The 57,444-nt window shown below is 71.5% G+C and carries 49 protein-coding genes and 1 pseudogene (2 of these 50 only partly in view); 14 read left to right on the top strand and 36 right to left on the bottom strand.

All coding sequences use genetic code 11. The annotated features are described in order from the left end of the window. The 3 genes from gcvH to ACSLIC_RS19900 all read left to right on the top strand — a co-directional run. Positions 1-246: the 3' portion of a glycine cleavage system protein GcvH gene (gcvH, locus tag ACSLIC_RS19910; protein ID WP_436739073.1), read on the top strand. 132 nt of this gene lie to the left of the window's left edge; the window shows 246 of its 378 coding nt (coding positions 133-378); its start codon lies beyond the left edge, outside the window; it ends in the stop codon at positions 244-246. Positions 247-265: 19 nt separating this feature from the next. Continuing rightward, positions 266-1,537 (top strand): serine hydroxymethyltransferase, encoded by a 1,272-nt coding sequence (glyA, locus tag ACSLIC_RS19905; RefSeq protein ID WP_436739072.1) that lies wholly within the window; start codon positions 266-268, stop codon positions 1,535-1,537. A 163-nt stretch (positions 1,538-1,700) separates the two neighbouring features. Further along, positions 1,701-3,083 (top strand): L-serine ammonia-lyase, encoded by a 1,383-nt coding sequence (locus ACSLIC_RS19900; RefSeq protein ID WP_436739071.1) that lies wholly within the window; start codon positions 1,701-1,703, stop codon positions 3,081-3,083. Positions 3,084-3,381: 298 nt separating this feature from the next. Here the strand turns inward: ACSLIC_RS19900 and ACSLIC_RS19895 are convergent, their stop codons facing one another. From ACSLIC_RS19895 to ACSLIC_RS19815, 17 genes are all read right to left on the bottom strand, one after another. Continuing rightward, positions 3,382-4,131 carry a thioesterase II family protein gene (locus tag ACSLIC_RS19895; protein ID WP_436739070.1) on the bottom strand — a complete coding sequence of 250 codons (750 nt, stop codon included), beginning with the start codon at positions 4,129-4,131 and terminating at the stop codon, positions 3,382-3,384. Next, the gene (locus ACSLIC_RS19890) at positions 4,128-5,378 is read right to left on the bottom strand and encodes a cytochrome P450 (protein WP_436739069.1); all 1,251 of its coding nucleotides are present in this window, start codon (positions 5,376-5,378) and stop codon (positions 4,128-4,130) included. The genes ACSLIC_RS19895 and ACSLIC_RS19890 overlap by 4 nt, the downstream gene beginning before the upstream one ends. Beyond that, the gene (locus tag ACSLIC_RS19885; protein WP_436739068.1) at positions 5,375-5,689 is read right to left on the bottom strand and encodes an acyl carrier protein; all 315 of its coding nucleotides are present in this window, start codon (positions 5,687-5,689) and stop codon (positions 5,375-5,377) included. The genes ACSLIC_RS19890 and ACSLIC_RS19885 overlap by 4 nt, the downstream gene beginning before the upstream one ends. Positions 5,690-5,929: 240 nt before the next feature. After that, complete coding sequence (locus tag ACSLIC_RS19880) at positions 5,930-6,097, bottom strand: hypothetical protein (RefSeq protein ID WP_436739067.1); 168 nt, start codon at positions 6,095-6,097, stop codon at positions 5,930-5,932. A gap of 355 nt (positions 6,098-6,452) precedes the next feature. Further along, positions 6,453-7,970 carry an AMP-binding protein gene (locus tag ACSLIC_RS19875; protein WP_436739066.1) on the bottom strand — a complete coding sequence of 506 codons (1,518 nt, stop codon included), beginning with the start codon at positions 7,968-7,970 and terminating at the stop codon, positions 6,453-6,455. Next, complete coding sequence (locus ACSLIC_RS19870; RefSeq protein ID WP_436739065.1) at positions 7,967-8,767, bottom strand: phytanoyl-CoA dioxygenase family protein; 801 nt, start codon at positions 8,765-8,767, stop codon at positions 7,967-7,969. The genes ACSLIC_RS19875 and ACSLIC_RS19870 overlap by 4 nt, the downstream gene beginning before the upstream one ends. Before the next feature lie 116 nt (positions 8,768-8,883). Beyond that, on the bottom strand, positions 8,884-9,114 hold the full coding sequence (locus ACSLIC_RS19865) for an acyl carrier protein (protein WP_436739064.1): 231 nt from the start codon (positions 9,112-9,114) through the stop codon (positions 8,884-8,886). A gap of 20 nt (positions 9,115-9,134) precedes the next feature. Beyond that, positions 9,135-10,739: an amino acid adenylation domain-containing protein gene (locus ACSLIC_RS19860; RefSeq protein ID WP_436739063.1), complete on the bottom strand. Its 1,605-nt coding sequence runs from the start codon at positions 10,737-10,739 to the stop codon at positions 9,135-9,137. A 400-nt stretch (positions 10,740-11,139) separates the two neighbouring features. Next, positions 11,140-11,916, bottom strand: coding sequence for a 2OG-Fe dioxygenase family protein (locus ACSLIC_RS19855; protein WP_436739062.1), 777 nt, complete (start codon positions 11,914-11,916; stop codon positions 11,140-11,142). Positions 11,917-11,971: 55 nt separating this feature from the next. Beyond that, a complete protein-coding gene (locus tag ACSLIC_RS19850) occupies positions 11,972-12,943 on the bottom strand; it encodes an aspartyl/asparaginyl beta-hydroxylase domain-containing protein (RefSeq protein WP_436739061.1) in 972 nt (323 codons plus the stop codon). Between the two features lie 138 nt (positions 12,944-13,081). Next, positions 13,082-14,371 carry an MFS transporter gene (locus tag ACSLIC_RS19845; protein WP_436739060.1) on the bottom strand — a complete coding sequence of 430 codons (1,290 nt, stop codon included), beginning with the start codon at positions 14,369-14,371 and terminating at the stop codon, positions 13,082-13,084. Continuing rightward, positions 14,368-18,336 carry a non-ribosomal peptide synthetase gene (locus ACSLIC_RS19840; protein ID WP_436739059.1) on the bottom strand — a complete coding sequence of 1,323 codons (3,969 nt, stop codon included), beginning with the start codon at positions 18,334-18,336 and terminating at the stop codon, positions 14,368-14,370. Before ACSLIC_RS19840 ends, ACSLIC_RS19845 begins: the two co-directional genes overlap by 4 nt. 9 nt (positions 18,337-18,345) lie before the next feature. After that, positions 18,346-19,116 (bottom strand): thioesterase II family protein, encoded by a 771-nt coding sequence (locus ACSLIC_RS19835; protein WP_436739058.1) that lies wholly within the window; start codon positions 19,114-19,116, stop codon positions 18,346-18,348. After that, the gene (locus ACSLIC_RS19830) at positions 19,113-19,385 is read right to left on the bottom strand and encodes an MbtH family protein (protein WP_436739057.1); all 273 of its coding nucleotides are present in this window, start codon (positions 19,383-19,385) and stop codon (positions 19,113-19,115) included. The genes ACSLIC_RS19835 and ACSLIC_RS19830 overlap by 4 nt, the downstream gene beginning before the upstream one ends. Before the next feature lie 111 nt (positions 19,386-19,496). Next, entirely contained in the window at positions 19,497-20,477 is a 981-nt protein-coding gene (locus tag ACSLIC_RS19825) for a LuxR C-terminal-related transcriptional regulator (protein WP_436739056.1), read from the bottom strand. A 39-nt stretch (positions 20,478-20,516) separates the two neighbouring features. Then, positions 20,517-28,448 carry an amino acid adenylation domain-containing protein gene (locus tag ACSLIC_RS19820; protein ID WP_436739055.1) on the bottom strand — a complete coding sequence of 2,644 codons (7,932 nt, stop codon included), beginning with the start codon at positions 28,446-28,448 and terminating at the stop codon, positions 20,517-20,519. Positions 28,449-28,465: 17 nt separating this feature from the next. Then, positions 28,466-30,217 (bottom strand): condensation domain-containing protein, encoded by a 1,752-nt coding sequence (locus ACSLIC_RS19815; protein ID WP_436739054.1) that lies wholly within the window; start codon positions 30,215-30,217, stop codon positions 28,466-28,468. A 241-nt stretch (positions 30,218-30,458) separates the two neighbouring features. Here ACSLIC_RS19815 and ACSLIC_RS19810 point away from each other — a divergent pair, with 241 nt between their 5' ends. Then, positions 30,459-31,850, top strand: coding sequence for a DegT/DnrJ/EryC1/StrS family aminotransferase (locus ACSLIC_RS19810; protein WP_436739053.1), 1,392 nt, complete (start codon positions 30,459-30,461; stop codon positions 31,848-31,850). A 125-nt stretch (positions 31,851-31,975) separates the two neighbouring features. Here the strand turns inward: ACSLIC_RS19810 and ACSLIC_RS19805 are convergent, their stop codons facing one another. From ACSLIC_RS19805 to ACSLIC_RS19765, 9 genes are all read right to left on the bottom strand, one after another. Beyond that, complete coding sequence (locus tag ACSLIC_RS19805; RefSeq protein WP_436739052.1) at positions 31,976-32,941, bottom strand: transketolase family protein; 966 nt, start codon at positions 32,939-32,941, stop codon at positions 31,976-31,978. Beyond that, a complete protein-coding gene (locus tag ACSLIC_RS19800) occupies positions 32,929-33,756 on the bottom strand; it encodes a transketolase (RefSeq protein ID WP_436739051.1) in 828 nt (275 codons plus the stop codon). Before ACSLIC_RS19800 ends, ACSLIC_RS19805 begins: the two co-directional genes overlap by 13 nt. Continuing rightward, positions 33,753-34,817 (bottom strand): M20/M25/M40 family metallo-hydrolase, encoded by a 1,065-nt coding sequence (locus tag ACSLIC_RS19795; RefSeq protein ID WP_436739050.1) that lies wholly within the window; start codon positions 34,815-34,817, stop codon positions 33,753-33,755. Before ACSLIC_RS19795 ends, ACSLIC_RS19800 begins: the two co-directional genes overlap by 4 nt. Beyond that, entirely contained in the window at positions 34,814-35,635 is an 822-nt protein-coding gene (locus tag ACSLIC_RS19790) for a [LysW]-aminoadipate kinase (RefSeq protein ID WP_436740423.1), read from the bottom strand. Before ACSLIC_RS19790 ends, ACSLIC_RS19795 begins: the two co-directional genes overlap by 4 nt. Before the next feature lie 19 nt (positions 35,636-35,654). Then, entirely contained in the window at positions 35,655-36,686 is a 1,032-nt protein-coding gene (argC, locus tag ACSLIC_RS19785) for an N-acetyl-gamma-glutamyl-phosphate reductase (protein ID WP_436739049.1), read from the bottom strand. Beyond that, a complete protein-coding gene (locus tag ACSLIC_RS19780; protein WP_436739048.1) occupies positions 36,674-37,540 on the bottom strand; it encodes a RimK family alpha-L-glutamate ligase in 867 nt (288 codons plus the stop codon). The genes argC and ACSLIC_RS19780 overlap by 13 nt, the downstream gene beginning before the upstream one ends. Then, positions 37,537-37,701: a lysine biosynthesis protein LysW gene (locus ACSLIC_RS19775; RefSeq protein ID WP_436739047.1), complete on the bottom strand. Its 165-nt coding sequence runs from the start codon at positions 37,699-37,701 to the stop codon at positions 37,537-37,539. Before ACSLIC_RS19775 ends, ACSLIC_RS19780 begins: the two co-directional genes overlap by 4 nt. Before the next feature lie 85 nt (positions 37,702-37,786). After that, positions 37,787-39,202, bottom strand: a complete 1,416-nt coding sequence (locus tag ACSLIC_RS19770; RefSeq protein WP_436739046.1) for a helix-turn-helix domain-containing protein — start codon at positions 39,200-39,202, stop codon at positions 37,787-37,789. 208 nt (positions 39,203-39,410) lie between these two features. After that, a complete protein-coding gene (locus ACSLIC_RS19765) occupies positions 39,411-39,569 on the bottom strand; it encodes a hypothetical protein (protein WP_436739045.1) in 159 nt (52 codons plus the stop codon). A 781-nt stretch (positions 39,570-40,350) separates the two neighbouring features. Here ACSLIC_RS19765 and ACSLIC_RS19760 point away from each other — a divergent pair. Continuing rightward, positions 40,351-41,361: a helix-turn-helix transcriptional regulator gene (locus tag ACSLIC_RS19760; protein WP_436739044.1), complete on the top strand. Its 1,011-nt coding sequence runs from the start codon at positions 40,351-40,353 to the stop codon at positions 41,359-41,361. Between the two features lie 34 nt (positions 41,362-41,395). Here the strand turns inward: ACSLIC_RS19760 and ACSLIC_RS19755 are convergent, their stop codons facing one another. From ACSLIC_RS19755 to ACSLIC_RS19730, 6 genes and pseudogenes are all read right to left on the bottom strand, one after another. Beyond that, positions 41,396-41,782 carry a hypothetical protein gene (locus ACSLIC_RS19755; RefSeq protein WP_436739043.1) on the bottom strand — a complete coding sequence of 129 codons (387 nt, stop codon included), beginning with the start codon at positions 41,780-41,782 and terminating at the stop codon, positions 41,396-41,398. Between the two features lie 358 nt (positions 41,783-42,140). Further along, positions 42,141-42,458: a LuxR C-terminal-related transcriptional regulator gene (locus tag ACSLIC_RS19750; RefSeq protein WP_436739042.1), complete on the bottom strand. Its 318-nt coding sequence runs from the start codon at positions 42,456-42,458 to the stop codon at positions 42,141-42,143. Between the two features lie 68 nt (positions 42,459-42,526). Further along, the gene (locus ACSLIC_RS19745; RefSeq protein WP_436739041.1) at positions 42,527-42,685 is read right to left on the bottom strand and encodes a hypothetical protein; all 159 of its coding nucleotides are present in this window, start codon (positions 42,683-42,685) and stop codon (positions 42,527-42,529) included. Between the two features lie 15 nt (positions 42,686-42,700). Beyond that, positions 42,701-42,853, bottom strand: a complete 153-nt coding sequence (locus tag ACSLIC_RS19740) for a hypothetical protein (RefSeq protein ID WP_436739040.1) — start codon at positions 42,851-42,853, stop codon at positions 42,701-42,703. A 179-nt stretch (positions 42,854-43,032) separates the two neighbouring features. After that, complete coding sequence (locus tag ACSLIC_RS19735; RefSeq protein WP_436739039.1) at positions 43,033-43,842, bottom strand: SAM-dependent methyltransferase; 810 nt, start codon at positions 43,840-43,842, stop codon at positions 43,033-43,035. Positions 43,843-43,886: 44 nt separating this feature from the next. Continuing rightward, positions 43,887-44,189 (bottom strand): annotated as a pseudogene (locus tag ACSLIC_RS19730) (SAM-dependent methyltransferase); the annotation flags it as partial. A gap of 284 nt (positions 44,190-44,473) precedes the next feature. Here ACSLIC_RS19730 and ACSLIC_RS19725 point away from each other — a divergent pair. The 8 genes from ACSLIC_RS19725 (at position 44,474) to ACSLIC_RS19690 (ending at position 53,457) form a co-directional block, all read left to right on the top strand. After that, positions 44,474-44,662: a hypothetical protein gene (locus ACSLIC_RS19725; RefSeq protein WP_436739038.1), complete on the top strand. Its 189-nt coding sequence runs from the start codon at positions 44,474-44,476 to the stop codon at positions 44,660-44,662. Next, positions 44,659-44,748 (top strand): K(+)-transporting ATPase subunit F, encoded by a 90-nt coding sequence (gene kdpF / locus ACSLIC_RS19720; protein WP_436739037.1) that lies wholly within the window; start codon positions 44,659-44,661, stop codon positions 44,746-44,748. Before ACSLIC_RS19725 ends, kdpF begins: the two co-directional genes overlap by 4 nt. Positions 44,749-44,755: 7 nt before the next feature. After that, positions 44,756-46,420 carry a potassium-transporting ATPase subunit KdpA gene (gene kdpA, locus ACSLIC_RS19715; protein ID WP_436739036.1) on the top strand — a complete coding sequence of 555 codons (1,665 nt, stop codon included), beginning with the start codon at positions 44,756-44,758 and terminating at the stop codon, positions 46,418-46,420. Then, positions 46,417-48,525 carry a potassium-transporting ATPase subunit KdpB gene (kdpB, locus tag ACSLIC_RS19710; protein ID WP_436739035.1) on the top strand — a complete coding sequence of 703 codons (2,109 nt, stop codon included), beginning with the start codon at positions 46,417-46,419 and terminating at the stop codon, positions 48,523-48,525. Before kdpA ends, kdpB begins: the two co-directional genes overlap by 4 nt. Positions 48,526-48,531: 6 nt before the next feature. Beyond that, entirely contained in the window at positions 48,532-49,209 is a 678-nt protein-coding gene (locus ACSLIC_RS19705) for a potassium-transporting ATPase subunit C (protein WP_436739034.1), read from the top strand. A 44-nt stretch (positions 49,210-49,253) separates the two neighbouring features. Then, complete coding sequence (locus ACSLIC_RS19700) at positions 49,254-49,937, top strand: response regulator (protein ID WP_436739033.1); 684 nt, start codon at positions 49,254-49,256, stop codon at positions 49,935-49,937. 35 nt (positions 49,938-49,972) lie between these two features. Beyond that, positions 49,973-52,498: an ATP-binding protein gene (locus ACSLIC_RS19695; protein ID WP_436739032.1), complete on the top strand. Its 2,526-nt coding sequence runs from the start codon at positions 49,973-49,975 to the stop codon at positions 52,496-52,498. A 536-nt stretch (positions 52,499-53,034) separates the two neighbouring features. Then, complete coding sequence (locus ACSLIC_RS19690) at positions 53,035-53,457, top strand: Asp23/Gls24 family envelope stress response protein (protein WP_436739031.1); 423 nt, start codon at positions 53,035-53,037, stop codon at positions 53,455-53,457. A 288-nt stretch (positions 53,458-53,745) separates the two neighbouring features. Here the strand turns inward: ACSLIC_RS19690 and ACSLIC_RS19685 are convergent, their stop codons facing one another. Next, positions 53,746-54,441 (bottom strand): NADPH-dependent F420 reductase, encoded by a 696-nt coding sequence (locus ACSLIC_RS19685; protein ID WP_436740422.1) that lies wholly within the window; start codon positions 54,439-54,441, stop codon positions 53,746-53,748. Between the two features lie 233 nt (positions 54,442-54,674). Here ACSLIC_RS19685 and ACSLIC_RS19680 point away from each other — a divergent pair, with 233 nt between their 5' ends. After that, the gene (locus tag ACSLIC_RS19680) at positions 54,675-55,229 is read left to right on the top strand and encodes a glycoside hydrolase family 25 protein (protein WP_436739030.1); all 555 of its coding nucleotides are present in this window, start codon (positions 54,675-54,677) and stop codon (positions 55,227-55,229) included. A 128-nt stretch (positions 55,230-55,357) separates the two neighbouring features. Here ACSLIC_RS19680 and ACSLIC_RS19675 read toward each other — a convergent pair whose 3' ends face one another. From ACSLIC_RS19675 to ACSLIC_RS19665, 3 genes are all read right to left on the bottom strand, one after another. After that, the gene (locus ACSLIC_RS19675) at positions 55,358-55,972 is read right to left on the bottom strand and encodes an ADP-ribosyltransferase (protein ID WP_436739029.1); all 615 of its coding nucleotides are present in this window, start codon (positions 55,970-55,972) and stop codon (positions 55,358-55,360) included. A 387-nt stretch (positions 55,973-56,359) separates the two neighbouring features. Beyond that, the gene (locus ACSLIC_RS19670; protein ID WP_436739028.1) at positions 56,360-56,875 is read right to left on the bottom strand and encodes an ATP-binding protein; all 516 of its coding nucleotides are present in this window, start codon (positions 56,873-56,875) and stop codon (positions 56,360-56,362) included. Between the two features lie 296 nt (positions 56,876-57,171). Beyond that, positions 57,172-57,444, bottom strand: partial view of an enoyl-CoA hydratase/isomerase family protein gene (locus tag ACSLIC_RS19665; RefSeq protein WP_436739027.1) — the 3' end only. It continues 495 nt past the right edge of the window; 273 of the gene's 768 nt are visible here — the last part of the coding sequence; the start codon falls outside the window, past its right edge; the stop codon is at positions 57,172-57,174.

Raw genomic sequence — 57,444 nt, 5'->3', positions numbered from 1 at the left:
CCGGACGTCGGCTCCACGGTCACCGCGGGCGAGACCTGCGGCGAACTGGAGTCGACCAAGTCGGTCAGCGACCTGTACTCCCCCGTCTCCGGTGAGGTCACCGAGATCAACGAGGACGTCGTGAACGACCCGTCGCTGGTGAACACCGCCCCCTTCGAGGGCGGCTGGCTGTTCAAGGTGCGCGTCACCGAGGAGCCGGACGATCTGCTCTCGGCCGACGCGTACACCGAGTTCTCCGGCAACTGAGACCACCCCAGGGACTGTGATGTCTTCGAAGTCGCTTCTGAACACCCCCCTCCACGAGCTCGACCCGGACGTCGCCGCCGCCGTCGACGCCGAGCTGCTCCGTCAGCAGTCCACCCTCGAGATGATCGCCTCGGAGAACTTCGCTCCGGTCGCCGTCATGGAGGCGCAGGGCTCCGTCCTCACCAACAAGTACGCCGAGGGCTACCCGGGCCGCCGCTACTACGGCGGCTGTGAGCACGTCGACGTGATCGAGAAGATCGCGATCGACCGCGTCAAGGAGCTGTTCGGCGCCGAGGCGGCCAACGTCCAGCCGCACTCCGGTGCGCAGGCCAACGCCGCCGCGATGTTCGCGCTGCTGAAGCCGGGCGACACGATCATGGGCCTGGACCTGGCCCACGGCGGCCACCTGACCCACGGCATGAAGATCAACTTCTCCGGCAAGCTCTACAACGTGGTCGCCTACCACGTCGACTCCGAGAGCGGCCAGGTCGACATGGCCGAGGTCGAGCGGCTCGCCAAGGAGTCCCGCCCGAAGCTGATCGTGGCCGGCTGGTCGGCCTACCCGCGCCAGCTGGACTTCGCCGCCTTCCGCCGGATCGCGGACGAGGTCGGCGCGTACCTGATGGTGGACATGGCGCACTTCGCCGGTCTGGTCGCGGCCGGGCTGCACCCCTCGCCGGTGCCGCACGCGCACGTCGTCACCACCACCACGCACAAGACGCTCGGCGGCCCCCGCGGCGGCGTCATCCTCTCCACCGCCGAGCTGGCCAAGAAGATCAACTCCGCGGTCTTCCCCGGCCAGCAGGGCGGTCCGCTGGAGCACGTGGTGGCCGCCAAGGCGGTCGCGTTCAAGGTCGCGGCCTCCGAGGAGTTCACGGAGCGCCAGCGGCGCACCGTCGAGGGTGCCCGCATCCTCGCCGAGCGCCTGGTCCAGCCCGACGTCACCGACCACGGCGTCTCGGTCCTCTCCGGCGGCACCGACGTCCACCTGGTCCTGGTCGACCTGCGCGGGAGCGAGCTGGACGGCCAGCAGGCGGAGGACCGCCTCCACGAGGTCGGCATCACCGTCAACCGCAACGCCGTCCCGAACGACCCGCGGCCCCCGATGGTCACCTCGGGCCTGCGCATCGGCACGCCGGCACTGGCCACCCGCGGCTTCCAGGCCGAGGACTTCGCCGAGGTCGCCGACATCATCGCCGAGGCCCTCAAGCCCAGTTACGAGGCCGAGGCGCTGAAGGCGCGGGTCACCGCCCTCGCCGAGAAGCACCCGCTGTACACCGGGCTGAAGTAGCCCGGACGCCGCCGGGCACCCCCCGGCGGCGTCGCACCGCGCACACTGGAGGGTGTGGGTCCGCTTTCGCCGGCCCGCACCCTCCGTCGCGCCCGGGGTCCCGCAGCCCCGTGCCCCCTCCCCTTCGGCGGACAGCGCCGTCCGCCCCCCGCTAGGAGTTCCTGTGGCCATCTCGGTCTTCGACCTGTTCTCGGTCGGCATCGGCCCGTCCAGCTCGCACACGGTCGGCCCGATGCGGGCCGCGCGGATGTTCGCCCGCCGCCTCAAGAACGAGGGCCTGCTCGTCCACACCACCTCGCTCCGTGCCGAGCTGTTCGGCTCGCTCGGGGCCACCGGGCACGGCCACGGCACGCCCAAGGCCGTCCTGCTCGGCCTGGAGGGCGAGTCTCCCCGCACGGTCGACGTGGAGCGGGCCGACGACCGGATCGCCCAGATCCGCGCCACCGGCCGCCTGAACGTGCTGGGCGTCCACGAGATCACCTTCGACGCCGACGAGGAACTGGTCCTGCACCGGCGCCGCGCCCTGCCGTACCACGCCAACGGCATGACCCTGTGGGCCTTCGACCACACCGGTGCGACGCTGCTGGAGAAGACGTACTACTCGGTCGGCGGCGGCTTCGTGGTGGACGAGGACGCGGTCGGCGAGGACCGCATCAAGCTGGACGACACCGTGCTGACCCACCCCTTCCGCACCGGCGACGAGCTGCTGCGGCTGGCCGGCGACACCGGCCTGTCGATCTCCGCGCTGATGCTGGAGAACGAGAAGGCGTGGCGCTCCGAGGCCCAGATCCGTGCCGGGCTGCTGGAGATCTGGGAGGTCATGCGAGCCTGCGTCAGCCGGGGCATGACCCGCGAGGGGCTGCTGCCCGGGGGCCTGAAGGTCCGCCGCCGCGCCGCCCACACCGCCCGCCAGCTGCGCGCCGAGGGCGACCCGGCGGCGCTGGCCATGGAGTGGATCACCCTCTACGCGATGGCCGTCAACGAGGAGAACGCGGCGGGCGGCCGCGTGGTGACCGCCCCGACCAACGGCGCCGCCGGGATCATCCCCGCCGTCCTGCACTACTACGTGAACTTCGCCGCCGGTTCCGCCAGCGAGGCCGAGAAGGAGGACGCCGTGGTGCGCTTCCTGCTCGCGGCCGGCGCCATCGGCATGCTCTTCAAGGAGAACGCCTCGATCTCCGGCGCCGAGGTCGGCTGCCAGGGCGAGGTCGGCTCCGCCTGCTCGATGGCGGCCGGCGCACTGGCCGAGGTCCTCGGCGGCACGCCCGAGCAGGTGGAGAACGCCGCCGAGATCGGCATGGAGCACAACCTCGGCCTGACCTGCGACCCGGTCGGCGGCCTGGTCCAGATCCCCTGCATCGAGCGGAACGGCATGGCCGCGGTCAAGGCCGTCACCGCCGCCCGCATGGCCCTGCGCGGCGACGGCTCCCACAAGGTCTCCCTGGACAAGGTCATCAAGACCATGAAGGAGACCGGCGCCGACATGTCCGTCAAGTACAAGGAGACGGCCCGGGGCGGGCTGGCGGTGAACATCATCGAGTGCTAGGGGAACAGGCCCTGACCAGTGCGTTCGTATCTTTCAGCGCTGTCAGGGCCTTCTCCGGCCACACGGCGCAAGCCCCTGGGGTCTCCGGGCTGCGGCAGCCAAGGCCTGGAATGGCCGCCGGGCGGTCCCAGGAGTGAGGCCGCATACCAGTTCGAGCGATCCGAGACGTGGTCGGAGCGTCGTCGGAAGCGGACGGGGCCGGGCGGGCACGCCCGGCGTACCTGTGCTGAAGTCGCCCATGCCGCGCGTTCCGGCGCGGATCGCTGACACGGGCATCGCCGCTCGGGCGGACCGGTCGTCACGAAAGACCAGCCCACCGACCGGCGGCGAGGGACGTGAGGAGCCGGGCGGGCGCGTCCATGAAGTCGTAGTGGCCGCCCTCGACGACCCTGATCTCGACCGAGTCGGCGTAGCGGCGCCAGCCCTGGAGGTCCGCCAGACTCACATCGGTGTCCTCGCTCCAGTGCAGGACGGTGATCGGGCAGTCGATACGGGCGGGTTCGGTGCGCCGGTAGGCTCCGGCGGCAGCGTGGTCGCGGAGCAGCACGGACATGCCCATGTCGATCATGTCGGGGCGGGGACGGATGCCCCGGCCGCGCAGGAACGTGACGAGTTCGGCGCGCAGTTCGTCCTCGCCCAGGGTGAGCATCCGGTCTCGGGCGGCCTCGTGCGGGGCGGGTTGACCGGACACGAAGAGGCGTTGGGGGACGGGCAGGCCGGCGGCGGCCAGTCTCAGCACACTCTCGTAGGCGGGCAGGGCGCCCGCGCAGTGCCCGAAGAACGCGAACGGTGTGTCCAGCAGCGGAGTGAGGGCCTCGACGAGCTGCTCGGCGAGGTTCTCGTAACTGGCGTAGTGGGGGTGGGCGAGGCGGTTCTCGCGGCCGGGGAACTGCACCGGGCAGATCTCGGCGCCGCCTGCCGTGGCGGGCCAGGCGCCGAACGCGGAGGCGCCGGAGCCGGCGAAGGGGAAGCAGAAGAGGCGGGCGGACGCTCCGGCGGCAGGCGGCCGGACGAACCACGGGGAGGCGGGGTCGGGTCCGGACGTCATGGAGTGTGCCGTTTCTGGGCGGTGATGGGCAGGTGGGTCATACCGGCGATGAAGTAGGAGTGCAGGTGCTCCGGTTCGCCGGCCGGGTCGAGGGAGTCGAACCGGTGAAGGAGTTCCTCGAAGAAGACGCGCAGGGTCAGGCGGGCCAGCGGGGCGCCGATGCAGAAGTGCGGGCCGAATCCGAAGGCGATCTGCCGCTTGGCGTTGGGGCGGGTGATGTCGAAGGTGTGCGGGGCGGCGAACAGGGCGGCGTCCCGGTTGGCCGAGCCGATCCACGCGACGACCGCCGCACCGGCCGGTATGACGCCGCCCGCGACGGGGACGTCGGCCGTGGCGTAGCGCATGAAGTTGCAGGCGGCCGAGGTCCAGCGCAGCCCCTCCTCGACCAGGTTGGGGATCAGGTCCGGGTCGGCCTGGGCCTTGCCGTACTGTTCGGGCCGCTCGATGAGGGCCTGCACCGTGCCCGAGACGGTGTGCGGGGTCGTCACGTTGGCACCCAGCAGGATGCTGTAGCCGTCGAGGGCGATCTCCTGGTCGCTCAGCGGCGCCCCTCCGGGCCGCACGCTCATCAGGTGATGGAGCAGGCTGTCGTCCTCGGCTCCGGAGCGGCGGCGCTCCTTGACCCACTCGGTGACGTATCCGACGAGTTCGTGGTGGGAGATCGCCAGGGTGGCGGCCTCGCTGCCGAGCTGGAAGTGCGGGTCCGAGGGGGCCGCCACCATGGCGGTGAGCCGGACGAGTTCCTCCCAGTCCTTCTCGGGGATGCCCAGCAGCGGGCCGGTGACGATCGCCGGGAGGAGCAGGGCCTTCTCGGCCAGGTCGAACACCTCGCCGTCCAGAGCCGGCTCCAGGAAACGGGTCACCGACCGACGGATGGAATCCTCCCAGGACCTGACCGCGCGGGCGGTGAGCCTGGAGCCCAGCGGCCTGCGGACCTCGGTGTGCCGGGGCGGGTCGGTGGAGGTGAGCAGCACACCGGCGGCGACGTCGTCCTGGCCCAGGTGGGTGGGCACGGTGCCGCGTTCGGAGGTGAACTCGCGGTGGTCGCCCAGGACGCGGCACACGTCCTCGTAGCGGGTGACCGACCAGAACTCGCGTCCGTCGGGCAGGACCTGGTGGTGCAAGGGTGCCTCGGCGCGCATCACGTCCCAGACGGAGTGCGGGTCGCCCGTGCCGTAGAGGTCGAGGTTGAAGAGGTCGACGGTGTCGAGGTCGACGTCGCGCGGAGGGCCCGGCGTCAGTCTCATGTGCTGGACCTCCCCCGCTCGATCAGCCCGGCGACGCGGGCCGGGGTCTGCGCCAGGTAGAAGTCGCGGACGGAGAGCCGGACGCCGTAGTCGCGTGCCACCCGTTCGATGACCTTGATGCCGGTCAGCGAGTTGCCGCCGACGGCGAAGAAGTCGTCTTCCGGCCCGACCTCGGGGCGGTTGAGCAGTTCCCCCCAGAGCGCAGCGATCTCGTCCACCAGCGGCACCGGGCCGCCCGCCGGCGCGTCATGCTGTGGTGCGGTCTCGTCCTGTCCGCCTCGCGGGTGGATCGCCCGCGGCGCCGATTCCATGGTCAAGTGTTTCCTTCCTGCACCGCACGAGAGCTCCCGTTCGGCCCTGTGCATCCGGATGTGATGGAGCGTCACCAGCAAAGGGGACGCGCGGGGTCACCGAGCGGCCGAAATCGCGGCGCCGGCTTCGGCGCCCCGGCCGCGCGGACGTCGGCCTGCCGGAGAAGTCCGGGGCCATGCGCTCGCAGTACCCCTCTTCACCGGTCACTGTCTTTCGGCCAGCTTCCGGTGGTCCCTTGCTCACCTTCCCGTGGAACGACCCCAGCCGCTGTCACCGTCGGACACGGCGGAGGCCGTCACCAGGATTCCGGTGCCGCCGGTCTCGCCGGCGGCAGTGGCGGCGCCCGCGACGGTGCCGCTCATCAGCGCGAGGAGAGCAGTGGCCAGGAAAACGCCGGCAGACTTCATCGTTTCTCCCAGAATTCAGAATTCAGAGTGCGGAGTGCGGAGTGCGGAGTGCCGGAAAGGTTCCGGCCGATATGGCCCGGTGGTTTCCTTCCCGCTGTTCCAGGATGGCGGGGGCCTGTTCCGGAATCCACGGACAAAGCCGTTCACCAAGTGCCCTGACACCAAAGCGGGGGGTGAACGAAACGGCCGCGGGGCCTCAAAGATGGCCATACGTCCCGCCAGGACTGCCCGGCCCCCCGCCACCGCGGGTGCCGGCGGCGCGTGGGCCGAAGCCGTACCCGAACGCGTTCTCAGTGCCGGGAGCCGCCTTCAGCCGTCGGCGGACGCCGGTCACGACAGCCCGGACGGATACGTCTCAGCCCCGCCTCGCCGAAGGCTCCTGGAACATCTCCCGGAGTTCGGCCCGGTCGATCTTCCCGTTCCGCGTCGACGGGAGCTCCTCCAGTTCGACGAAGTGCCGGGGGACCATGAACCGGGGCAGACCGGAGGTACACGAACGGATCAGGTCGTCGCGATCGACCTCCGCGCCGGACGCCCGCGTGTAGTACGCCGCCAGCTGCGTGGACGCGGCGACCTTGACCCCGACGACCGCGGCCCGGCGGACACCGGCGACCTGGCCGATCACGGACTCCACCTCCCCCGGCTCGACCCGGTAGCCGTTCACCTTGAGCTGGTCGTCGAGCCGGGAGACGAAGTGGAAGTCGGCGCCGTCGAACGTGACCAGGTCTCCGCTGAAATAGCAGCGCCGCATGCGGCCGTCCCGGTGTTCGACCTCCCTGAACTTCTTGGCGGTGAGCACGTCGTCACCGGCGTACCCGACCCCGACGCAGTTCCCCGCGATGACCAGCTCCCGGGTCTCACCGGCCGTGAACGGGCGCAGCCGTCCGTCCACGAGGCACAGCAGCTCCGCGTCGACGACGGCGCTGCCGATGGGAGGCCGGTCGGGCCACTCGGTGACGTCGCCCGTCAGGCGGTACTGAGTGACCACGTGCGTCTCGCTCGGCCCGTACTGGTTCACCAGCGTCAGGTCGCCGTCGGCGCAGAACCTCCGCACCTCCTCGTTGATCACCAGCTGTTCACCGGCCACCGAGATCTCCCGCAGACTCGGGGTCCCCACCCCGGCGACACACGCGGCGGCGGCCAGTCCGTGCAGCCCGACCACGGGCTGGAAGAGCCGGGCGACACCGTGTTCGCGAATGATGTCGATCAGCGTGAAGGGATCAAGCCTGTCCTGATCGTTCACCACGATCAGGCTCGCCCCGGCCAGCCAGGTCGCCACCGTGTCCTCGTACACCATGTCGAACCCGATCGACGACATGTGCAGGGTGTTCGGCGGCCGGTCGTGGCTCCACCGCCGGACATGCCAGTCGCCCAGGTCCGCGAGTACGACCGGCGGCACCGCGACGGCCTTGGGTTCGCCTGTCGAACCGGAGGTGGGGATGACATAGCAGAGCGGCCCGGTCGCGACCTCGTCCCGTCGCGTTCCCCGGATCGACTGGAAGGTGTGCTCCGGGACACCCGCCCCGACCGGTGCGCACTCCTCGGCCCGAAGGACCATGGCGCAGCCGGCGCCGCTCACCAGCTTGCCGGTCCAGGCGGGGGGCATGGCCGGGTCGATGGACAGGACGCCGGCTCCGACGCGCCACACACCCAGCACCGCCGCGCAACGGGACCACGAACGTGTCGCGTGCACGTCGACGACGTCACCGGGGCCGATGCCGTGTGCGGCGAGGCCGCCGGCGATCTCAGCCGACACCTCGTCGAGTTCGGCGTAGGTGTGGGCGACGCCGTTGTCGATGACCGCGACCGCGTCCCGGTGGCGGGTGATGGAGTCGATCAGCATCCGGATCAGTGAGGCATCGAGGTCGCTCATGCGATCAGCCCCCCGTCCACGGGCTCCAGTGGCCGGTAGTCACGCGACGCGACGAACTCCGGGCGCGGGCGGGGTACTTCGCGCAACGCGTTGTCGACGCTGTTGTAGCTGACGAATGCCATGGTCCGGTCCGTGGGCGCCATGTTCGCACCGGAGCCGTGCGCGATGCAGGGGTGGAAGAACAGCAGACTCCCGGCGCGGCCGACGACGGACCGGATCTCCGACTCCGCGGTCGCCTTGGCCATGCGTCCGGGGTCCAGCGCGAACCGCAGCTTCGCCGAGAGGTCGTCCTCCCACGGAGACGTACCTTCGGGCTCGGGACTCCACGGGGCTATCGCGCCGTTTCGATGGGAACCGGGAACGACCAGCAGCGGGCCGTTGTGCTCGGTCGCGTCATCCAGCAGCAGCGCGACGTTGACCGCCCGCGGCTCCGGCATGCCGTCCTTGGGCCCCCAGACGCTGTAGTCCTGGTGCCATTGCCACACTTCTCCGCGAAGCGCCTTCTTGGCGTTGACCTTGCACTGGAACACATGCACCTTGCTGTCCAGCAGCTGCTCCGCGGAGGTCAGCAGCTCGGGCAGCCGCACCAGTCTGGAGAACAGTGCGCCCGTGGTGTGGCAGCCGTGGATGCCCCGCACCGTGGTCCCGTCCTCCTCGAAGATCCGCCCGGGGTGTTCGGTCCCGTAGAGATCGGTCACCTCACGTCGCAGAGCGGCGATGTCGCCGGCGCCGAAGACGTCTTCGAGGAGCAGGAATCCTTCGGACCGGTATTCGGTTATCTGGCTTTCGGTGAGCATGACGCGATGACCTTTCTCCTTGATTCTCCGGGATGACGCAGATGGTTACGCAGGCCTGTTCGAGAAGAAGGGGTCCTGTCCGGACAGAACCTTCTCGGCGGTCGTCTGCGGCGGTGCTACGGGGCGAGGGCGGCCCGGGAGTCGATGTAGGCGGCGATCGACCCCACCGTCGGATGGAGGAACAGCTGGTCCATGGGGACCTCGGCGCCCAGTTCCTCGATGAATGCGCCCTGGATCCTGACCATGACCAGGGAATCGCCGCCCAGAGCGAAGAAGTCTTCGTCCGACGTGATGTCGTCGCGCTGGAGTTCCCGGCACCAGATGCCGCGAACGCGGTCGGCGGTCATCGCGATCCTCTCGTTCGTCTTCACAGCGAAGGACCCGGTCGTGCCGAGGAGTTGCTGCCGGCGTTCCAGGTCCGGCAGACGTCCACCAGGGCGGCGCGGTCCACTTTTCCGTGCGGGCTCAGCGGAATGCGCGGGACGTTCGTGAACCGGGTCGGCAGCATGGTCCGCGGCAGGGTCCACAGCAGGCGGGTGCGCAGGTCGTCCTCGGCGAGCTCCTTGCCCGAGGGGACGACGAACGCGTTCAGTTCGACATCGCCCCCGTCGTCGCGGACGGCCACCACGGCCGCCTCGCGGACGCCGGCCAGCCTGCCCAGAGCGCGTTCGACGTCGATGGGATCGATCCGCGTGCCCCGCACCTTGACCTGGGCGTCCATCCGCCCGGCCACGACGAGTTCACCCCTGTCGTCGATGCGGCCGCGGTCCCCCGTGCGGTACAGGCGTACCGGCGTCCCGTCCATGTCGATGGTGGTGAACCTGGCATTCTCGGGGCCGTCGGCGCCCAGATAGCCCGCACCGACGGCCGCCCCGGAGATGCAGATCTCGCCGTACCGGCCCGCCCCGACTTCGCGCAGTTCGGCGTCCAGGACGTGGATGGTGGTGTTGTGGGCGGGTCGGCCGACCGGGGCGACGTCGTGCTCGCCGGGCCGGTGGCGGGCCAGGTCGTAGGAGGTGGCGACGTCCGTGCACTCGGCGACGCCGTACTGGTGGAGCAGGACGCAGGTGGTGCCCGGGCGGCGCGCGAAGTGGGCGAGGCGTTCGCTCCTCAGCGCCTCCCCGCCGAACAGGATGTAGTCGAGCCTGGCGAGGGCGTCGCCGCCGCGCGCGCTCTCCCAGTCGACCAGGAGGTACAGGGTGCTGGAGGCGCAGTGCACGACGCGGATGTCGTACTGGGTGAGCATGCGGTGGGCCAGCATGGCGTCGAAGTTGCGGCTGGCCATCAGGTGCTGGGTGGCTCCGCAGAACAGTGGTGTCATCAGGGCGCGCTGGGACAGGTCGAAGCCGAAGGCGGAGACGACCAGGTGGTGGGAACCCCGGTGCAGGCCGTACTCCAGCTGCAGCCAGTTCATCAGGTTGAACCAGCCCTCGTGGCGCACCGCGGTCAGCTTGGGGGTGCCGGTCGAGCCGGAGGTGAACACCGCGTAGCAGAGGTCCTCCCCGGTGACGTCGATGTCGGGGACGGTCGCCGGGAGGGTCGCGAGGTGGTCTGCGAGCTGTTCGAGGTCGACGACCTCGACGCCCCCGGACTCGACCAGCACGGCCGTCGTCGAGGAGGCGACGACCAGGGCGAGGTCCGGCACCTGCGCGAGCAACAGCCGCAGGCGGGGCGAGGGATAGGCGGGGTCGAGGGGCACGTAGGCCGCGCCGGCCTTCAGTGTGCCGAGGATGGCGACGATCATGTCGATCGAGTAGTCGAGGCAGACGCCGACCTTCGCGCCCCGGCCGTGGCCGCGTGAGGTGAGCAGGTGCGCGAACCGGTTCGCCCGCGCGTCGAGTTCGGCGTACGTCACCTGTCGGCCGGCCCACACGACGGCGACGGCGTCGGGAGTGGCCCGCACATGCTCCTCGAAGCGGCGGTGGACGACGGGCGAGGGCGGAAGGGCCACCCGTTTTCCCTGAAGGATCATCAATGGGCTCCGTTGTACGAGGTTTCCGGTGGGACGTGCCATCACGTCAGCGGGGTGGAGGGGCGCCCCCGGGCGCACCGGACTCCGGTCTGCTCCCGTCCCTCCGGCGAGGCCCCGTGGGAAGGCCGTCCCCGGCTTCCGCGCCGTGGCGCGCCGGGAGGCTGGGCGGTGGCCGCCGCCGGGCGGGACCGAGCCGCCCGGGACGCTCGCGTCCGCCGGGAGCGGCCGGCGGGCGGGGCTGGGCGGGGCACTGCCCGGGGTTCCGCCGCGGGACCCCGTCCGGCCTGGCGGGACGTCAGGCCGGTGCGGGGCGGCGGTCGGTCCGCCGCGCGGTCTCGCGCACGCTCCGTGGCGCGGGCCGGTCCGGCTGGGCTCGACGCGCTCCAGGCGCCCAGCGGTCTCAGATGTGCTGCCGCATCGGGGTGAAGTCGACCAGGACCACCGCACGCTCGCCCGTCTCCGGGCCGTCCCCCCGCCTGATGGGGGAGACGTAGTGGCTGACCTTCTCGTCGGTGACGCCGTAGGACTCCAGCGGCTTGGTCAGTTCGAACTCGGCCAGCGCCTCTCCCTCGGGGACGTCCTCGGGCAGCTTGCCCCGGTACTTCGGTGGCGCGATCATGTTCGAGCCGCCGATGACGTTGGTGCGGTAGACCAGGTGCGCGAAGACGAAGGGTTCGCCGTCCTGGTGGAGCTCGTTGGGCGAGGAGATGGCCTCGCTCCCGGAGTCGTCCACCGCGAGCTTGATCAGATGCACCCCGACGTGCAGCGGGAACGCCGCGTCGCTCCGCGACCATCGCGTCTGGGCGAAGTCGAAGGACAGGAACTCGCGGATGATCGGGTTGTTCCGGGCCGTCTCGCTCATGGCGGGCAGCTTGCGGAGCACGCCGACGTAGTCGGGGTTGTGGTCGGCCTGCCAGTAGCCGTTCATCCAGCCGCTCTCGCCGAGGTGCGTGTCCGGGATCCAGCTGAACTCCCGCGACCAGGGGAAGAAGATTCCGCGGGCGTAGCGGCGGTTGCGCCCTTCCTCCGTCGCGTAGGGGTCCGGTGGCAGGTCGACGAACTCCGCGCGGAGGCTCTGGTAGGACGCGTCGGTCTCGGCTATCCCGAACTCCGCGGCGAGGTCCCAGCGGGCGTATCCGTTCTCGACGAGGGCGGGCGTCTCGGTCAGTGTCTGCATGGCTGTCCCCAAGCGGTGGTCGTGATGGGTGGGTGGTGGCTGACGGTTCGAACCGTCAGGCCGTGGCGGGCCGGAGCACGGGGCGGCGGACCACCTGGCGCCGGCGCCCGCGCCGGGTGGAGAGCTCCACGCGCGGGTCATCGTCGAAGAGGTCGAGACGGAGCAGGCGTTCCTCGCTCCAGCCGAGCAGCCGGAACTCGCCGGCGCCCAGGTGCAGCAGTCCCACGGGCGCGCGCCCTTCGACGCGCAGGACCAGGCCGCCGTCCTCGGCGGTCACTTCGGCGGCGAGGTCGCTCTCGTGGTCGTCGACCACGGGCTCTCCCCACTCCATGAAGGAGAACGGCACCGCGAAGCGGCAGCCGAACTCGGCGAGTTCACGCGAGGCCAGCGGCAGCACGGGGCGGTAGAAGGCGATGTCGCTGGTGGGCAGGTCCGCGCGGAAGCCGGCCGGGAACAGGGCGAGCAGCTTGTCGTTGGTGGCGCAGTCCGCGACCAGATGGATCCGGGTGCGGTCCCCGGCGTTCCGCAGGGCATGCGGTCGTTCGAAGTCGGCGTACCAGAGCGTGCCCGGCTGCCAGCGCTGCTCGACCCCGTCCAGCACCATGACCGCCCCGGGGTTGGTGACCAGCGGGATGTGCAGCCGTACGTAGCCGTAGGGGAGCCCGAGCGGAGTGTCCGCGTGCTCCTCGACAGATGCCCCGGGGGCCAGGGCCATCAGGCGGACGCTGCGCAGCTCGGTGCCCAGTTCGGACAGGATCTGGCTGAGGTAGGGCGCCTTCGCCATCAGGGGCGTGTCGGCGAACCCGTCACGTCCCGGGCCACCGGGGTCGGTTCGCTGGAGGTCTCCGCCCGGCGCGCGCAGGGGGAGGACCTTCCAGTCCACATCGGATTCCTCTCCGACGGCACCGTCCTCGAAGGACCGCTGCAATGCCCAGAATTCCGAACCGCTGAGCGCCGCGATATCCGCCTCCAAAAGGTCGATATCGAGGTCGTCCCGCAGCATCACTGTGGCCGGAAGGTTTTTCAAGGAGCTTATCTCTTGCATGAAGTCCTCACTTGAATGAGCTTCAATGAGCTTTGTTTCGATTTTCCTTGCCATGGCAATCTTACGTCTCCATTGCGTCAGGAATAGCGCCTGCCGCGGGCCGGGAGCGGCCAGGCCGCTTTAGGGCACAGCCTTTTCCGTCCGGGCCTCGGGAAGGGAACGATCGGATTCGGGGAAATCACGCAGTTTCCGTATGGGGCTGCACAGCAGGATGGCCGTTGCCAGCACATAGAGGCCCGTCATCATCCACATCGTTTCCCGCACACCGGACAACTCGCCGAGGACGCCGCCGAGCAGTCCTCCGACGGCGATGGCGCCGAAGCTGAGCACGGCCGCGCTGGCGCTGACGCGCCCGATCAGGTCGGGTGGGCAGTACCGCTGGCGGAAGGTGTCGGTGATGATGTTCGCCGCGACCACGCCCGCGCCGACACCGACACCGCCGACGACGAAGAACGCGAGGCCGGCCCCCGGTCGGGTGAGCGGAAAGAACAAGGTGAAGGGCGCGGCACCGCCCAGGCAGATCATCACCGCCCGCGCGCTGCCGTAGCGCCGGGACACCTGGTGGGCCACCAGCACACCGAGGATGCCGCCGAGTCCGCACAACGTCAGCACCGCGCCGACCACGGCCTCGCCGGCCCCGACCGTCCGTACCAGGAACGCCACCTCGATCGAACTCATGCCGGTCAACGCGATGTTGGACACCGCGCTGAATACCGCGAGGGTGCGCAGAATGCGATCCCGGAAGAGGAATCTCAGGCCGTCGCGGACTTCGGTGCGCAAGCGTCGCCGCCGGGCCTCCGGGGGCGGTGACGGCGGCGGCTCGGTGACTCTGATCGCCCGCAGGCTGACCCAGGACACCAGGAAACTCAGCGCGTTGGCCAGCAGTCCGGCGACGGCGCCGAATGCCTGGACCAGCATTCCGGCCAGACCGGGGCCGATGACCTCGGCCGTCGACTCACTGCCCTGCAACCGCGCGTTTCCGGCGAGTAGTTCCGTGTCGGACAACAGTGTCGGCAGATAGGCACGCTGTGCGGTGGTGAAGAAGACGCTGGCACAGCCGCAGATGAAGGCGGCCGCGAGCAGATGCGGGATGGTGAGTACGTCTGCCCAGGCCGCGACCGGAACGCTGACGAAGGCGATGAAGGAAACGGCGTCGGAGACCAGCATCACCGGACGGCGGGGAAGGCGGTCCACCCAGGCCCCCGCGGGCAGACCGAGCAGCAGCCACGGCAGATAGGCGACGGATGTCAGCAGTCCGACGACGAAGGTGCCCGCCTGCAGGGTGAGGACGGCGACGAACGGCAGGGCCACCACGGCGATCCCGTTGCCGAGCAGACTCACGGTCTCCCCGAACCAGAACAACCGGAAGTCGCGCCCCCTCACCGTGCCTCGGCCGGCCTCGCCGCTCACCGCTCCACCGCCGTGGGCCTCGGGGCGTCCAGCAGGGCGAGCTTCTGGGCGACGACCGCGCCGATCCGCGCCATCGGCCGCACCTGGGCGATCTCACCGTGGGCGCAGTCGATGTCGTGCACCTCCAGTCTTCCGGTCACGTGATCGCGCCAGGATTCCGGTGCCGGGGCGTCCGCCGGCCTCCCCTCCGTGGCGGCCATGAACACCATGTCCCCGCGGTACGTCCGGGGCCGGAGTTCCTGGTAGATCCGGTCGTTGTCCACGAACACGCGGGACAGCGCGGCGGCCTCCTCGCGCGTCAGCCATTCGAGCGTGCTGCCGGGCCGGCGGACCGTCCGCTCGTAGTCGTCGAAGCCGAGCGGTTCCCCGCCGCATGCGGGAAGGTCGTACCCCAAGGAGTCGAGGAGTTCGGTGAACGTCTCCCCACTGCCGTCTTCGAGCGGCCGGTAGCCGGGCACCGAGGCGGGCGGGTAGCCGTCCAGCAGTACGAGCAGGTCGACCTCGTCTCCGCCGGCCTGGAGTTCGGTGGCCACGAGGTGGGTGAGCACGGCGCCGAAGGACCATCCGATCAGTCGGTAGGGACCGTGGGGCTGGACGGACCGGATCTGCTCCACGTGGTCCTCGACCATCCCGCGCCCTGTTCCCCCGCATGCCTTCATGTCGGTGAGGCCCCTGGCCTGCAGGCCGTACACCGGATAGCCGGCGTCGACGTGGCCGAGCAGGCCCGCGTAGCCCCAGCTGATCCCGGCGGCCGGATGCAGGCAGAACAGTGCGGGCCGGTCGCCTCCTGTCCGCAGGGGGAGCAGGGGCGCCAGCGGGTCGTGCCGCGCGCCCGCGCCCAGCCGGTCCGCCAGATCGGCGGCGGTGGGCGCCTGGAACAGGTCCACGAGGGTGAGTCGGCCGCCGAGCACCGCTCGTACCCGGGAGAGCAGTCTGACGGCCAGCAGGGAGTGTCCGCCCAGTTCGAAGAAGCTCTCCTCCGCTCCGACCCGGCTGAGCCCCAGGACCTGCGCGAACAGGTCGCAGAGCACCTCCTCGTAGGGTCCGCGCGGACCACGCGAGGCCGGACGGTACGCGAGATCCGGGGGCGGCAGCGCGCCCCGGTCGAGCTTCCCGTTGGGCGTCATCGGCAGCCGCCGCACCGGCTGGAAGAGCGACGGGATCATGTGGTCGGGCAGGGTCGAGGCCAGCCGGTTGCGCAGCTCGCGCGGGTCGAACCGGTGGTCCGTGGCCGACTGTACGTAGCCCACGAGCCGCCGGCCGCCGGCCGCGTCCTCGCGCACGGCCACGGCGGCCTGCGTCACCCCGGGACAGCCGGCCAGCGCGGCCTCCACCTCGCCGAGCTCGACCCGGAAGCCCCTCACCTTGACCTGGTCGTCGACGCGGCCCAGATAGTCCAGCCGGCCCTGGCGGTCCCACCGGACCAGGTCACCGGTGCGGTACATGCGGCTGCCCGTCTCCCCCTCCGCCACGAAGGGGCACGCCACGAACCGTTCGGCGGTCGCGGCCGGGCGGTTCAGATAGCCGCGGGCCACTCCGGGGCCGGTGACGTACAACTCGCCCGGCACACCCGGCGCGACGGGGCGCAACCGCTCGTCGAGCACGAAGACCCTGGTGTTCCCGACCGGCCTGCCGATCAGCGGGTGCGGACTGTCCGCGGCGTCCCACCACAGCGCGTCCAGGGTGCACTCCGTGGGGCCGTAGAGGTTGTGACAGAGCGTGCCGGACGCCTCCCGGACACGCGTCCACAACGACTGCCCGGCGGCTTCACCCCCGAGCAGCAGCACCAGCGGCGCCCCCGGCCCGGACAACAGGCCCTCGTCGAGCAGGTGCTCCGCGTAGGTGGGGGTGACGTCGAGGACGTCGACCTCGGCGGACCTGACGTAGGCGGTCAACGCGACGGCGTCGCGCCGGACTTCGTCGCGGACGACATGGAGTTCATGACCCGCCAGCATCCAGAACAGCGCCTCCCACGAGGTGTCGAACGACAGCGAGGCGGTGACGGCGGACCTCAGCCGCCGGCCCGCCGCGGCCTCGGTGCGCGCGATCAGGCCCTCACGGTGGAAGGCGTAGAGATTGCTGAGAGCCGAGTGCGGCGTCACCACGCCCTTGGGCCGGCCGGTGGATCCGGAGGTGTAGATGACGTACGCGGCGCTGTCCGGCAGTACACGGCACTTCAGGTCGGCCACGGGGCCCGGCGGAGTGCCGACCCGGTCGGCGAACACCGCGGGCAGCTCGCCGAACCCGTGCGCCGCCGCGGTCGCGGTGTCCGTGACGACGGCGACCGGTGCGGCGTCGCGCAGCATGTGCCCGATGCGGTCCGGCGGGTATTCGAGGTCGACGTGCAGGTAGGCCGCACCCGTCTTCAGTACCGCCAGCATCGCGACGACGGACTCGGCCGACCGGGGCAGGGCCAGGGCGACAAGCCGCTCCGCCCCTGCCCCCCGGCCTCGCAGACGACGTGCGAGGAGGTTGGCACGGTCGTTGAGTTCGGCGAACGTGAGCCTCGTGTTCCCGCACACCACCGCGGTCGCTCGCGGTGTTCGCGCGGCCTGCGCCTCGAACAGCTCCGGCACGGTGGCCCGTGACACGGGACGGGCGGTGTCGTTCCACGTGACGAGGGCCTGGTGCCGTTGCCCGGCGGAGAGAGGGTCGGCGTCGCCGACGGGGCGTCGCGGGGCCGACACGAGTTGCCGCATCAGTCTGGGCAGGGCATCGGCGATGTGCTCGGCCGTGGCCCGGTCGAACAGGCCGGTCGCGAATTCGAGGGAACCATCGATGCCGGCTGCTTCCCCGTCCGGCGTGCGGTGCTCCCGGAAGTCGAAGGACAGGTCGAACTTCGCGACCTCCCAGTCCAATGGCTCCTCGGTACAGGTCAGGCCCGGCAACGAGAACGTCCCCGCCTCTCCCGTGGACAGGGTGAGCATGACCTGGAAGAGCGGATGCCGTGCCAGTGAGCGTTCCGGGTTCAGGTCCTCGACCAGCCGCTCGAAAGGCACGTCCTGGTGGTCCAAGGCGGCGACATCGGCGTCCCGCACCCGGTGCAGCAGCTCGCCGAACGTCGGATCACCGGACACGTCGCAGCGCAGGACCAAGGTGTTCACGAAGAATCCGACGACGCCTTCCAGCGCATCGTCCAGACGCCCTGCCACCGCGGTGCCGAGGGGAATGTCCGTACCGGCCCCCAGCCGGGACAGCAGCACCGCGAGCCCGGCCTGGAGCACCATGAAGGTGGTGCACCCGTGGTCGGCGGCGACCGCGAGCAGGCGGCCATGCAGATCGCCGTCGAGCTTCAGCGGTACGCAGTCGCCACGGTGGTCGGCGATCGCGGGGCGCGACCGGTCGAAGGGCAGCTCCAGCTCGGCCGGCAGCCCGGCCAGCTGCTCCCTCCAGAAGGACAGCTGTGCCGAGAGCAGGCTCGCCGGGTCGTCCTCCTCCCCAAGCAGGTCACGCTGCCATACGGCGTAGTCCCGGTAGCTCACCGGAATCGGCGGCCACTGGGGTGACCCGCCCGCGGCCCGGACACGGTAGGCCGTGGCCAGGTCGGTGAGCAGGGGCTGCCAGGACCCCTCGTCGCAGGCGATGTGGTGGAGCACCAGCGCCAGCACGTGCTCCCGTGAGCTCGGCGCGAACAACGTCGCCCGAACCGGGAGGTCGGCCGTGAGGTCGAAGCCGCGGTCGACGGCGGCGGACAGCAGAGGGCCGAGCCCGTCCTCCTCGCACGCGACCACCTCCAGCTCGGGCGGCCGGGCGGCCACGCGCTGCACGGGTTCGCCCTCGACGGCGGGGTACACCGTGCGCAGCACTTCGTGCCGGTCTGCCAGGTCGACGAGAGCCGCTGCCAGGGCGGCGCGGTCCAGGTCGCCTCTCATCCGGACGACGAGCGGGCAGTTGTAGACCCCTGAACCGCCGTTCACGCGGTTCAGGAACCACAGCCTTCGCTGGGCATAGGACACGGGGGCCACGGAAACTCCTCAGGAGGCAGAGCCGGTTGGGGCGAAAGCGGTCGATGCGATCCGGCTCGGGAGGGACTGCCAGATCTCCGGGGTGTAGAAGTGGCCGCCGCCGAGCACGTCGTACCGGTACGCGCCGGAGGTCAGGGCGCTCCATCGAGCGGCCGCGTCGGTGCTGATCAACGGATCGTCGGCACCGAAGAACACCTGGAGCGGCACGCTCACCTCGGCGCCGCCGTAGACGAAGGTGTTGCGGACGTCGACGTCGGCCCGTATCAGCTCCAGCGCCACCTCGGTCAGGCCCTCGTGTTCACGCACGTGCTGGGGCAGCAGGCCGTGGGTTTCGAGCCACTCCAGGAGTCGCTCGTCCGGGTCCTGGGGTGTGGGAAGGAGTTCGCTGTCGGTCAGGCCGCGGTCCGGGGCGTTGCAGGAGGACAGAACCAGCGCTTGGGGCCGTCGCGCCTCGTCGCCGTCGAGCCGGGCGGCCACGTCGAAGGCCATCCATCCGCTCATGCTGTGCCCGAAGAGGACGTACGGGCCGAGATCGGCTTCGCGCAGTGATCGTGCGACGTCGGTGGCCAGTTCGTCCCAGTCACGGGCGAAGTCCTCGGCGAACCGCCCCTCCCTGCCGGGGTAGCAGACCACGACCAGGTCCGTCTCGGCGGGCATGTTCGCGGTCCACGGCTGGTAGGCGGCCGTGCCCCCGCCGAAGAAGCTCAGGCCGACCAAGGTCCGCCGGGCGTGCGGAGTCCGGTGCAGGGGCACCAGCGTGGTGTCCCGCGAGCGGCTCACTGCGACGTCCCGGCGGACGCCGGCCCGCCGTCAGCGGTCTCGTTCGCGGCCGGCGGCCGGTCCCCGTCCATGGTGGCCACCAGACCGGCCGGCCGCATGTCCGTCCAGTTCTTCTCGACATGGGCCAGGCACGCGGTCCGTGTGTCCGCTCCGAAGACGGTGGACCAGCCGACGGGCACGTCGATGGTGGCGGGCCACAGGGAGTGCTGTCGCTCCGCATTGGCCAGGACGAGATAGGAGCCGTCTTCGTCGTCGAACGGATTGTTCACGGGATTGTCCTTTCGAGGTGGTCAGGTCATGGCGATCGAGCCGGCCGCGGGGATCGGCCGAGCGGGAGTGACGTGGTGCGGGAGACGAACGCGGTGCGGGCCCGCCGCTGGTCAGAGCCAGCCGCGCCGGGCGGCCTTGACCCCGGCCTCGAAGCGGCTGCGGGCGCCGAGGCGCTCCATCAGGACCGCCATCATGCGCCGCGCGGTCCGGTGCGAGACATGCAGCCGACCCGCGGCGGCCTCATCGGTGCACCCCTCGGCGACCAGCCTGAGCAGCGCCAGTTCCTTGCCGCTCAGGGTGTCGTCCGTCGTCGGCCGTCCGTCGTCCAACGGTGTGGCCGAGGACCAGGTGTGTTCGAACAGAAGGACCAGCGGGGCGACGAGGCCGGGGTCGGCGACCTGGAGTGCGCCCGCCGCCGTGTTCCGCGGATCAAGGGATACCAGCGCGACCGAGCCGTCGAACAGGACCATCCCCGGCAGCGGCGCCGCCCAGCCGCGGAACTGGCCCCCGTTGCCGGTCAGCCACCGCACGTGCGCCAGGGTCGCGGCGTCGTAGCGGTCGGTGTCCGTGCCGACGGCCCGGATCGACACCGAGCGGCTCAGCAGCGCGGCGTCGTTGCGGCGCGCCGCCGAGAGTTCCGGCGTCGACCGCGCGCCGCCGGGCACGAAGGCCAGCACCTCACGGAGGGTTCCTCCCGCCAGCCGGTCGACCCGGCGCTGCACCTCGTCCCTCCCCAGGAGCCGCTCGACCTGCTCGCCCCCGCCCGGTCGGCCGGAGGCGCCGGACATGAGCAGCCGGACGACCTCGGCATGGGTCTCGGCGACGCGCCGCTGTCGGCGCATCAGCTCCTCGTGCTGGCCGGCCAGCGACTCCTGCAGGCTCAGCATCGGGTCCACCACCGCCAATTCGCCGGGCGCCTCGAAGGAGGGGCGGACCAGACCGAGTTCGAGCAGCCGGTCGAGGCAGCCACGGACCAGGTCGGGGGCGACCGCCAGTCGGTCGGCGATCTCCTCGGCGGCCGGCGGTGGCGACGCGCTCAGCTCCCGGTACACCGCTTCTTCCATCAGGTCCAGTCCGAACGTGGTGAGCATCAGGTCCGTCTCCCAAGTGTGTCGGTGAACGCCCCACGGTCAGTGGGAGCCGGCGGGCCGCAGCGCCGGCCTGGCGGGCCGGGCCTTCGCCAGGTACGCGGAGACCCCGGCGGGGGTCGGGGCCCGGAAGAGTTCGCGGACCGGCAGCTCCAGCCCCAGGACCGAACGCACCCGGGAGATCAGCTGGATCGCCAGCAGCGAGTGGCCGCCCAGGACGAAGAAGTTGTCGTCGAGGCCGACCGAGTCCCGGCCGAGCACCTGGGCGAACAGCTCGGTGACCACCTTCTCGTTCGCCGTACGCGGGGCAGTGGCGGTCGGCTCCGCGCTCGGCGCCGAAGCCCGGCCCGCGGCGTCGGCGCCGGACCGCCGGTCCTGTACGGGTGGTACGTCGAGGTCGGCGACCGTCCGTTCCGGGTCTCGGGCCACCTGCGTCAGCACCCGGCGCAGGCCGTCGGCGAGCCGCTTACCCGTCGAGGCGTCGAACAGCGCGGTCGCGTACGTGAGGGCCCCGGTCAGTCCGGCCGGTGCTCCGTCCTGGTCGAGCCGCTCCTCCACATCGAGGACAAGGTCGAACTTCGCGGTGGCCGACGGGATGGGGTGTTCGGCCGCCCGCAGGCCGGGGAATCGCGGACCGGCGGCCGCGTGCTGGAGCTGGACCATGACTTGGAAGAGCGGGTGGCGACCGGGCGAGCGTGGCGGATTCACCTCTTCGACCAGCCGCTCGAAGGGAATGTCCTGGTGCTCGTAGGCCGCGAGGTCGGTGGCCCGGACGCGACGAAGCAGCTCCGCGAAACTCGGGTTCGCCGAGGCGTCGGTCCGCAGGACGACCGTGTTGACGAAGAACCCGACGACATCGTCGACCGCGTCGTCCGTCCGGCCGGCCACCGGGGTGCCGATCGGAATGTCCGCGCCCGCGCCCAGCCTGCTGAGCAGGGCGGCGAATCCGGCCTGGAGCACCATGAACAGCGTGCAGCCGTGTTCCTTGGCGACCGCGAGCAGGTTTCGGTGGAGTTCGGGGCCCCACTCGATGTCCGCCGATCGCCCGGCGTAGTCGCTGGTCTTGAGCCGGGGCCGATCGGCCGGCAGGGCCAGCTCCGCCGGCAGGTCCGTCAACTGGGAGCGCCAGTAGTCCAGCTGGCGGCGCGACAGGCTGCTCTCGTCCTCCTCGGTGCCCAGTAGATCCCGCTGCCACAACGCGTAGTCGGCGTAGTGCACCGGCAGTTCCTCCCACTGCGGGGCGTCTCCCCGTACGCGGGCGGCGTAGGCGGCGGAGAGGTCGCGCATGAGCGGTCCGAGCGACCAGCCGTCGCAGATGATGTGGTGGAACACCAGCAGCAGGACGTGATCCTCCCGCCCCGTCGTGAACAGGTGGGCGATCGCGGGAGGCCGTGCGGCCAGATCGAAGGGGTGGTCCGCGGCCGCGCGGATCGCCGCCTCGACCTCGGTCCCGGGCACCTCGCGGTGGACCAGTTCAGGCCGGACCTCTCCCGGCGCCGACACCGACTGCGCCGGCCTGCCGTCACGGTCGGTGAACACCGTCCGCAGGCTCTCGTGCCGGTCCGTGACATCGGACCACGCCTGTCCGAGGGCGTCCCGGTCCAGCGGGCCGGTCAGGCGCAGAGCGACAGGGAGGTTGTAGCTGGTGCCTGTCTCCTCCCACTGGTCGAGGAACCAGAGCCGCTGCTGCGCGTAGGACAGCGGCAGGACGTCCGGGCGCCTTCCCGCGCGGAGCGCCGGCCTGCCGGGAAGCACCTCGCCGAGGCTGTCCGCCAGCCCGGCCACGGTCGGCGTGCTGAACAGCAGACGGGCGGGCAGTTCCAGACCCAGCACGGAGCGTGCCCTGCTGCTCAGCCGCACGGCCAGCAGGGAGTGGCCGCCGAGATCGAAGAAGCTGTCGTCGATGCCCACCGTGTCACGTCCGAGCACTGCCGCGAACAGCCCGCACAGAAGCTCCTCGCGGAGGTTGCGCGGTGCGCGCCGGGTGTCGGTGGGGTAGACCGGTTCGGGCAGCGCGGCGCTGTCGAGTTTTCCGTTCGGCGTCAGCGGCAGCTCGTCGATCACCACGATCGCGGCGGGCACCATGTAGTCCGGCAGGTTCTGCCGTGCGAACTCGCGCAGCCGTCGCACGTCCGGTTCCGTGTTCCGGGCGAGCACGTATCCGACGAGCCGGCGGTCGCCCGGCCGGTCCTCGCGCAGGACCGCCACCGCGTGCGCGACATCCTCGTGGCGGCCCAGTACTGCCTCGACCTCGCCCAGTTCGACACGGAAACCCCGGATCTTGACCTGGTCGTCGGCCCGGCCGAGGAATTCCAGCGCGCCGTCGTCGGTCCACCGGACCAGGTCGCCCGTGCGGTACATGCGCTGTCCCGCCCTGAACGGGTTCGCCACGAACCGCTCCGCGGTCAGGCCGGGGCGGTTCACATAGCCCCGCGCCAACTGGGCTCCGGCGACGTACAGTTCGCCGATCACCCTGGGGGGGACGAGACGCAGGTCCTGGTCGAGGACGAAGACGTCCACTCCGGGGATCGGACGGCCGACAAGAGGGCGGTCGCTCTCGTCCGACGTCCAGAAGAGGGAGTCCACCGTGGTCTCGGTCTGCCCGTAGATGTTGTAGACGGTGATCCCCTCGGCCTCCCGGACCCGGGTCCACAGCTTCTCGCCCACCGTTTCCGCACCGGTCATCAGCACCGCCGGCGGCGTTCCGGCCGGGTCGAGCATGCCCTGCTGGATCAGCTCCTCGGCGTAGCTGGGCATCACGTCGAGGGCGTCGATGCCGTGCCGCTCCATGTACCGGGCCATGGCGGCGGGGTCGCGGCGGGTGTCGTCGCCGATCAGGTGGAGTTCGTGACCGACGGCCTGCCACAGCAGACCGACGACCGAGGTGTCGAAGGAGAGGGACGCGGTCAGCGCCATCCGGCAGCGCCGCGGGCCGCGGGTCCGCTCGGCGGTGGCGATGACCTCCTCGCGGTAGAAGGCCAGCAGATTGGCCAGCCCGCCGTGCGTCACCATCACCCCCTTGGGCACGCCGGTCGACCCCGAGGTGTACACGACGTACGCCGGATGGTCCGCGGCGAGCGCGACCTCGAGGTCCTCCGGCGGTTCAGCGTCGAGGGCGGGGCTGTCGACGAGCACCGGTTCGCGCACGGGCAGCGACCCGGCGGACTTGCTGTCGGTGACGACCAGGGCGGCGCCGGAGTCCTCCAGCAGGTGGGCGATCCGTCGGGCCGGGTACGCCATGTCGACGAAGAGGAACGCGGCACCCGCCTTCAGCACCGCCAGGAGCGCGACCACCAGCTCCGTGGACCTGGGCAGGGCCACCGCCACCACCCGGTCCGGGCCCGCCCCCCGGCGCACGAGGTGGTGGGCGAGCCGGGTGGCACGGGCGTCGAGCTCGGCGTAGGTCAGCGCGGTGTCCTCGAAGACCAGCGCCCTCGCGTCCGGCGTGCGGGCGGCCTGCTCCCGGAACGCGTCGGGCAGGAACACGGGACGCGGGGCGAGCGCGGGACGCACGGCGAGGAAGCGCCGCCGTTCCGCGTCCGACAGCACGTCGACGGCGCCGATGGGCCGTTCCGGGTCGGCGAGCACCTGTTCCAGCAGCCGCCGCAGCCGCGTCACGAGTTGTTCGGCGGTGGTCCGGTCGAACAGCTCCTCGGCGTACTCCAGATAGCCGGTCAGCCCGGCCGGCGCGCCCCGGTCGTCACGGCTGTCCACCAGTTCAAGACTGAGGTCGAACTTGGCGACGTCCCAGCTCACCGGGGCCCGCTCGGTCTCCAGCCCGGCGAAGTCCGGGGTGGTGGTGTCGGCGGGCTGGACCTGGATCATGACCTGGAACAGGGGGTTCTGGGACAGCGACCGCTCGGGCCGCAGCACCTCGACGATCCGCTCGAAGGGGACGTCCTGATGGGCGAACGCCTCCAGGTCGGTGTCCCGGACCCGTCGCAGCAGTTCGGCGAACCCGGGATCGCCGGCGGTGTCGGTGCGCAGCACCAGCGTGTTGACGAAGAACCCCACCAGGTCGTCGAGCGCGCTGTCCGACCGGCCGGCGACCGGGGTGCCGAAGGGGATGTCGGTGCCCGCGCCCATCCGGGTCAGCAGCGCCGCGAACCCCGCCTGCAGCACCATGAACGGCGTGCAGCCGGCGGACCTGGCGAGATCGAGCAGTCTGCTGTGCAGCTCCGGCCCCCAGTGGACAGCCACGGTCCCGCCGGACTGCCCCGCCACCGCGAGGCGCGGCCGGTCGGCCGGCAGGGCCAGCTCCGCCGGCAGCCCGGCCAGCTGCTTCTTCCAGTAATCGGTTTGACGCGCCATCAGGCTCTCGGCGTCCTCGGCGTCGCCGAGCAGCTCCCGCTGCCACAGGGTGTAGTCGGCGTAGCGCACGGGCTGTTGCGGCCAGTCCGGTGCGCTCCCGGCGCGTCGGGCGGTGTACGCCAGGCCGAGGTCGGTCAGCAGCGGACGCAGGGACCAGCCGTCGGCCGCGATGTGCTGGACGACCAGCAGCAGCACGTGCTCCTGTGGGGCCGACGCGAACAGCGTGACCCGGACGGGCGCGTGCGCGGTGAGGTCGAACCGGTGGCGCACCCGCTGCGCCATGGCGTCGGCGAGGTCCGGCGGCGCCACCTCGACGACCTCGATCCCGGGAACCGAGTCCAGGGTGACCGCGTACGGCTCACCGCCTTCCTCGGGGAAGACCGTGCGCAGGCTCTCGTGTCGCCGCGCCACGTCGGTGAGCGCCTCCGCCAGCGCGTCCCTGTCCAAGGCACCGGTGAGACGGACCGCGACGGGCACGTTGTACGTTCCTTCGTCGCGCTCCATCCGGTTCAGGAACCACAGCCGCCGCTGGGCGTACGACAACGGTACGGGCTCCGCTCCCGTCCGGGCGGTCAGCGCGGGGCGCGCGGCTCCGGTCAGCCGGGCCAGTCCCGCCGCTGTGGGTTCGGCGAACAGGTCCCGGATCTCGAACCCCTCCCCGAGGACCGACCGGATGCGGGAGAGCAGCCGCAGCGCCAGGAGGGAGTGCCCTCCCAGGTCGAAGAAATGGTCGTCGATCCCCACCCGGGGCACCCCGAGCACCTCCGCGAAGAGTTCGCACAGGATCTCCTCACGCGGACTCCGCGGCTCCCGCACGGGGTGCGCGGCCCGGTCCGGCTCCGGCAGCGCGGCCCGGTCGAGCTTCCCGTTCACCGTCGTCGGCATGGTCTCCACCAGGACCACCGCGGCGGGGACCATGTAGTCGGGCAGGCTGTCCGCCATGTACCGGCGCAGTTCCCGGTCCGTGAGGCCCGGTGCGCGGGGCACGGCGTACGCCACCAGTCGCTGGTCGCCCGGCCGGTCCTCCCTGAGGACGACCGCCGCCTGCACCACCGCGGGGTGGCCGGCCAGCACCGCCTCGATCTCGCCCGGCTCCACGCGGAAGCCGCGGATCTTCACCTGGGCGTCCACGCGGCCGGCGTACTCCAGTTCCCCGTCCGCGGTCCACCGGGCCAGGTCACCCGTCCGGTACATGCGCTCCCCCGCCGAGAACGGGCAGGCGACGAACCTCTCGGCGGTCAAGGCGGGGCGCCCGGTGTATCCCCGGGCGAGCTGGACCCCGCCCAGGTACAGCTCGCCCACCACTCCCGGCGGCACCGGCCGCAATCCGCCGTCCAGCACGTATGCCGACACATTGGCCAGCGGCCGGCCGATCGGCACCGTACTTCCCTCATCGCCGCGGCCGCACTGCCAGGAGGTCACGTCGACAGCAGCCTCGGTCGGCCCGTAGAGGTTGTGCAGTTCGCAGGAGCCGAGCGTCTCGAAGAGTTCGCGCCGTGTCTCCACGGGCAGGGCCTCACCGCTGCAGATGATCCGCCGCAGGCCCGTGCAGCCGGCCGCGCCGGGCTCCCGGAGAAACGCCTGCAGCATCGAGGGCACGAAATGCGTGACGGTCACCGATTCACGCTGGATCAGCTCGGCGAGGTAGGCGGGATCGCGGTGTCCGCCGGGCTTCGCCAGCACCAGGGTCGCCCCGGAGATGAGCGGCCAGAAGAACTCCCACACCGACACGTCGAAACCGGCCGGGGTCTTCTGCAGGACCCGGTCGGCACCGGTGAGCCGGTACTCCGCCTGCATCCACAGCAGACGGTTGACGATCGCGGCGTGCGGAACCACGACCCCCTTGGGCCGCCCGGTCGATCCGGAGGTGAAGACGACGTAGGCGGCGTGCGCCGGGAGCGGTGGCACCGGCCGGGCGGAGACCGGGGCGACCGGCTCGTCGAGCAACAGCTTCGGCGTGGGGCCGGGCAGGGCTCCGGCGTTCTCGGAGTCGGTCAGTACGAGGACCGGCCCGGCATCGGCGACCATCGCGGCGATCCGCCCGCCGGGGTGGTCCAGATCCACCGGAAGGTAGGCCGCGCCCGCTCGGACGACAGCGAGGATCGCGACCACCAGCTCGACCGAGCGGGGCAGTGCCACGGCCACGACCCGGTCGGGGCCCGCGCCTCGGTGGGCGAGCTGCGCCGCCAGCAGCTCCACGCGCCGGTCCAGCTCGGCGTAGCTCAGTCGCTCGTCGGACGCCACCAGGGCCGTCGCCTCCGGTGTGCGCCGGACCTGCTCCGACCACAGTTCGGCGAGCGTCACCTCGGGCAGCTCGGCCGCGGTGTCGTTCCACGTGTGCACGACCCGTTCGCGCTGCTCGGGCGAGAGCATGGTCAGCGCGGAGAGCGGTCGGTCCGGGTTCTCCGCCACCTGATCGAGGAGCAGCGCCAACCGGTCGGCGAGCTCGGCCGCCCGGTCAGCGGTGAACAGGTCCGGGCGGTAGTGCAGGCGCAGCGCGAGCCGCTCGCCCGGTTCGACGGCGAGGGTCAGCGGATAGTGCGCGCTGTCCCGGAAGGCGACGCCCACCTCCAGTTCACCGTCGGGTGAGTCGACCTTGTAGTCGTGCATCGGGAAGTTGTCGAAGACCACATTGGTGTCGAAGAGCGCGGTGGGGAGCCCGGTCAGGCGCTGGATCTCGGTCAGCCCTAGGTGATCGTGTGCGAGCGATGCGGCGCGTCCTGCCTGGATCTGCCCGAACAGCGCGCTCACCGAGGCCGCCGGGTCCAGTCGTACCCGTACCGGAACGGTGTTGATGAGCATGCCGATCATCGAGTCCGCGCCGGTGAGCTCGGCCGGACGGCCGCTGACCGTCGAGCCGAACACCACGTCGTCGCGTCCGGTGAGCGAACCGACCAGGATGGCCCAGACACCTTGGCACACGGTGTTGAGCAGGACGTGGTTCCTGCGGGCGTACGCGGTCAGCAGCGCCGTCGTCTCCGACGGGAGCAGCACCGCGACCTCCTCGGGCGGCGGGCCGCTGCGGGAGTCGGCGGACGCGACGCAGGTGGGCTCGGCGACCCCCTCCAGGGCCGCCGCCCAGTGCCGCTCCGCGCCGGCCCGGTCCTGTCGCGCCAGCCACGCCAGGTAGTCCCGGTACGGACGCACCGGCGCCAGGCCGGCGGTGTCGCCCGCCCGGGAGTACACCGCGAACAGCTCCTGGAACAGCAGTGCGAAGGACCAGCCGTCCAGGAGGAGGTGGTGGGCCGTCACGAGCAGCCGGTGACGGCGGTCGGTCCGCCGGACCAGGGTGAACCTGATCAACGACGACCCGCCGACGTCGATGCCCTGGGCCCAGTCCCGCTCGGTCAGTTCGGCCATCCGTTCCGGTGAGTCGTCCTGACCGGTGTCGGTCTCCCGCCAGTCCAGCGGGCCGTCGCGGCGGACCACCCGTATCGGCTCGCCGGTCTTCCGGTACCGGAATGCCGACCGCAAGGTGGCGTGGCGCCGTATCACGGATTCCGCGGAGGCCCTCAGGAGTGCGGAATCCACCGGCCCGTCGAGGTCCACGGCGAATTGCGCGAGGTAGGGGCTGTGCTTCTCCCGGTCGAACAGCGCGTGAAAGAGAAGGCCCTCCTGCAGGGGAGACAGGGGAAGGATGTCCTCGACCGCCGATTGGTTCATCTTCAGTGTCAACTTCCTCAGAAGGCCCGCAGATCGGATTCGATCTCTTCGATTTCGTGCTGGCTGAGCGAGCTCAGGGTCAGGTCGGACGGGGTGAGTCCGCCCGCCCCGGGTTCGAGGGCGTGCGCGACCAGGGCCCGGAGCCTCAGGAACCACCCGTCCGCCAGCTCACGGGTGTCCGCCTCGGACACGACGCTGTCGGCCCAGGTCCAGGTGGCCCGCAGCACCGGGCCGTCCGCCCGGTCCACGGTGGCCACGTTGACCTCGACGCTGTGGGCCATGGGCATCCCTGAACCCGTGTCGTCCAGACCGGTCCCGTACTCCGCTACGACCGACCAGTCGGCGTCGTCCGAGTCCTCGAAGCGGCCCAGGTAGTTGAAGACGAACTCCGGCTGGGCCGCCTTCTCCAGCAGCTCACTCGTCTCCGGATTCAGATAGCGAAGGAGGCTGTACCGGACTCCCTTGTCGGGAACGCCTCGCACCTGCTCCTTGACGCGTTTCAGCGCGTCCCCCACCGCCGCCCCGGTGGCGTGCGCATCCGTGCGGTCCGGTTCACCGAGGTCGAGCCTGACCGGGAACAGGCTGGTGAACCAGCCGACGGTGCGCGAGAGATCCACCTCCGCGAGTGCCTCCTCCCTGCCGTGTCCCTCCAGGTGCAACAGAGCGGTGCCGTCACCGGCCGTGCCGCGTCCGCGGTGCCAGTCGCCCAGCGCCAGTGCGAGACCGGCGAGGAGTACGTCGTTGATGCCGGCGTTGAACAGCGACGGCACCGTGGTCAGCAACGCCTCCGTGAATTCGGCCGGCAGGAACTCGGTGAAACTCCGGTCCCTGCTTTCCACGTCCTGCCCGGGCACCCTCACCCGGTCGCCGAACCGGCTGGCGCCAGGACGCAACCGATCCAGCCAGCCCGGGAGTTCGGCGACGGCGACCTGCGTGTGCGCCTGCTCGGCGAGGATGTGGGACCAGCGGCGGAACGAGGTCGGAACCGGGTCCAGAGTGATCGCGGCACCCTGCTCGACGGCCTGCCAGGCTGTCGCGAGATCGGCGGCCAGGATGCGCCAGGAGAGCGAGTCGACGGCCAGATGATGGACGACCAGGGCGAGCAGGCCCCGGCGATCCGGTCCGGCGTCGAACCACACGGCCTGGAGGACGGCGCCCTCCCGGGGGCGCAGCCTGTCTCGCGCCGCATCCGACTCCTGTCGCACCAGCCCGGCCCAGTCGTGTTCGGGGCGCCCCGCCACGTCGACCCGCCGGACGGCCGAGGCGGCGTCCACGGTGCCCGTCCGCAAGGTCTCCATCTCCCAGTCCGCCTGGTCGCCCAGCACGGACAGTCGCAGACGCAGGACGTCGTGGTGGTCGAGCAGGGCCTGCACCATCGACGTCAGACGGGGTTCCGTCAGCCCTGAAGGCGTACGCAGGACAGCGAACTGGTTGTAGGTGTCGACCACGCCTCCGCGTTCGCGGAACCAGTGCATGATCGGGGTGGTGACGACCGGTCCCACGCCGCTGTCCGCGACGGGTGCCGGCTCCTGGTCCAGCGGAGTGGCCGTCTGTGCCAGTGCTTCCATGTCCCGCCGCGTCAGCACATCGCCCACGGTGATCCGCAGTCCGGCCTTCCGTGCCCGGCCGACGAGTTGCATGGCGATGATGCTGTCTCCGCCGAGCGCCACGAACCCGTCGTCGATCCCGACGCCGCTCACCCCGAGAACGTCGGCGACGAGTTGGCAGAGGACACGCTGGTGCCGGGTGACCGGAGTCCTTCCGGCCACACGCGAACTCGCATCATCCATAGGGCTGCCCACGTAATCCCTCATTCCGTTCCGGTCTGGAATCAGGGACGAAGTTATCCAGCGGCGCGCGCCGTCAGAGGCAGTCGGAGCGGCAATTCGAGGGAGGGCCGCGAGGGAGCACACCGGAATTGCCGGTGCGATTGCCGACGGTCGCGACGGCGCGCGCGGACGATGACATGCGCGACGTTCGGACGGAATCACATGGAGAAGAGGTTCAGCGGTGACAACCCAGCAACCGTCCCGGGAGGCGGTCGACCTGGCGATGTTCGGTGGTGACCGGGCCGTTCCCAGGGAACTCGGGATCAGGCCCTGGCCGATGGTGACCGACCAGGACGAACAGGCGGTCCACCGGGTACTGAGGTCCGGCCGGTTCACCTCCGCCTCGTCGGGAGAACAGGAGATAGCCGGCCTGGAGCGGGAGTGGGCGCGGTACGTCGGCACGGAGCACTGTGTCGCGGTGAGCAACGGAACCGCGGCGCTGTCGGTCGCGCTGAGTGCCGCGGGCGTGGAGCCCGGCGACGAGGTCATCGTGCCTGCCCTGAGCTTCATCGGCAGCGCCACCGCTCCGCTCCACCTCATGGCCGTACCGGTGTTCGTGGACATCGACCCGGTCACGTTCAACCTGGACCCCGCGGCGCTGGAGGCATCGATCACCAGCCGGACCAAGGCGATCGTCGTGGTCCACCTGCACGGTCTGCCCGCTGATCTGGACCGGATCACCGAGATCGGCGCCCGCCACGGGATCACCGTGGTGGAGGACGCCGCGCAGGCGCACGGCGCCCGGTACCGGGGCCGGTCCGTGGGCTCGATCGGCGCGGTGAACACTTTCAGCCTCAACGTCAGCAAGAACCTCGCCACCTGCGGTGAGGGCGGCCTGATCACCACGGATGACGCGGACGTGGCGACGAGGGCGACCATGCTGCGGCAGTTCGGTGAACTCATTCCGGCACGCGGGGAGCGCAGCTACGTGGCGCATCTGCTGGGCTGGAACTGCAAGCCGAGCGCGATACAGGCGGCCTTCACCCGTAGTCGGCTGACGCGGCTGCCCGCCGAGATGGCCGTCCGCGAGGAGAACGTCGGCCGGCTGCTGGGGCGGCTGGCGGCGTATCCCGGCTTCCTGGTGCCCGAGGTCCCACAGGACCGCACCCATGCCTGGCACATCCTGCGCATCCGGGTGGACCCCGCCGCCTTCGGGCTGGCCGACGAGCTGGCCGGCCCGCTGCGCTCCGTCCTGCAGCGGGCCCTGCGTGCCGAAGGGGTGCCCGCCGTGCCCTACCAGCTGCAGCCGCTTCCCGCGCAGCGGGTCTTCACCGGCCGCCGCGGGTTCGGCGCCTACCCGTGGGCGCTGCCCGGCGTCGTGGACCGCCCTTACCGTCCCGGCGACTTCCCGGCGACCCTGCGGGTCCTCGACGACTCCTTCACGATCCAGAAGGCGCATCTGCATCCGGACTCGGGACCGTTGCTCGACCGGTACGCCGACGCGTTCGAGAAGGTCTGGCTGAACCGCGAGGCACTGGCCGCCATCGCCGCGACGACGGACTGCACCCCGCACTGGGAACGCGCCTCGGAGATCGCCGACACCGAATGGACGGGGGCGTTCGACGCCCGATGACCTCCGCCCGGTGCACCGGCTCCGCCCTGTGGTCCTGGTCCAGGATCACAGGGCGGAGCCGGTGCACCGGGCGGGCGACGTGCGGGGACGGTGCGCACCGCCGCGGTCGCTTCAGCACCGCAGGGTCAGGCCGGCAGCCGCCGCACGTGCTCGGTCACCGTCGCGCCGGAGATTCCGTTGCGCTCCAGCAGATGCCGGTGCCCCCCGGTACCGGCGGCGAACCGGTCGGCGACCGCCACCCGCCGTACGGGGCAGGCGCCACCGAGGTCGGCCACCACCTCGGCCACGGCGGACCCGAGGCCCCCGGCGGCCCAGTGCTCTTCGACGGTGACGATTCCGCGTGTGCCGGTGGCTGCGGCGACGATCGCCTCCCGGTCGAGCGGTTTGACGGTGTGCATGTTGAGCACGGCCACGTCGATCCCCTCGCGGGCCAGTTCCTCGGCGGCCTCGACCGCGGTGAGCACAGGATGCGGTCCGGTGGCGATCAGCGTCACGTCGGACCCCCGGCGCAGGGACTGCGCGACGCCGATCCGCAGCGGCTCCGCCCCCGGCGCGAGGCTCGGCGTCGCGCCGCGTCCGAGGCGCAGGTACACCGGTCCCGGCAGCTCGGCGGCGGCCCGGACCAGGCTCTCGGTGGCGGGGCCGTCCGCGGGCACCAGCACGGTCATGTTCGGCAGCATCCGCATGACGGCGAGGTCTTCCAGCGCATGGTGGGTGGAGCCGAGGTGGCCGGCGGAGAGCCCGCCGTGCGTGGCGACGATCCGCACCGGCAGGTCGTTCCAGGCGATGTCGAGCTTCACCGCTTCCAGCGCACGGGTGGCGGCGAAGGTCGCCATGGTGTTGACGAAGGGGACCCGGCCGGATCTGGCGAGTCCCGCCGCCACGCCCATCAGGTTCTGTTCCGCGATACCGAGGTTGAGGTAGCGCCGCGCCCCCTCGCCCCACGAGGTGGCGGAGAACAGACCGGTGTCGCTGTCCAGGCAGACATAGCGTTCGTCCTCGCCGAGCAACTCGACCAGGACGTCCCGGTACACCTCCCGGGACGCGCGGGCCTCGTCCGGCACCGCGGGTTCGGCTGTCACGACGGACATGTCGTCTCCGTTCGTTCGCCGCGTAGCACCGCGGCACGGGCACGCCGGTGCCCGCGCTCGGTGAGCCGGACGTAGTGGCTGCGGGCCTGGCCCTCGATATAGGGCAGTCCTTTGCCCTTGACCGTGCGGGCCAGCAGCACGGTCGGTCTGCCTGGGGTGTGCGGGACACGCGACAGAGCCGTCCGCAACTGGTCCGGTTCGTGCCCGTCGACCTCCAGGACCGTCCACCCGAAACTGCGCCAACGGTCCCCGAGCGGCTCCAGACCCAGGGTCTCCTCCGTGTCGCCGCTGATCTGCAGCCCGTTGCGGTCCACGATCGCCACCAGCCGGTCCAGTCCCTGGGCGCCGGCGGCCATCGCGGCCTCCCAGACCGAGCCCTCCTGCAGTTCGCCGTCGCCGAGTACGACGAAGCAGCGCCGGTCGCTCCCGTCCAGCCGGGCGGCGAGCGCGAAGCCGACACCGAGCGGCAGCCCGTGTCCGAGCGACCCGGTCGGCATCTCGACCCCGGGGACTGCCGGATTCGGGTGCGCGGTGAACATACTGTCCGGAGTGCCGTAGCTCGCCAGCAGCTCCATGGGGAAGAAGCCCCGCTCCGCCAGGACCGCGTACAGTCCGATCGCGCCGTGTCCCTTGCTCAGCAGCAGGATGTCCCGGTCCGGCGCCTGCGGACTTCGCGGGTCGATCCTCAGCACGTGGTGGTAGAGCGTCACCAGGATCTCGACCATGGACATCGATCCGCCGAGGTGTCCGCCTTCCGGGTTGGCGCACATCCGCACGATGAGTTCCCGTACCGTACGCGCGTGGTCGTCGCTCATCGGTTCTCTCCGGTGAGGTGCTCGCCCAGTCCGGTCAGGGCACGGGTCAGCACCCCGATGCCGAACAGGTACTCCGACAGTTTGAGGTGTTCCCGGTCGGAGTGGTCCAGGCTGCTGTCCCCCGGCCCGTAGGTGGCCATCGGCACGCTCCACCGCTCCGCCAGGGTGTTCATGTCGGAGGTGCCGGTCTTGACCTTCGCCCTCGGGCTGCGGCCCTCGGCGCGGATCGCGACCGACAGCGCCCGGACCACCGGGTCGTTGCGGCCGACACGGCAGGCTCGCACCGTGTTGACGGCCTGCAGCGTGTCCGGGTCCAGCCGCTCGGACAACGCGGCCACCAGTCCCCCGGCGTCGAAGCCCGGGGGGGTCCGCACGCTGAACTCCGCGGTGGCCGAGCTCAGGTCACCGCTGATCGACGTCAGGGTCGGCCCAGGACTGTCGAATCGGGCGTGGCTCGCTTCCGGGCCGAGCAGGTCCAGCAGCTCCGTCCACGCCCGCGCCGCGAGTTCGGATGCCTTGGGCACGACGTTGCTGGGATGGGTCGCCTCGCACCGTACGTGGTAGCGGAGGTCGAGCTTTCCCTTGTACCCGAGGACGACCGTGTCGCAGCCACTGGGCTCGCCGATGATCAGCGCGTCCGGCGGCTCGTGCGTACGGCGTATCTCCACCGCGCCCCGGGACATCGCGGTCTCCTCCTCCACAGCGCCCACGACCACGATCCGGCCGCGGAACCGCGTACTGCCCGCGGCCGCGCAGATCATCGTGGCGAGCGGCCCCTTGGCGTCGACCGAGCCCCTGCCGTACAGCCGGTCGCCGTCCACCCGCACCGGTATGTCCCCCGGCACGGTGTCCATGTGCCCGAGCAGCATCACGGTCGGCCCCGGTCCGCGCCGGATCTCTCCGACCGCGTTGCCGGCCCCGTCGATCCGGGCGGTCAGGCCGGCTCCGCGCATGGCGTCCACCACGTGGGCGGCCAGTTCCGCCTCCGCGAAGGACGGCGAGGGGATCCGCAGCATGCCGTGGAGCAGTTCGATCGCGGCCGTGTCCGACAAGAGCGTCACTCTTCCTCCAGCAGCACTTCGGTGCACGAGCCCGCCAGGGCCTCCTGGACCGGACGCGGCCGACGGCCGTCCGCGATCAGGACGCGCTGCACACCGGACAGCAGCGCCTCCCGGGCCGCGATCAGCTTGATCCCCATGCCGCCGGTGACCACCGGAGGCGTCCCTCGGCGGGGCACCCGGCAGACGGGGAGCACCGACCGTTCGTCGTGCCGGTCGGCCAGCACCCCCCTCGCCCCGGTGAGCAGCAGCAGGGTGCCCGCCCCGACGGCGCCCGCGACAGCCGCGGCGGCGCGGTCGGCGTCCGTGTTGACCACCCGGCCGTCCTCGGCCACGGCCGGCGGCGACACCACGGGCAGCAGCCCCGACGCGAGCAGCGTGGACACCAGGTCGCCGTTGACCGCGGTGATGCGTCCGCTGTGGTCGTCCCTGACCACGACCCGGCGTCCGTCGACGACTGCCCGGTGCACCGACTTGCGGGCGGCCACGAGGAGTCCGGCGTCCAGCCCGGTCAGCCCGACCGCACCCACCCCGCAGGCGCGCAGGGCGGCCAGCAGTCGGGGTTTGACGGCGCCGGCCAGCGCCAGCTGCACCACTTCGAGCGTCCGCTCGTCGGTGTACCGGGTCGACACCCCGTCCGGGGCGACGAGCCGACGGTTAGGCACTTCGAGGCGCTCGGCGAGCGCGTCGATGTCGGCCGAACCGCCGTGGACGAGGATCACCGGCCTGCCACCGCGGTGCACGGCGGCGACGTCCGCACAGATCGCCTCCGACCGCACAGCGGCGTTCCCGCCGCATTTGACAACAAGTATGTCCCGCATTCGCTTCATCAGCCTCACGTCAGTTCGGATGCAGTCCGAAGAATTCCAGCCCCGTCCGCTCCGGCCAGCCGAAGCGGACGTTCATGCATTGCACAGCGCCGCCCGCGCCGCCCTTGACCAGGTTGTCCAGCGCGCCGATGAGGACCGCGGTGCCGTCGTCCGCGGACACCGCGAACCCGACGTCGCAGAAGTTCGACCCGGACAGGATCTTCGGTTCCGGGAGCCGGTACAGGCCCTGCCGCTGGGCGATGACCCGGACGAACGGCTCGTTGCCGTACGCCGCGCGGAACGCGGACCGGACCTCCTTCTCGGACACCCCGGGCGCCAGCTTCACGTGGCACAGCACCTGCACGCCTCGGACCGCCTCGACGCCGGTGGCGGTCATCCGCACCGTGCGATGCGTGGCCTGTGCGATCTCGGCCTCGTGCCGGTGCCCGGAGGGAGCGAACACGCGGAGGGCACCGCTGCGTTCGGCATGAGCACCGGCGGCTCCGCCGGAAACACCCGATCCGCTGGAACCCGTTCGGGCGTCCACCCGTACCGTGCCCTCGATCAGACCTTCCAGGGCCAGCGGCCGGACCGCGAGAATGCCCGCGGTGGCCATACACCCGGGCACCGCGATGCGGTCGCTCGTGGCCAGTCGGGCGCGATGCCATTCGGGCAGCCCGGTGGTGAAGTCGGGTATCAGCTGAGGGGCGGCGTGCGCGACTCCGTAATAGGACGCGTAGACCTCAGGGTCCCTGAGGCGGAAATCGCCGGAAAGGTCGATGACCGTCCTGGCCAGTTTGAGGAATTCGGCCATCCTTCCCATGGTTTCCCGATGCGGAGCGGCCAGGAAGAGCACGTCGAAGTCGGTGCTCTCCAGGGTGTCGTGGCCGACGAAGCACAGCTCCGTGTGACCGCGCAGGTTGGGATGGGGGCCGTCGACCCGGCGCCCGGCGAGGCGGTCGGAGGTCGCGGCCACGACCGTGACCCGTGGATGACCGTGCAGGAGACGAAGCAGTTCGCCGCCGATGTAGCCGGATGCCCCGACGATCGCTACTCGGAGCATGAGCGTGACTTCTCCAGGAGATGGTCGACGATTCGGTCGGCGACGGAGACCGCGTCGCCGAGAGCCTGCTGGAGGCCGGAGAACTCGACACCGTGGTTGACCTCCAGGACCAGCAGCTCTCCGGTCCCGTCCTCGATCAGATCGACGCCGGCGATCTCGGCCTCCACGGCCTGTGCGGCCATGACCGCGAGTTTCGCGATGTCCGGTGTCAAGGGGCACAGTTCGCTCACCGCACCCCGCGCCACGTTGGTCCGCCAATGCTCGCTGCGCCGGTAGGTCGCGGCCAGCGCCTCGCCGCCCACCACGATCACCCGGATGTCCCGGCCCGGTTTGGCTATCCATTCCTGCAGGTAGACGATCCGCGCCTGCGGTGAGGGCAACGCGGCGACGTACTCCAGCACGGTCTCCGCGGTCTGCCGGTCCGGCAGGGCGGAGACCAGACGGCCCCACGAGCCCTGCAGAGGCTTCACCACGGCCGGATAGCCGATGCTCTCCAGAGCCGTCAGCGCCGCTTCCGGGGTCAGCCCAAGAGCCGTCCGCGGTGTCGGGAGTCCCGCTTCGACGAGCGCGGCGGACGTGCGCCACTTGTCCCCGCACAGCGCGGTCGCACGCGCGGAGTTGACCACGATCGCACCCGCCGCCTCCAGGGCTTCGGCCGCGTACGTCGCCCTGACGAGCCCGATCTCCCGGTTCAGCACGATCGGGTGCGCGGCACGGTCACCGAGGTGGTGCCACCAAGCACGGCTGTCGAAGTGCCGGTGGGCGATCCCTCTGCGAGAGAGGGCTTCGAGGACTGACTTCTCGCTGGCCCGCACGCGGGACGCGAGAACCACGAACGGCTCTTGGCGGCTCACTCGCCCCAGTCCTCTTCGACCTCCGGCGCGAGGGCGGCCCGTATCGGATCGAGCGTGAGAATCTCCAGTTCACTGGCGCATTCACCGCATTCCACTATCTCGCCGATCACCGGTGTTCCGGCGGGAGCCACCGAGTTCTCACATTCAGGACAGGTAATCATGGTCAGGCCCTTTCGTTGACCGCTACGAGGCACGGGTAAACGTAATGGCCGCTGTGGGCGACGGTAGGCAGAATCAGCGGCAGTCTCATCCGGCCCGGGCCGCCCCCGCTGGAGTCCGGCCCCGCACGAGCAGGAGCCGTACCAGCTGCAGCGCCGTGAACCGCTCCGGCAGGTGGGCGCCCGCCGGCCGTACCAGGCCGTGGACCAGCAGCGTGTGCAGGGCGGCAGCCGGATCCGGCACCAGGTGATCGAGGTCGCGGACCGTCCAGTGCGGACGGTCCGCGACCTCGGCCAGCACCAGGCGATAGCACGCGTCCACGATGTCGACGCTGCGCGCCACGGAACGCAGCAGGTCCTGGCAGCCGCAACCCGCCGGGGCGGAAAGGAGGGAGAAGTCCCGGCCGGCCCGGGCCAGCAGGAGTTCGGGCGGGTACACCAGGCCCCAGCCCGCCGCGTACTCGAGCGCCCTGGGTACACCGTCGAGCCAGCGGCACAACCGCGCCACCGCGTGCGCGTTGTCCTCCCGAAGCCGGAACCCCGGCTGCGAGCGGCGCATGTGGGACAGGAACAACGCCACGGACTCGACCTCGCCCAACCGGACGTGGTCGTGGTCCAGCGCCTCTTCCGGCACGGCCATCGCGGTGAGCGGCAGTACGCGCTCGCCCGGCAGATGGCGCGACGTCAGACCGGTCACCACGACGTGCATTCCCGGGCAACGCCGAAGCAACTCGCCCACGTCCACCCCGCCGGGACCCGAAGCGTCGGCGTTGTCGATCACCAGCAGGCCATGCCTCTCACCGATCGCCGCGACGAGGTCGGTGGTCGGATCAGCGGTGCTCGGCCGGGGCCCGCCGGGGTCGGGGCCGGCCACGGGTGGCGCACCGCAGCAACGGGTCCCTCCGGCTGGCGCGTGCCACCCGACCAGCCAGCCCCTGGCCCGCAGCACTCGGGCCGCCTCAAGCACCAGATGCGTCTTCCCGATGCCGCTGATGCCGACCACGCTCACCAGGCGGTGACCGTAGACGGTCACCTGGTCGAGCAGCACCTGCAGCTCCGCTTCCCGGCCCACCAGGGCGCCGGGCGGAGCGGGCGGCTCGGGCAGGGCGGGCTGGACGGGCTGGACGGGCGCGGGCAGTCCGAGCAGCGCGTCCCGCAGATCCGCCGGGCTTCCACCGGCGGCGTGCAGTTGCTGTCGCTCGGGATCGGTCAGCCGCAACGCGTCTGCCAGCAGCCCCACGCTCTCCCGCCGGGGCCGTCGTACCCGTCCGCTCTCCAGGTCCCGGATCGCCCGGACGCTCAACGTGGCGAAGTCCGCCAGCTGTTGCTGAGTCAGCCCGCAGCGGCCCCGATGTCTCTTCAGCAACTCGGCGAAGGAGGCCGTTTCGCGAGGTCCCTCCTGCGGTGTGGGCAGCGGGCGCTGGCGCGGGCCGCCCACGGCACGTTCACGTAGGAGAAGTCCGGTCGCCGCGTTCTTTCCGACGGTACGCGGACCGGCGCTCATGCGCAGGTCGATCTCGCCGCAGGTGTCCCCGTGCGCCGCGCGTCCGAACGCTTCTCTTTCCCCGTCACCGATTCCCCGGACAGTCTTCCGTAGCGTGTAGCTCACAGATTCGGGCGCCCTTCTCTGTATGGTTCCCGCGATCCGACGCCTGTCGGACCACAGGCTCCGGAACCGACCACGGGTGGACCTCCCCGTGTTCACCCGCGGGTCATCCGGCGACGCGGCCCCAACCGCTGTCGTCGCTGGGCCCGGTGGAGGACGCCACAAGGACGCCGGCGCCGCCGCTCTCGGCGGCAGCGGTACCAGCGACGGCACCGGTCATCAGCGCGCAGAGAACGGTGACCGCGAACGCACGGGCAAACTTCATGGCTTCTCCCAGGAGTCGGAGTGAGGAATGCTCGAAAGGTCCCGGCCGACGTTTCCGGCCGTTCCTTCCGCTGTTCCAGACTGGCGGGCACCCGTCCCGGAAGCCACGGACGGAACCATTCACCATGTTCTCCGGCACCAAAGCGAGGGGCGGACGAAAGCTCCATGAGGTCGCAATCGCGACACTACGGGCCCGATTTCGCCATCCAGACGACCCCCACCCGCCCCACCGCACTCGATCGGCCCTCCACTCGCCGGCCACCGGCCCCCGGTCACCGGTCGGAGCGCTGGTCGCCGGTCGCTGCGCAGGCTCATCGCCCACTCGCCAGAGGTCCACGTCCGGATCATCCGCAGCGAGAAGGCCGTCCCGCCGGGGCGGTCGCGCCCTCACTCCGCGGCCTGGACAAGCCGGTGCATTCCCGCGGCCGGAGCACCGGTGGCGGAGAGCCGACGGGCCACCGGGGAGTCGATCACCACCATGGGCAGAACCGGCCGTCCCGGCCCTCCTCGGCCCGGCCGAGCAGGACAGGGCCCAACTCGCCGCCCCGCAAGGCCTAGTCGACCTTGTGTCCTCCAGCTACTAGATTTCGAGCGATGAACCCGCTCCCACGGTTGCCCGTCCTCATCAGTGCGATCCGGAGCACATGCGGGCCAACCGGTAGGCGGCCCACCCATGGCAGCCGGGAGACGTTTGAGCGCGATGAAGGTGGGCGCGTGCCCATACGGGGGTCAACAGCAAAGGACTGATGGTGGAACAGCAGACCGATGACAACGTTCTTACCGTGGGGGACACACTCCGCGCCGAGGAGGTGGCCGTCTACCGCTGGTTGGCTCTGCACGGTCGGCTGGACCCTGTTTCGATGGCCGAGGAGACAGGGGTCGAGGCGGCAGCTGTGAGCGGCGCGGTGGACCGCCTCGTCCGGATCGGCCTGTTACGCAGGGGTGAGGAGGGCGACGACCGCCTCCGGGCTGTGGACCCTCACCTCGTCGCGGCCGTGGCCACCGCACCGGTCGAGCGGGCCATCGCCGAACAGCAGACGCGACTGCGCCTCTTCCAGGACCAGTTCGCCCAGTTGGCCGTCGACTACAACGAGGGGAGACACAGCGCCCCCACGGACCTGGAGACCATCTCCGCGCTCACCCATGTGCGGGCCGCGCTGGACCAGGCGGCCGAGCAGTGCCGCGAGGACATGGTGACCGTGCAGCCCGGCGGCACCCGCCCGCCCGAGGTACTCCAGGACGCGCTGCTCCGGGACAGCCAGATGCTCGCGCGTGGGGTGCGGATACGGACCGTGTACCACCACACCGCCCGGTTCAACAGTCCCAGCCAGGCGTACGTCGCCACCGCGAGTGCGCTGGGCGGCGAGTACCGGACGGCCCACCAGCTCGTCGGCCGGATGATCATCTTCGACCGGAAGCTCGCGTTCATGACCAGGCGCAATGACCGGCAGGGCGCGGTGGTGGTCCGGGAGCCGTCGGTCGTGCACTTCCTGTACGAGCTGTTCGAGCAACTGTGGTCGCAGGCCCAGCCGTTCTCCGACGCGGCCACCGACGGCCTGGAAGCGGTCGCCAAGGACCTGGACCGCACCATCCTGCGACTGCTGTCGTCAGGACTGAAGGACGAGACGATCGCGCGGCGGCTCGGGATGTCCTTGCGCACCACCCGCAAACACATAGCCGACATGATGCAGGCCCTCGGCGCCGAGAGCCGGTTCCAGGCCGGCGTCGCGGTGTCCGAGAGGGGACTGCTGAACGATGACGGAGAGCCGGACGCACCACCCGCGACAGCATGACCTGATCCGGTGCACGCCCCGCGCGCGTGCGCCGTCAGCCCGGACCCTCCAGGTCGAGCCTGAGCAGTGTGGTCGGGACGTGGATGTCCGACAGCCGGTAGGTATGGACCTGGGGCACGAAGAGAGTGCCGCCGGAACGCAGCCGCATGCCGAGTGGGTGCGAGGGGCCCGGTGCCGGCTCCTCACAGGCACGCGACAGGACGCAGCGGCAGGCGCCCTCCAGGACCGTGACCGTGGACTCGGCACCGTTCGGCTCGCTCTCCACGACGGGAGAGTCCGGCGACAGGAAGCGGAAGAAGGGGCGCACCCGCAGGTGCAGCCTGCGGCCCAGCTCGGCCGCCAGTTCCCCCGTGCCCGGGCCGCCCGGCACGGTCGCGTCGACACCCGGTGCCGGACGGGCCGGCCGGGGAATCTTCTGCAAGGCCGGCAGGGTCATCGGGTCCTCGGGCCACAACAGGGCGGCCCCTCGGCCTCCGTTGGCCGCCACGCACAGGACCAGCTCTTCGACGAAGGACCGCAGCGGCTGGCTCAGAGCTCGCCGTCCAGGCACAGTTCTCCGATCTCGCCGCCCGTCCGGGCGATGCCATATGAATGAGGTGCGCCAGGGCACCACGACGCCCGGACACACTGCTGGAAAGGGAGAGGAAACACCTGAGCGGCGCTGAGGCCGCGCTGAGGCCGCCCTAGAATACTGCCGCACGGAATATCGGCGCCGACAGTCACGCGTTCACGCGCCATCCGGCCGGTGGCGACGATCGGGCAGTCGGTCCCGAGTCCGGTCAGACCCTGCGCCGACCGGGGGCCTCCGGTACGGCCGACAGCCCCATGTCCTCGATGGCGCTCAGGGAGCCCTCGACCGACAGAGCCAGCAGCAACAGGTGCGCGCGGTTGCCGACTCCGGTCTTCGCGCGTATCCGGCGCATGCAGGTGTCCACGGCATGCAGACTGACAGCCATGGGCCGGGCGATCTCCCCGCAGGCGACTCCGCGCGCGCCATGACCGAGCACTTCCCTTTCCCGGCCACTGACCGTGCGGACGGCTTCCCGCAGGCTGTCGATCAAGCAGTCGGGCGTTCTTCCTCCGTGTGGTTCCGGCATGCCGGAACCAGCTGGACCACCGTCCCCGGAACTCCCCACGGACCGGGTCGCCTCCGCGTACGCGCAGGTCATCGCGGGGTGGAACCCCAACCGCTGTCGTCGCTGGGCGCGATGGAGGAGGACGCCAAAGTGTCGGCACCACCCGTCCCGGCGGCGGCGGTACCGGTGGCGGTGCCGATCGTCAGCGCACAGAGGACAGCGACCACGAACACACGGGCAGACTTCATCATTTCTCCCAGGAATCAGAGCGAGGAATGCTCGAAAAGTTTTGGCCGAAGTTTTTCGGCCACCCTCTTCTGCAGTTCCAGAATGGCGGGCACCCGCCCCTCAATCCACAGACGGAACCATTCACCAAGTTCCCCGGCATCAAAGCGGGGGGTGAGCAAAACACCCATGTGGTAGGAAATCCATCCAGACCCGGTGCCCACTGCCACGTGCTTTCGGCTTCACCACTCCGGGTGGGGCCGGGGACGGTGGGTGCCGACATGCCCGTCACGTACGAGGAGACGGCCCGGGGCGGGCCGGCGGTCGACACCATCGCGTGCCGAGCCGCCGCCCCGCGCGGCCCCTCGCCTCACCCCTTGCGCCCCACCGCCGCGTACGCCCCGCTGTGGACGCCGCCCTGCCCCGCGACCGGCTCGCCCAGCTCCGGGTGCCACTCCTCGGCCGCGACGATGCCCGGGGCGGCCAGCTCCAGGCCGTCGAAGAAGCGGGCGAAGCGGTCGTGGGAGCGCATCTCCATGGTGACGCCGCCCGCGCGGTACATCTCGTGGACCTTGCGGGACGCCTCCTCGGGGTGGAAGTCCGGGGTGAGGTGGGAGACGACCAGGTAGCTGCCGGCGCAGAGGCGTGCGGTCAGTTCGGCGACCAGCTCGTACGCGCCGTCCTCGTCGGAGAGGAAGTGGAGGAGGGCGTTGAGGGAGAGGGCGACGGGCCTGTCGAAGTCGAGGATCGCGGCGGCCTCGTCGAGGATGCGTCCCGTCTCGCGGGCGTCGGCCTGGACGTAGCCGAGGGCGCCTTCCGGGGTGCCCGTGAGCAGCGCCTGGGCGTGGGCGAGGACGACCGGGTCGTTGTCGCAGTAGACGACGCGGGCGTCGGGGGCGAGCAGCTGGGCCGCCTGGTGGAGGTTGGGCTCGGTGGGGATGCCGGTGCCGATGTCCAGGAACTGGCGGACGCCCCGCTCGGCCAGCCAGCGGGCGGCGCGCAGGGTGAAGGCCCGGTTCATGCGGGCCATGACGGGGATGACCGGGGCGAACGCCGTCAGCTGACGGCCCAGCTCCTCGTCCGGCGGGTAGTTGTCCTTGCCTCCGAGGTACCAGTCGTAGAGGCGGGCGGGGTGGGGCTTGCTGGTGTCGATCTGCGGGGTCTGCGGCGTCTGTGTCATGGGGTCTGGCTCCGTCCGGTCAGGTCGTCGGGCGAGGGGGATGATCAGGGCTTGCGGGCCACCAGGCCGTACTGCGGGACCTCCTCGGGGAGCGTCCCGTCCGGGCCGGGTCCCGCGCGCCAGCGGGAGCAGGAGACGATGCCGGGCTCCAGCAGTTCCAGGCCGTCCAGGAAGCCGGTGAGGTCGGCGGCGGAGCGGGCGGTGATGGGCGGCTTGGCGTTGGCGTTCCAGAAGGCCATGGCCTCGGCGTTGGCGGTGCCGCCCAGCTCCAGGGTGGGGTGGGTGAGCGCGAGGTGGCTGCCGGAGGGGAGCGCGTCGACCAGGTGGCCGACGATCGCGCGGCCGTCCCGCGCTCCCCCACCGCTTCGTCGCCACTCACCACGTCGCCCCTCTCGCCTCGCCGGTCCCCGCGGCGTCACGGGGTGCGCCCCATCATGGCTCAGAGATCAACTCGGCGGCAGGTCAGGGCGGTTGCCCGCGTCCGGGCGGGGTCTCCCTGGCCCGGACACGGGCTGGTGGGCCGGCCTTGCCGGGGCCCGCCTTTCGCTCCTTTCCGTAGAACACGCGGAACTCTTCGTCACCTCCGGCGGTGGTCGCGTCAGATTCCCGTCAAGGGTTCGGCCGCGCTCGTATGGACCCCGTCAAAATGGCGCACCACCCGGCCGACGGTGGGGTTTCCTCTTACTGGTCACCGGCCCAACGGCCGATTTCTTCCACACTCAATCAGGAGCACGCGATGGCCGACCTGGCTTTCGTCGCCACCACGATCGCGATATTCGCGCTGGTGGCCCTCGTCGCCCGGGGAGTGACCAGGATATGACCGTCGAGAACGTCGTCGGACTTGTCGTGGCCGCCGCCCTGGCCGGATATCTCGTACTGGCTCTCCTTTTCCCGGAGAGGTTCTAGGTGCCCTATGAGTTCCCCACTCGCTGGCATCCTCCAGCTGCTCGCCCTGCTGTCCGCTCTGGCCCTCGCCCACCGGCCCCTCGGTGATCACCTGGCCAGGGTCTACTCGTCCGAGAAGCACTACCGGCCCGAGAGGTGGATGTACCGGGCCATCGGCGCCGACCCCTCGGCCCGCATGCGCTGGCCCGCCTACCTGCGCGCCGTGCTCGCCTTCTCGGCCGTGTCCGTCCTCCTCCTCTACCTGCTCCAGCGGGCGCAGGGCCTGCTGCCCGGCTCGCTCGGCTTCGCCTCGATCGACCCCGACCAGGCGTTCAACACCGCGGTGTCCTTCGTCACCAACACCAACTGGCAGTCGTACGCGGGCGAACAGGCCATGGGGCACCTCGTGCAGACCGGCGGCCTGGCGGTGCAGAACTTCGTCTCCGCCGCCGTGGGCCTGGCCGTCGCCGTCGCCCTCGTCCGCGGGTTCACCTCCTCGCGCACCGGTGAGCTCGGCAATTTCTGGGCCGATCTGGTGCGCGGGATCACCCGGGTGCTCCTGCCGATCTCGGTGGCCGGAGCGCTCGTCCTGGTCGCCTGCGGGGTCATCCAGAACTTCTCCGGAATTCACACGGTCGGCCAGTTCTCGGGCGACGCCCAGCAGTGGAACGGCGGAGCGGTCGCCTCACAGGAGGCCATCAAGGAACTGGGCACCAATGGGGGCGGGTATTTCAACGCCAACTCCGCCCATCCTTTCGAGAACCCCACCCCGCTCTCGAATCTCTTCGAGATCTTCCTCATTCTCCTCATCCCCTTCTCGATGACCCGCGCCTTCGGCCGCATGGCCGGTTCGCTGAGGCAGGGGTACGCCGTTCTCGGCGCGATGGCCGTCATCTGGCTCGCGTTCACCGCGCTGATGATGTGGACCGAGTTCGCCGGCCGCGGTCCCGCTTTCGAGAGCGCGGGCGGGGCCCTGGAGGGGAAGGAGACCCGGTTCGGCATCGCCGGCTCGTCGCTCTTCGCCGTGGCGACGACGCTGACGTCGACCGGCGCGGTCAACTCCTTCCACTCCTCGTACACCGGCTTCGGCGGCGGCATCACCCTGCTGGGGATGCAGCTCGGCGAGATCGCCCCCGGCGGGGTGGGCTCCGGGCTGTACGGGATGCTGATCATGGCGGTCGTGGCGGTGTTCGTCGCGGGGCTGCTGGTCGGCCGGACGCCCGAGTACCTCGGCAAGAAGATCGGCACCCGCCAGATCACGTACGCCGCCTGCTACCTCCTCGTCACCCCCGCCCTCGTGCTGGGCTTCACCGGGCTCGCCCTGGCCCTGCCCACCCCGGCGGAGTCGATGGCCCACTCCGGGCCGCACGGCTTCTCGGAGATCCTCTACGCCTACACCTCCGCGGCCAACAACAACGGCTCCGCCTTCGCGGGGCTGAACGCCGACACCGCGTGGTTCAACACCACGACCGGGATCGCGATGCTGCTCGGCCGCTTCCTGCCGATGGTGTTCGTCCTGGCCCTGGCCGGCTCGCTGGCCGAGCAGCGGCCGGTGCCCGCCACCGCCGGCACCCTGCGGACCGACAAGCCCCTCTACTCGGGGCTGCTGGTCGGCACGATCCTCATCGTCACCGGACTGACCTACTTCCCGGCCCTGGCGCTGGGACCGCTCGCCGAAGGGCTCGCCTCATGAGCACCGTCACTCCTCCTCGTACCCCCCGGGACGCCACCACGGCGGAAAGCGGGCCGGCCGTCGACGGCCGCGGCGCCGCGCCGTTGGGCCCGGGGCAGCTGCTGCGGTCCCTGCCGGCGGCGCTGCGCAAGCTCGATCCGCGCGTGATGGTCAAGTCGCCGGTGATGTTCGTGGTCCTGGTCGGCTCGGTGGTCACCACCGCGCTGGCGCTGGCGGACCCCACCGACTGGTTCGGCTGGGTCGTCGCCGCCTGGCTCTGGCTGACCACCGTCTTCGCCAACCTCGCCGAGGCGGTGGCCGAGGGCCGGGGCAAGGCGCAGGCCGACGCGTTGCGCGGCACCAGGACCGGCATCGTCGCCCGGCGGCTCGCCGCCGGTGAGCGCGAGGAACGCGTCCCCGGCACCGAACTGCGGGTGGGGGACCTGGTCGTCTGCGAGGCCGGGGACGTCGTGCCCGGCGACGGCGACGTCGTCGAGGGCGTCGCCTCGGTCGACGAGTCCGCGATCACCGGGGAGTCGGCCCCGGTGATCCGGGAGTCGGGAGGCGACCGCTCGGCCGTCACCGGCGGGACGAAGGTGCTCTCCGACCGGATCGTCGTCCGGATCACCACCGGGCCGGGTGAGACCTTCCTCGACCGCATGATCGGGCTGGTGGAGGGCGCGGCCCGGCACAAGACGCCCAACGAGACCGCCCTGAACATCCTGCTGGCCTCCCTCACCCTCATCTTCCTGCTGGCCGTGGTCACCCTGAAGCCCTTCGCGGTGTACGCGGGCGCGGACGGGGAGACCTCGGTGATCGTGCTGGTCGCTCTCCTGGTCTGCCTGATCCCGACCACGATCGGGGCGCTCCTCCCGGCCATCGGGATCGCCGGGATGGACCGCCTGGTCCGCCGGAACGTGCTGGCCCGGTCGGGGCGGGCGGTGGAGGCGGCGGGGGACGTCTCCACCCTGCTCCTGGACAAGACCGGCACCATCACCCTGGGCGACCGGCGGGCGGTGGGACTCCGCGCGGTCCAGGGGGTGGCCGAGGACGAACTCGCTCGGGCCGCGCGGCTCTCCTCCCTGGCCGACGAGACCCCGGAGGGGCGCTCCGTGGTGGCCCTGACCGAGGAGCGGTACGGCCTCGGCGGCCTCGGCGGGGAGGTGCCGGCCGGTGCGCGGTGGGTCGTGTTCACCGCCCGGACGCGGATGTCGGGCGTCGACGTGGACGGGCTCAAGGTCCGCAAGGGTGCGACCGGTTCCGTCGTGGCCTGGGTGGAGGAGTCCGGCGGCCCCGTCCCCGGGGACGCGCGGGCGCTCGCCGACCGCATCGGCGCGGCCGGTGGCACGCCGCTGCTGGTGGCGGTGGAGGACGTGCGCGGGCGGCGGGTGCTCGGGGTGATCCACCTCAAGGACGTGGTGAAGGAAGGGATGCGCGAACGCTTCGGGGAACTGCGCCGGATGGGCATCCGCACGGTCATGATCACCGGCGACAACCCGCTGACCGCCAAGGCCATCGCCGAGGAGGCCGGTGTCGACGACTTCCTCGCCGAGGCCACCCCCGAGGACAAGCTGGCGCTCATCAAACGGGAGCAGGCGAACGGGCAGCTCGTCGCGATGACCGGTGACGGCACGAACGACGCGCCGGCCCTCGCCCAGGCCGACGTGGGCGTGGCCATGAACACCGGGACCTCGGCCGCCAAGGAGGCCGGGAACATGGTGGACCTCGACTCCGACCCCACCAAGCTCATCGAGATCGTCGCGACGGGCAAGCAACTCCTCATCACCCGTGGGGCGTTGACCACCTTCTCGCTCGCCAACGACGTCGCGAAGTACTTCGCGATCATCCCCGCGCTGTTCGCGGCCGCCTATCCGGCGCTGGACGGGCTCAACATCATGGGGCTCGCCTCCCCCCAGTCCGCCATCCTCTCCGCGGTGATCTTCAACGCGCTGATCATCGTGGCGCTGGTCCCGCTCGCCCTGCGGGGTGTGCGCTACCGGCCCGCCGGAGCCGACCGGATGCTCCGCCGCAACCTCGGCGTCTACGGGCTGGGCGGCCTCGTCGCCCCGTTCCTCGGCATCAAGATCATCGACCTCCTCCTCTCCCTCATCCCCGGAATCGGCTGATCCGCCATGACCAAGAACTCCGTCCGCCGCTCCACACGCCTGCTCGGGGCGGGGCTGCGCGCCCTGCTCGTCCTCACCCTGGTGTGCGGCGTGCTGTACCCGCTCGCCGTCACCGGCGTCGCCCAGGCCCTGTTCCCCGGCCGGGCGAACGGCTCCGAGATCGAGGACGCCCAGGGCCGCGTCGTGGGCTCCGCCCTGATCGGCCAGAGCTACGACCTGCCCCCGCGGTCCGGGGACGCCGACGAGGAAGCCCGCCCCGATCTCCGCTGGTTCCAGCCCCGTCCCTCCCGCGGTCTCGGCACCAACAGCGTCAACCCCCGGTACGACCTGCTCCTGTCCGGCGCCACCAACCGCTCCGGGGACAACGCGGAGCTGGCCGGCTGGGTGAAGGCCGCCAAGGCCGCGGTGGTCAGGGAGAACTCCACCGCCGCCCACCGCGTGCGGCCCGCCGACGTCCCACCGGACGCGGTGACCTCCTCCGGCTCCGGACTGGACCCGCACATCTCCCCCGCGTACGCCGCTCTCCAGGTCCACCGGGTCGCCGAGCGGAACGGGCTGGCGGTGCGGGAGGTCGAGCGGCTGGTCGCCCGGCACACCGAGGGCCGGACGCTCGGCTTCGTGGGCGAGCCGCGCGTGCACGTCCTGGGGCTGAACACCGCCCTGCGCGACCTGATCCGGAACTGAACGAACGGCGGGAGAGAGCCCGTCCCGAGAAAGGAACGACGTCCATGGCCCGGGTGCTCGTGGTGGAGGACGACGCGCAACTGGCGCGCGCCCTGAGGATCAATCTGGAGGTGCGCTCCTACGAGGTGGCGGCCGCCCGGGACGGGGACGGCGCGCTCCGCCTCTTCGGCGTCCGCGAACCCGACGCCGTCCTGCTGGACCTCGGTCTGCCGGACACGGACGGCGTCGAACTGATCAAGGCGATCAGGAGCCGGAGCAGGGCGCCGATCCTGGTGCTCTCGGCACGCCATCTGTCCGGGGAGAAGGTCCGGGCCCTGGACGCCGGCGCCGACGACTACGTGACCAAGCCGTTCAGCATGGACGAACTGCTGGCCCGCCTGCGGGCGGCCACGCGTCGGCGCCGGGCGACCGCCCAGGCGGAGGCACTGTCGGTGGTGACCACCGACCACTTCACCATCGACCTGGTGGCCAAGAAGCTGCTCCGCGAGGGCCGGCCGGTACGGCTGACCCCCACCGAGTGGCACCTGCTCGAAATCCTGGCCGCCAGCCCCGGCCGCCGGGTCTCCCAGCGCGCCCTCCTGCTGGAGGTCTGGGGACCCGCCTACGCCGAGAACACCAACTACCTGCGGGTCTACATGGCCCAGTTGCGGCGCAAGCTGGAGGCGGACCCGTCCCGCCCCCGGTACCTCATCACCGAGCCCGGCCTCGGCTACCGCTTCCAGCCCTGAGCCGACACACCCCCGAGAAGAACGGAAGAACCGGCATGGGACGCGGAAAGCTGCGGATCTACCTGGGCGCGGCACCGGGCGTCGGCAAGACGTACGCGATGCTCTCGGAGGCCCATCGCAGGGCGGAGCGCGGCACCGACGTGGTCGTCGGGTTCGTCGAACACCACGGGCGGCCGCGCACCGAGGCCCTGCTGCGGGGGCTGGAGACGGTTGCGCGCCGCACGTGCGGGTACCGGGGAGGCAGTTTCACGGAGATGGACGTCGACGCGGTCCTGGAGCGCGCCCCCGCCGTCGTCCTGGTGGACGAGCTGGCCCACACGAACGTCCCCGGCTCCCGCCACGGCAAGCGCTGGCAGGACGTCGAGGAGCTGCTCGGGGCGGGGATCGACGTCGTCTCGACGGTCAACATCCAGCACCTCGCCTCGCTGGGCGACGTGGTGGAGTCGATCACCGGCGTCCGCCAGCGCGAGACGGTGCCCGACGAGGTGGTGCGCCGGGCCGACCAGATCGAACTGGTCGACATGGCGCCCCAGGCGCTGCGGCGGCGGATGGCGCACGGCAACATCTACCAGCCGGACAAGCTGGACGCCGCGCTCGCCCACTACTTCCGCCCCGGCAACCTCACCGCCCTGCGTGAACTGGCCCTGCTGTGGACGGCGGACCGGGTGGACGAGCACCTGCGCCGGTACCGGGGGGAGCACCGGATACGGGCCACCTGGCAGGCCCGTGAACGCATCGTGGTGGGCCTGACCGGCGGCCCCGAGGGAAGCACCCTGATCCGCCGCGCCGCCCGCCTCGCGGAGAAGGGCGCCGGCGGCGAGGTGCTGGCCGTGCACATCGCGGCGAGCGAGGGACTGCGCGCGGCCTCGCCCCGGGAACTGGCCAGGCAGCGTTCCCTGGTCGAGGAGGTCGGCGGGACCTTCCACCACGTCATCGGCGACGACGTACCGTCCGCCCTGCTGGAGTTCGCCCGGGGCGCCGACGCCACCCAGGTCGTCCTGGGCGCCAGCCGCCGCAGGAGCTGGCAGTACCTGCTGGGCCCCGGCGTCAGCGCCACCGTCGCCCGGGACTCGGGCCCCGACCTCGACGTGCACATCGTCACGCACGACGCCGTCGCCAAGGGCCGGGGGCTGCCGGCGGCCCGGGGAGCCCGGCTGGGCCGGGCCCGTGTCGCCTGGGGCTGGGCCGTCGGGCTCGGCGGTCCCCTCCTGCTGACCGTCCTGCTCGGCGGTGTCCTCCCCGACGTGGGGCTCACCAACGACATGCTGCTGTTCCTCACCGCCACCGTGGCCGCGGCCCTGCTCGGCGGCATGCTGCCCGCGCTCGTCTCGGCCGCCGTCGGCTCCGTCCTGCTCAACTACTGGTTCACCCCGCCGTTGCGCGAGCCGACCATCGCCGACCCCAGGAACATGGTCGCCCTCGCGATCTTCGTGGGGGTGGCCGTCTCCGTCGCCTCGGTGGTCGACCTCGCCGCCCGCCGGACCCACCAGGCGGCCCGGCTGCGCGCCGAGTCGGAGATCCTCTCGTTCCTCGCGGGCAGTGTCCTGCGCGGGGAGGACTCCCTCGACGCCCTGCTGGGACGGCTCCGCGAGACCTTCGCCATGGACTCGGCCGCGCTGCTGGAGCGCGGTGGCGACGGCGCTCCCTGGACCTGCGTGGCGGCGGTAGGGGAAGGGCCGCCGGGGCGCCCCGAGGACGCCGCCGTGGACATCCCCGTCGGGGACGATCTCGCCCTCGTGCTCAGCGGTCGCGCGCTGCCCGCCGAGGACCGCAGGGTGCTGAGCGCCTTCGCCGCGCAGGCGGCCGTCGCCCTGGACCGGCAACGCCTGGTCGGCCAGGCGGAGCAGGCCCGCCGCCTCGCCGAGAGCGACCGGTTCCGCACGGCGCTGCTGGCCGCCGTCAGCCACGATCTGCGCACGCCCCTCACCGGGATCAAGGCATCGGTCAGTTCCCTGCGTTCGGCCGAGGTGGAGTGGTCGCCGGGTGACCGCACGGCCCTGCTCGAAGGGATCGAGGACGGGGCGGACCGGCTGGACGCGCTGATCGGCAATCTCCTGGACATGTCCCGGCTCACCACGGGCACCGTCGTCCCGCTGCTGCGCGAGACCGGCCTGGACGAGGTGGTGCCCAAGGCTCTCGCCGGGGTGCCCGAGGGCAGCGTCGTCCTGGACGTCCCGGAGTCGCTGCCCCTGGTCACCGTCGACCGGGGGCTGCTGGAGCGGGTGGTCGCCAACATCGTCGAGAACGCCGTCAAGCACAGCCCCGAGGGCCGGCCGGTGCTGATCTCCGCCAGCAGTCTGCGCGACCGGGTGGAACTGCGCGTGGTGGACCGGGGCCCCGGGGTCCCCGACGCGTCGAAGGAGCAGATCTTCGAGCCCTTCCAACGGCTGGGCGACGCGCCGCGCGGAGCGGGCGTCGGCCTCGGCCTGGCGGTGGCACGCGGCTTCACCGAGGCGATCCGGGCCACGCTCACCGCCGAGGACACCCCCGGCGGCGGGCTGACGATGGTCCTCACCCTGCCCCGTTCCGGCGCCACCGAGGACTCCGGTCAGCGCGCGTAGCGGCCCCCGGGCCCTCCCCGGGACACATGCCCCCTCGCGCCGAAGGGCCGCCGCCGGGCGGTGACGGCCTGCCAGGTGACGCGCGGCTCGGACCACCCGGACGACTGCGCCGCCCTCCCCTCCACCACGCCGGGCCGCGTCCTGACGCGCGGCGGCCCGGCCGCCGTGTCTCCGCGCGGGGAGGTCGCGGCGGGCCCGGTCCCGGGCGAGGAGGCTCTGCTGTGCGCCGGGAGCGGCCGGGCGTCCGGTGGAGCCGGGAGGTGGACGTCACCGGCCACGACGCCCGGCCGGACCTCTTTCCCCCGACCGTGGCACCGCGCCCCGGCCGCCACGCCCACTGCGGGGGCGCCACCGGGAATCCCGTGGCCGGCCTCCGGGACCGGCCCGCCGCTCACTCGGATGGCGGGCCGCCCCGCCCCGTCGCAGACTGGGAGGGAAGCGCGCAGAAGGCCGCTTTCGCTCCATCCGCGGGCGATCCGCCACAGGCGGGTCGGCGGGGTGGCGTGTGACCGCGCGAGCGCAGTGAGGACAGCCGTATGGCCGAGAACGGTGCGGACCGCAACGGTTCCGTCAAGGGCAGGACCACCATTGCCGACTCGGTGGTGGCCACGATCGCCGGTATCGCCGCCCGGGAGACTCCCGGGGTGTACGCGATGGGCGGCGGCATGAAACGCGCGCTGGGGGCGGTGCGCGACAAGGTCTCCAGCGGAGGCAGCGACCCCACCCGGGGCGTCAAGGTCGAGGTGGGCGAGAAGCAGACCGCCGTCGACCTGGACATCGTCGTCGAGTACGGGGAGTCGATCGCCGACGTGGCCCGCCAGATCCGCTCCAACGTCGCCCGGGCCATCGGGCGGATGACCGCCCTGGAGGTCGTGGAGGTCAACATCACGGTGGACGACGTGCACATCGAGGGCGAGGAGGACGAGGGCGACGAGCAGTCCACGTCCCGCGTCCAGTGACCGGCCGGGGCCGCCCGGCCCCTCGGTCCGCCGCGTCGGCGCACGACGGCTACGGCGGTGGAGCGGACGGCACGGCGGCGGGGCCACCGCCGGGCACCGGCCCGGGGAGGCCCCGCCGTCGCGTGACGCGTACGTCCCGGGCGCGGCCAGGCCGCCACGCGGGCCTCGGGGAGCGTCCCGCGCGGCGTCCGGAGTGAGCAGCCGCTCGGCGAGGGCGCCGAGAACGGCCCACGGAAGCGGCCCGGACCCGGCGGGGACTGACCGCCGGGCCCCACGCGGCGGCCTCGGTCAGGCGCGGAACTCCGCCTGGCGCTCCGGCTGCGCCGCGTCCAGCAGGCGGCGGACCTCCTCGGCGTCACCCCGGCTGCCGTAGACCGGGGTGCCGGGCTGCTGGCGCCAGGAGTCGTCGAGGGTGCCCGCGTCGACGGTGTCGAAGCCGAGGGCGTCGACGAGGTCGCGTACGACCTGCTTGGCGGCCGGGTCGTCACCCGCGACGGGCAGGGCGTGGCGGTGGGGGGTACCGGGTTCGGTGGCGCGGTCCAGGAGGTCCTGGGCGTAGGTGCCGTTGAACACCTTGACCACCGGGTGGCCGATCTGCGCGGAGACCCAGCGGCTCTCGGTCAGGCCGTCCTCGATGGCGTCGATCCGGCCGTCGCGCTGGCGCGGGTAGTAGTTGTTGGTGTCGATGACGACGGCGCCGGGGGCGGCCCCGTCGAGGAAGCCCTTGGGCAGGTCGGGGACGTTCTTCAGCGGGACGGTGACCACGACCAGTTCGGCGCCGTCGGCCGCGTGCGCCGCCTCGGCCGCCGTGGCGCCGGTCTCCTCGGTGAGGGCTCCGAGCGTCTCGGGCGCGCGGGAGTTGGCGACGGTGACCCGGTGGCCGAGGGCGGCCAGGCGGCGGGTGAGGTTGCCGCCGATGTTGCCCGCTCCGATGATGCCGATCCTCATGTCAGACCTTTCGACGGTGCCGAGGTGGACGGGCACCCGCACGGCGCGCCCCGCCCAGGGCCCCGGTAGGGGGCTTCTGATGGGCCATCAACCGCTCACGACCGCGCGGCTATTCCCGCCCCTTGCCGGACGCATCACGCTCATCACTCCTTCGTGGGGCGTGAGCGGCGCATCGGGCGCGCCGGAGCGGCGTACGGGCGTCAGCGGGCGCGTCCCGGGTAGGCCCCGTGGGGACGGGAGAGCACCGGCGACCACAGGAGGCAGGGACCGTGCTGCACGGCATCGACATCAGCTCCCACCAGAAGTCGTTCGATACCGACGGCGTCGACTTCGTCTTCATCAAGGCGACCGAGGGCCGGACCTATGTCAACCCGCAGCTGGCCGGCCAGACCAAGCGGGCCCGTGGCGCCGGATGCACCGTCGGCTTCTACCACTTCCTCTGGCCGGGCAACATCAAGGCGCAGGCGGAGTACTTCCTCTCCAAGGCCGAGGAGCGCGAGGGCGATCTGCTCGCCGTGGACTGGGAGCGCACCGGCGACGGCACGGCCGCGAGCGGCAAGGAGAAGGACGCCTTCCTCCGCGAGCTCAAGCGGCTCCGCCCGGGCCACCGGGTGCTGCTCTACTGCAACCGCGACTTCTGGCTCAACCGCGACACCACCTCCTACGCGGGCGACGGCCTGTGGATCGCGGACTACGTGACGAGGGGCAAGCCCCGCATCAAGGCCGAGTGGTGCCTCCACCAGTACACGGACACCCCGCTGGACAAGAACGTCGCCGACTTCGCCGACCGGGCGGAGCTGACGGCCTGGGCCCGCCGGGCCTGACCCCGCCCGGGCGGGTCACCCCTCCCCCGACAGGCCTCGCCGGACCGCGCCACCGGGCGGGCCTGCGGCCGGCAGGCGTGAGGCCGCCGGGAACCTGTTCCCGGCGGCCTCTCACCGCGGGGCACGCCTCAGCGGCGGCGCCACGGCCGGTACTGGGGGTTGTCGACGCACTCGGACATGATCTCCTGCTTGGCGGTGCGGTCGATCGGGCACGCGCCGACGATGAACTCGCTGCGGATACCGCCGGCGAACGCCACCTCGCGCTGCTCGGCCCACCGGTGGGTGTCGCCGATCGTGCGGTTGACGTCGATGCCGCCGGGCGCGTCGATGTAGTAGTTCCAGTCGCTCTTCCACTGCTTGTACAGGTCGTGGTCGTACGTGGTGGAGACGTACGGCGAGGGCTGGTTGACGAGGACGTACTCCGCCACGTCGTACTGGCCGTTCACGGTGTCCTTCGGGAGGAAGCCCTCGTCGAAGATGACGGCGGGCGGGCGGCCGTCGGCGCGGTAGAGCTGGGAGCAGTTGTCGCGGAAGGCCGGCTTCGGGGTGATGCGGGTCGCGTCCACCCGGGGGTCGGCGGCGGCCGTCAGCGGGTCCTCGACGACCGGGCACTTCGCGGCGGCGGCGCGGGGCGCGGCCGGGGCGGCGGCGGGGGTCGCGGGCGCGGCGGCGGAGACGGCGAGCAGTGCGGACAAGGACAGGGTGAGCGCGGCGGCACGGCGGCGCAGACGGGTCGTGATCACGCGGGCACGATGGGGGACGGCCCGACCCGGGGAGGGGACCTTCATCTGATGGTGGTGTGTCGCGGGCGCGGAGTTGACGGCCGACTGCGGACGCCCGTCCCGATCATGTCAATCGGCGGGTTTTCCCGGCTCACGCCCGCCATTCCTGCGGCGCGTGGCCGACCTCACCATAGATTTTCGAAGCGGCGACCCCTTTTGCCCGAGTTTGCCCCCTACGGCCCTTTGGCCGCGAGGGCACCTCTCTGCCATAGTCGGGGACACGGCCCCCATTGACCCGGGCAAGGCTGTCCTCGACGTCGCGGACCACACCCCTTTGTCTGCGGCGTTCCCAGAGACCCCCGCAGCGCCCGACCGACGGCGACAGGGGGTTTCTGCGCATCCGGGGCCTCAGCGGTCGACGACCCGCAGTTCGAACCAGACGTACTTGCCGATGGGCAGCAGGTCGGCGCCCCAGCGGTCGGAGAGCTTGTCGACCAGGAAGAGGCCGCGGCCGCCGATGTCGGTGAGCCGGACCGGCAGCTTGCAGGGCAGGCCGCGCGAGGGGTCGCGTAATTCGACCTTGATCCGGCCGCGGGTGCGGGTGATGCGCAGGCCGAAGCGGCTGGCGCCGGTGTGCAGGACGGCGTTGCCGACCAGTTCCGAGGCGAGCAGGACGGCCACCTCGCTCAGTTGCGGGCTCAGTCCCCACTGGTGGACGACGACGAGCCGGGTGAGCCGCCGGACGCTGCGGGCGGCATCCGGCTGCGAGGGGATGAACACCTCGCCGTCGGCCGGACTCCCGTACCGCAGGAGCGCCTCGCGCGCCTGCTCGTCCTCCACGACCGGCCCTCGCCGGTCCGCGACCACACCGCCGCGTCGCTGCGGCTGCTCGATGCCCTCCAACCCCGCCATGCGCACCATCATGGCCGCCGATAGGGCCGTTCGGGCCCTTTCCCGGGGAATAGGGCCCGCCTTCCGGGAGGGCACCGCCCGGCTTCGGACATATGTCGCAGGCATAGCAGGGGTGCGAAGGCGCGGGCTGACCTGTACTTACACACCGTCCGGGGGTGGTCACCGGAGGTCACGCGCGGGTCGCCCGGCGGTGGTGACCGCACCCCCGAACGGGGGCCTCGGGGGTGCGGTTCACTCTTCGGGTGGTCAACTCCACGCCTCACCGCGCGAGTTGACATGGCCCGGCCGGACCGTGGGCGGTCGCAGGATCAGAGGAACCGGGCCTTGCCCGGGCCGTCCTCGACGAAGCTGCGCATCCCGCGCTCCCGGTCCTCGGTGGCGAACAGCCCGGCGAACCAGGTGCGTTCGATGGTGAGCCCGGTGTCGATGTCGGTCTCCAGACCGGCGTCCACGGCCTCCTTGGCGGCGCGCAGCGCGATGGCGGGGCCCTTGGCGAGCCGCCCGGCCCAGGCGCGGGCCGCCTCGTACACCTCGGCGGCCGGCACCACCTGGTCGGCGAGGCCGATCCGCTCGGCCTCGTC

Origin of the sequence: Streptomyces sp. BBFR102 (genome assembly GCF_051397025.1) — a bacterium.
Taxonomy (GTDB): domain Bacteria; phylum Actinomycetota; class Actinomycetes; order Streptomycetales; family Streptomycetaceae; genus Streptomyces.
The sequence above is the reverse complement of the archived record's forward strand: the minus strand, read 5'-3'. Positions and strand labels throughout refer to the sequence as shown.

Excerpts from the sequence above, each read along its gene's own strand:
- glyA (WP_436739072.1), top strand. The coding sequence starts at position 266 with ATGTCTTCGAAGTCGCTTCTGAACACCCCCCTCCACGAGCTCGACCCG.
- ACSLIC_RS19895 (WP_436739070.1), bottom strand. The coding sequence starts at position 4,131 with ATGACGTCCGGACCCGACCCCGCCTCCCCGTGGTTCGTCCGGCCGCCT.
- ACSLIC_RS19890 (WP_436739069.1), bottom strand. The coding sequence starts at position 5,378 with ATGAGACTGACGCCGGGCCCTCCGCGCGACGTCGACCTCGACACCGTC.
- ACSLIC_RS19885 (WP_436739068.1), bottom strand. The coding sequence starts at position 5,689 with ATGGAATCGGCGCCGCGGGCGATCCACCCGCGAGGCGGACAGGACGAG.
- ACSLIC_RS19880 (WP_436739067.1), bottom strand. The coding sequence starts at position 6,097 with ATGAAGTCTGCCGGCGTTTTCCTGGCCACTGCTCTCCTCGCGCTGATG.
- ACSLIC_RS19875 (WP_436739066.1), bottom strand. The coding sequence starts at position 7,970 with ATGAGCGACCTCGATGCCTCACTGATCCGGATGCTGATCGACTCCATC.
- ACSLIC_RS19870 (WP_436739065.1), bottom strand. The coding sequence starts at position 8,767 with ATGCTCACCGAAAGCCAGATAACCGAATACCGGTCCGAAGGATTCCTG.
- ACSLIC_RS19865 (WP_436739064.1), bottom strand. The coding sequence starts at position 9,114 with ATGACCGCCGACCGCGTTCGCGGCATCTGGTGCCGGGAACTCCAGCGC.
- ACSLIC_RS19860 (WP_436739063.1), bottom strand. The coding sequence starts at position 10,739 with ATGATCCTTCAGGGAAAACGGGTGGCCCTTCCGCCCTCGCCCGTCGTC.
- ACSLIC_RS19855 (WP_436739062.1), bottom strand. The coding sequence starts at position 11,916 with ATGCAGACACTGACCGAGACGCCCGCCCTCGTCGAGAACGGATACGCC.
- ACSLIC_RS19825 (WP_436739056.1), bottom strand. The coding sequence starts at position 20,477 with ATGCTCACCACGTTCGGACTGGACCTGATGGAAGAAGCGGTGTACCGG.
- ACSLIC_RS19820 (WP_436739055.1), bottom strand. The coding sequence starts at position 28,448 with ATGAACCAATCGGCGGTCGAGGACATCCTTCCCCTGTCTCCCCTGCAG.
- ACSLIC_RS19805 (WP_436739052.1), bottom strand. The coding sequence starts at position 32,941 with ATGTCCGTCGTGACAGCCGAACCCGCGGTGCCGGACGAGGCCCGCGCG.
- ACSLIC_RS19800 (WP_436739051.1), bottom strand. The coding sequence starts at position 33,756 with ATGAGCGACGACCACGCGCGTACGGTACGGGAACTCATCGTGCGGATG.
- ACSLIC_RS19790 (WP_436740423.1), bottom strand. The coding sequence starts at position 35,635 with ATGCGGGACATACTTGTTGTCAAATGCGGCGGGAACGCCGCTGTGCGG.
- argC (WP_436739049.1), bottom strand. The coding sequence starts at position 36,686 with ATGCTCCGAGTAGCGATCGTCGGGGCATCCGGCTACATCGGCGGCGAA.
- ACSLIC_RS19775 (WP_436739047.1), bottom strand. The coding sequence starts at position 37,701 with ATGATTACCTGTCCTGAATGTGAGAACTCGGTGGCTCCCGCCGGAACA.
- ACSLIC_RS19770 (WP_436739046.1), bottom strand. The coding sequence starts at position 39,202 with ATGAGCGCCGGTCCGCGTACCGTCGGAAAGAACGCGGCGACCGGACTT.
- ACSLIC_RS19765 (WP_436739045.1), bottom strand. The coding sequence starts at position 39,569 with ATGAAGTTTGCCCGTGCGTTCGCGGTCACCGTTCTCTGCGCGCTGATG.
- ACSLIC_RS19750 (WP_436739042.1), bottom strand. The coding sequence starts at position 42,458 with ATGCCGGAACCACACGGAGGAAGAACGCCCGACTGCTTGATCGACAGC.
- ACSLIC_RS19745 (WP_436739041.1), bottom strand. The coding sequence starts at position 42,685 with ATGAAGTCTGCCCGTGTGTTCGTGGTCGCTGTCCTCTGTGCGCTGACG.
- ACSLIC_RS19740 (WP_436739040.1), bottom strand. The coding sequence starts at position 42,853 with ATGGGTGTTTTGCTCACCCCCCGCTTTGATGCCGGGGAACTTGGTGAA.
- ACSLIC_RS19735 (WP_436739039.1), bottom strand. The coding sequence starts at position 43,842 with ATGACACAGACGCCGCAGACCCCGCAGATCGACACCAGCAAGCCCCAC.
- ACSLIC_RS19725 (WP_436739038.1), top strand. The coding sequence starts at position 44,474 with ATGGACCCCGTCAAAATGGCGCACCACCCGGCCGACGGTGGGGTTTCC.
- kdpF (WP_436739037.1), top strand. The coding sequence starts at position 44,659 with ATGACCGTCGAGAACGTCGTCGGACTTGTCGTGGCCGCCGCCCTGGCC.
- kdpA (WP_436739036.1), top strand. The coding sequence starts at position 44,756 with ATGAGTTCCCCACTCGCTGGCATCCTCCAGCTGCTCGCCCTGCTGTCC.
- kdpB (WP_436739035.1), top strand. The coding sequence starts at position 46,417 with ATGAGCACCGTCACTCCTCCTCGTACCCCCCGGGACGCCACCACGGCG.
- ACSLIC_RS19705 (WP_436739034.1), top strand. The coding sequence starts at position 48,532 with ATGACCAAGAACTCCGTCCGCCGCTCCACACGCCTGCTCGGGGCGGGG.
- ACSLIC_RS19700 (WP_436739033.1), top strand. The coding sequence starts at position 49,254 with ATGGCCCGGGTGCTCGTGGTGGAGGACGACGCGCAACTGGCGCGCGCC.
- ACSLIC_RS19695 (WP_436739032.1), top strand. The coding sequence starts at position 49,973 with ATGGGACGCGGAAAGCTGCGGATCTACCTGGGCGCGGCACCGGGCGTC.
- ACSLIC_RS19690 (WP_436739031.1), top strand. The coding sequence starts at position 53,035 with ATGGCCGAGAACGGTGCGGACCGCAACGGTTCCGTCAAGGGCAGGACC.
- ACSLIC_RS19670 (WP_436739028.1), bottom strand. The coding sequence starts at position 56,875 with ATGATGGTGCGCATGGCGGGGTTGGAGGGCATCGAGCAGCCGCAGCGA.